This window comes from Nocardia sp. NPDC058518, assembly GCF_042719655.1.
Taxonomy (GTDB): domain Bacteria; phylum Actinomycetota; class Actinomycetes; order Mycobacteriales; family Mycobacteriaceae; genus Nocardia.
Genome location: NZ_JBHXNJ010000006.1, coordinates 249662 through 304876, shown reverse-complemented (window position 1 = coordinate 304876; position 55215 = coordinate 249662). Strand labels below are relative to the sequence as shown.

At 66.5% G+C, this 55215-nt stretch carries 59 protein-coding genes and 1 tRNA gene (1 of these 60 running past the window's edge); 33 read left to right on the top strand and 27 right to left on the bottom strand.

Annotation, left to right across the window (positions count from 1 at the left end; genetic code table 11):
• Together ACFWPX_RS14200 and aceE are read right to left on the bottom strand one after the other, a co-directional pair.
• Positions 1–756: the 5' portion of a PucR family transcriptional regulator gene (locus ACFWPX_RS14200; RefSeq protein ID WP_378927825.1), read on the bottom strand. 546 nt of this gene lie to the left of the window's left edge; only the first 756 of its 1302 coding nucleotides appear in the window; it begins with the start codon at positions 754–756; the stop codon falls past the left edge of the window.
• A 44-nt stretch (positions 757–800) separates the two neighbouring features.
• Positions 801–3683 carry a pyruvate dehydrogenase (acetyl-transferring), homodimeric type gene (gene aceE, locus ACFWPX_RS14195; RefSeq protein WP_378927762.1) on the bottom strand — a complete coding sequence of 961 codons (2883 nt, stop codon included), beginning with the start codon at positions 3681–3683 and terminating at the stop codon, positions 801–803.
• 216 nt (positions 3684–3899) lie between these two features.
• Here aceE and ACFWPX_RS14190 point away from each other — a divergent pair, with 216 nt between their 5' ends.
• From ACFWPX_RS14190 to ACFWPX_RS14165, 6 genes are all read left to right on the top strand, one after another.
• Complete coding sequence (locus ACFWPX_RS14190) at positions 3900–4448, top strand: hypothetical protein (protein WP_378927761.1); 549 nt, start codon at positions 3900–3902, stop codon at positions 4446–4448.
• A 127-nt stretch (positions 4449–4575) separates the two neighbouring features.
• Complete coding sequence (locus ACFWPX_RS14185; RefSeq protein WP_056821168.1) at positions 4576–4998, top strand: DUF3052 domain-containing protein; 423 nt, start codon at positions 4576–4578, stop codon at positions 4996–4998.
• A gap of 73 nt (positions 4999–5071) precedes the next feature.
• Entirely contained in the window at positions 5072–5536 is a 465-nt protein-coding gene (locus tag ACFWPX_RS14180; protein WP_056821170.1) for a peroxiredoxin, read from the top strand.
• 32 nt (positions 5537–5568) lie between these two features.
• Positions 5569–5640 (top strand) — tRNA-Val (locus ACFWPX_RS14175).
• A 370-nt stretch (positions 5641–6010) separates the two neighbouring features.
• A complete protein-coding gene (locus ACFWPX_RS14170) occupies positions 6011–6340 on the top strand; it encodes a DUF4158 domain-containing protein (protein WP_378927760.1) in 330 nt (109 codons plus the stop codon).
• Positions 6341–6350: 10 nt separating this feature from the next.
• A complete protein-coding gene (locus ACFWPX_RS14165) occupies positions 6351–6728 on the top strand; it encodes a hypothetical protein (RefSeq protein WP_378927759.1) in 378 nt (125 codons plus the stop codon).
• A gap of 416 nt (positions 6729–7144) precedes the next feature.
• On the opposite strand, the gene ACFWPX_RS14160 is transcribed toward ACFWPX_RS14165, so the two are convergent.
• Together ACFWPX_RS14160 and ACFWPX_RS14155 are read right to left on the bottom strand one after the other, a co-directional pair.
• Positions 7145–7588 carry a hypothetical protein gene (locus ACFWPX_RS14160; RefSeq protein ID WP_378927758.1) on the bottom strand — a complete coding sequence of 148 codons (444 nt, stop codon included), beginning with the start codon at positions 7586–7588 and terminating at the stop codon, positions 7145–7147.
• A complete protein-coding gene (locus tag ACFWPX_RS14155) occupies positions 7581–8297 on the bottom strand; it encodes a hypothetical protein (RefSeq protein WP_378927757.1) in 717 nt (238 codons plus the stop codon). The genes ACFWPX_RS14160 and ACFWPX_RS14155 overlap by 8 nt, the downstream gene beginning before the upstream one ends.
• A gap of 269 nt (positions 8298–8566) precedes the next feature.
• Between ACFWPX_RS14155 and ACFWPX_RS14150 the strand changes: the two genes are divergently transcribed.
• The 3 genes from ACFWPX_RS14150 to ACFWPX_RS14140 all read left to right on the top strand — a co-directional run bounded on the left by ACFWPX_RS14150 (position 8567) and on the right by ACFWPX_RS14140 (position 11050).
• The gene (locus ACFWPX_RS14150) at positions 8567–8911 is read left to right on the top strand and encodes a recombinase family protein (RefSeq protein ID WP_378927756.1); all 345 of its coding nucleotides are present in this window, start codon (positions 8567–8569) and stop codon (positions 8909–8911) included.
• A gap of 85 nt (positions 8912–8996) precedes the next feature.
• Positions 8997–9140: a helix-turn-helix domain-containing protein gene (locus ACFWPX_RS14145; protein ID WP_378927755.1), complete on the top strand. Its 144-nt coding sequence runs from the start codon at positions 8997–8999 to the stop codon at positions 9138–9140.
• 1097 nt (positions 9141–10237) lie between these two features.
• On the top strand, positions 10238–11050 hold the full coding sequence (locus ACFWPX_RS14140) for a PadR family transcriptional regulator (protein WP_378927754.1): 813 nt from the start codon (positions 10238–10240) through the stop codon (positions 11048–11050).
• 540 nt (positions 11051–11590) lie between these two features.
• Here ACFWPX_RS14140 and ACFWPX_RS14135 read toward each other — a convergent pair.
• Together ACFWPX_RS14135 and ACFWPX_RS14130 are read right to left on the bottom strand one after the other, a co-directional pair.
• Positions 11591–11761, bottom strand: coding sequence for a hypothetical protein (locus ACFWPX_RS14135; RefSeq protein WP_378927753.1), 171 nt, complete (start codon positions 11759–11761; stop codon positions 11591–11593).
• Positions 11761–12015 carry a hypothetical protein gene (locus ACFWPX_RS14130; RefSeq protein ID WP_378927752.1) on the bottom strand — a complete coding sequence of 85 codons (255 nt, stop codon included), beginning with the start codon at positions 12013–12015 and terminating at the stop codon, positions 11761–11763. Before ACFWPX_RS14130 ends, ACFWPX_RS14135 begins: the two co-directional genes overlap by 1 nt.
• 309 nt (positions 12016–12324) lie before the next feature.
• On the opposite strand from ACFWPX_RS14130, the gene ACFWPX_RS14125 reads away from it, so the two are divergent.
• Positions 12325–13437, top strand: coding sequence for a helix-turn-helix domain-containing protein (locus ACFWPX_RS14125; RefSeq protein ID WP_378927751.1), 1113 nt, complete (start codon positions 12325–12327; stop codon positions 13435–13437).
• A gap of 399 nt (positions 13438–13836) precedes the next feature.
• Here the strand turns inward: ACFWPX_RS14125 and ACFWPX_RS14120 are convergent, their stop codons facing one another.
• Complete coding sequence (locus ACFWPX_RS14120) at positions 13837–14586, bottom strand: histidine phosphatase family protein (protein ID WP_378927750.1); 750 nt, start codon at positions 14584–14586, stop codon at positions 13837–13839.
• Positions 14587–14893: 307 nt separating this feature from the next.
• On the bottom strand, positions 14894–15649 hold the full coding sequence (locus ACFWPX_RS14115) for a GTP-binding protein (protein ID WP_378927749.1): 756 nt from the start codon (positions 15647–15649) through the stop codon (positions 14894–14896).
• Between the two features lie 119 nt (positions 15650–15768).
• Between ACFWPX_RS14115 and ACFWPX_RS14110 the strand changes: the two genes are divergently transcribed.
• The 3 genes from ACFWPX_RS14110 to ACFWPX_RS14100 all read left to right on the top strand — a co-directional run bounded on the left by ACFWPX_RS14110 (position 15769) and on the right by ACFWPX_RS14100 (position 18426).
• Positions 15769–16215 carry an OB-fold domain-containing protein gene (locus tag ACFWPX_RS14110; RefSeq protein WP_358186827.1) on the top strand — a complete coding sequence of 149 codons (447 nt, stop codon included), beginning with the start codon at positions 15769–15771 and terminating at the stop codon, positions 16213–16215.
• Positions 16208–17410, top strand: a complete 1203-nt coding sequence (locus tag ACFWPX_RS14105; RefSeq protein WP_378919215.1) for a lipid-transfer protein — start codon at positions 16208–16210, stop codon at positions 17408–17410. Before ACFWPX_RS14110 ends, ACFWPX_RS14105 begins: the two co-directional genes overlap by 8 nt.
• 266 nt (positions 17411–17676) lie before the next feature.
• Positions 17677–18426 carry a YncE family protein gene (locus ACFWPX_RS14100; protein WP_378927748.1) on the top strand — a complete coding sequence of 250 codons (750 nt, stop codon included), beginning with the start codon at positions 17677–17679 and terminating at the stop codon, positions 18424–18426.
• Positions 18427–18436: 10 nt separating this feature from the next.
• Here the strand turns inward: ACFWPX_RS14100 and ACFWPX_RS14095 are convergent, their stop codons facing one another.
• The gene (locus ACFWPX_RS14095) at positions 18437–19090 is read right to left on the bottom strand and encodes an FMN-dependent NADH-azoreductase (protein WP_378927747.1); all 654 of its coding nucleotides are present in this window, start codon (positions 19088–19090) and stop codon (positions 18437–18439) included.
• A gap of 134 nt (positions 19091–19224) precedes the next feature.
• On the opposite strand from ACFWPX_RS14095, the gene ACFWPX_RS14090 reads away from it, so the two are divergent.
• Positions 19225–19566: a winged helix-turn-helix transcriptional regulator gene (locus tag ACFWPX_RS14090; RefSeq protein WP_378927746.1), complete on the top strand. Its 342-nt coding sequence runs from the start codon at positions 19225–19227 to the stop codon at positions 19564–19566.
• 57 nt (positions 19567–19623) lie between these two features.
• On the opposite strand, the gene ACFWPX_RS14085 is transcribed toward ACFWPX_RS14090, so the two are convergent.
• Entirely contained in the window at positions 19624–20295 is a 672-nt protein-coding gene (locus tag ACFWPX_RS14085) for an esterase/lipase family protein (RefSeq protein ID WP_378927745.1), read from the bottom strand.
• A gap of 251 nt (positions 20296–20546) precedes the next feature.
• Here ACFWPX_RS14085 and ACFWPX_RS14080 point away from each other — a divergent pair, with 251 nt between their 5' ends.
• The 4 genes from ACFWPX_RS14080 to ACFWPX_RS14065 are packed head-to-tail and all read left to right on the top strand — an operon-like array spanning position 20547 to position 24278.
• A complete protein-coding gene (locus ACFWPX_RS14080; RefSeq protein ID WP_378927824.1) occupies positions 20547–22391 on the top strand; it encodes a hypothetical protein in 1845 nt (614 codons plus the stop codon).
• On the top strand, positions 22391–22582 hold the full coding sequence (locus ACFWPX_RS14075; RefSeq protein WP_378919367.1) for a hypothetical protein: 192 nt from the start codon (positions 22391–22393) through the stop codon (positions 22580–22582). The genes ACFWPX_RS14080 and ACFWPX_RS14075 overlap by 1 nt, the downstream gene beginning before the upstream one ends.
• Positions 22579–22947: a hypothetical protein gene (locus ACFWPX_RS14070; RefSeq protein ID WP_378927744.1), complete on the top strand. Its 369-nt coding sequence runs from the start codon at positions 22579–22581 to the stop codon at positions 22945–22947. Before ACFWPX_RS14075 ends, ACFWPX_RS14070 begins: the two co-directional genes overlap by 4 nt.
• Entirely contained in the window at positions 22944–24278 is a 1335-nt protein-coding gene (locus ACFWPX_RS14065) for a hypothetical protein (RefSeq protein ID WP_378927743.1), read from the top strand. Before ACFWPX_RS14070 ends, ACFWPX_RS14065 begins: the two co-directional genes overlap by 4 nt.
• 9 nt (positions 24279–24287) lie before the next feature.
• Here ACFWPX_RS14065 and ACFWPX_RS14060 read toward each other — a convergent pair whose 3' ends face one another.
• Positions 24288–25430, bottom strand: coding sequence for a serine hydrolase domain-containing protein (locus tag ACFWPX_RS14060; protein ID WP_378927742.1), 1143 nt, complete (start codon positions 25428–25430; stop codon positions 24288–24290).
• Positions 25431–25596: 166 nt separating this feature from the next.
• On the opposite strand from ACFWPX_RS14060, the gene ACFWPX_RS14055 reads away from it, so the two are divergent.
• The gene (locus tag ACFWPX_RS14055; RefSeq protein ID WP_378927741.1) at positions 25597–26241 is read left to right on the top strand and encodes a GNAT family N-acetyltransferase; all 645 of its coding nucleotides are present in this window, start codon (positions 25597–25599) and stop codon (positions 26239–26241) included.
• Positions 26242–26286: 45 nt separating this feature from the next.
• Here ACFWPX_RS14055 and ACFWPX_RS14050 read toward each other — a convergent pair whose 3' ends face one another.
• Both ACFWPX_RS14050 and ACFWPX_RS14045 read right to left on the bottom strand, forming a co-directional pair.
• Positions 26287–26559, bottom strand: a complete 273-nt coding sequence (locus ACFWPX_RS14050) for a hypothetical protein (protein WP_378927740.1) — start codon at positions 26557–26559, stop codon at positions 26287–26289.
• The gene (locus tag ACFWPX_RS14045; RefSeq protein WP_378927739.1) at positions 26549–27115 is read right to left on the bottom strand and encodes an RNA polymerase sigma factor; all 567 of its coding nucleotides are present in this window, start codon (positions 27113–27115) and stop codon (positions 26549–26551) included. Before ACFWPX_RS14045 ends, ACFWPX_RS14050 begins: the two co-directional genes overlap by 11 nt.
• Positions 27116–27478: 363 nt before the next feature.
• Between ACFWPX_RS14045 and ACFWPX_RS14040 the strand changes: the two genes are divergently transcribed.
• From ACFWPX_RS14040 to ACFWPX_RS14025, 4 genes are all read left to right on the top strand, one after another.
• Complete coding sequence (locus tag ACFWPX_RS14040) at positions 27479–29122, top strand: ABC-F family ATP-binding cassette domain-containing protein (RefSeq protein ID WP_378927738.1); 1644 nt, start codon at positions 27479–27481, stop codon at positions 29120–29122.
• Positions 29123–29210: 88 nt separating this feature from the next.
• A complete protein-coding gene (locus ACFWPX_RS14035; protein ID WP_378927737.1) occupies positions 29211–30257 on the top strand; it encodes a protein kinase family protein in 1047 nt (348 codons plus the stop codon).
• Positions 30258–30439: 182 nt separating this feature from the next.
• Positions 30440–32068: an amidohydrolase gene (locus tag ACFWPX_RS14030; RefSeq protein WP_378927736.1), complete on the top strand. Its 1629-nt coding sequence runs from the start codon at positions 30440–30442 to the stop codon at positions 32066–32068.
• Between the two features lie 9 nt (positions 32069–32077).
• Complete coding sequence (locus ACFWPX_RS14025) at positions 32078–33628, top strand: MFS transporter (protein WP_378927735.1); 1551 nt, start codon at positions 32078–32080, stop codon at positions 33626–33628.
• A 70-nt stretch (positions 33629–33698) separates the two neighbouring features.
• On the opposite strand, the gene ACFWPX_RS14020 is transcribed toward ACFWPX_RS14025, so the two are convergent.
• Positions 33699–34460 carry a class I SAM-dependent methyltransferase gene (locus ACFWPX_RS14020; protein WP_378927734.1) on the bottom strand — a complete coding sequence of 254 codons (762 nt, stop codon included), beginning with the start codon at positions 34458–34460 and terminating at the stop codon, positions 33699–33701.
• Positions 34461–34575: 115 nt separating this feature from the next.
• Here ACFWPX_RS14020 and ACFWPX_RS14015 point away from each other — a divergent pair, with 115 nt between their 5' ends.
• Entirely contained in the window at positions 34576–35466 is an 891-nt protein-coding gene (locus ACFWPX_RS14015; protein ID WP_378927733.1) for a ribonuclease Z, read from the top strand.
• 40 nt (positions 35467–35506) lie between these two features.
• On the opposite strand, the gene ACFWPX_RS14010 is transcribed toward ACFWPX_RS14015, so the two are convergent.
• Together ACFWPX_RS14010 and ACFWPX_RS14005 are read right to left on the bottom strand one after the other, a co-directional pair.
• Positions 35507–35917 (bottom strand): hypothetical protein, encoded by a 411-nt coding sequence (locus ACFWPX_RS14010; RefSeq protein WP_378927732.1) that lies wholly within the window; start codon positions 35915–35917, stop codon positions 35507–35509.
• A gap of 74 nt (positions 35918–35991) precedes the next feature.
• Entirely contained in the window at positions 35992–36645 is a 654-nt protein-coding gene (locus tag ACFWPX_RS14005) for a TetR/AcrR family transcriptional regulator C-terminal domain-containing protein (protein WP_378927731.1), read from the bottom strand.
• Between the two features lie 95 nt (positions 36646–36740).
• Here ACFWPX_RS14005 and ACFWPX_RS14000 point away from each other — a divergent pair, with 95 nt between their 5' ends.
• Positions 36741–37115, top strand: a complete 375-nt coding sequence (locus ACFWPX_RS14000) for a nitroreductase family deazaflavin-dependent oxidoreductase (RefSeq protein ID WP_378927730.1) — start codon at positions 36741–36743, stop codon at positions 37113–37115.
• Between the two features lie 6 nt (positions 37116–37121).
• Here ACFWPX_RS14000 and ACFWPX_RS13995 read toward each other — a convergent pair whose 3' ends face one another.
• Entirely contained in the window at positions 37122–37472 is a 351-nt protein-coding gene (locus ACFWPX_RS13995) for an XRE family transcriptional regulator (protein WP_378927729.1), read from the bottom strand.
• Positions 37469–38263 carry a methyltransferase domain-containing protein gene (locus ACFWPX_RS13990; RefSeq protein ID WP_378927728.1) on the bottom strand — a complete coding sequence of 265 codons (795 nt, stop codon included), beginning with the start codon at positions 38261–38263 and terminating at the stop codon, positions 37469–37471. The genes ACFWPX_RS13995 and ACFWPX_RS13990 overlap by 4 nt, the downstream gene beginning before the upstream one ends.
• Positions 38264–38385: 122 nt before the next feature.
• Here ACFWPX_RS13990 and ACFWPX_RS13985 point away from each other — a divergent pair, with 122 nt between their 5' ends.
• The 4 genes from ACFWPX_RS13985 to ACFWPX_RS13970 all read left to right on the top strand — a co-directional run bounded on the left by ACFWPX_RS13985 (position 38386) and on the right by ACFWPX_RS13970 (position 41216).
• Positions 38386–39048, top strand: coding sequence for a transcriptional regulator (locus tag ACFWPX_RS13985; protein ID WP_378927727.1), 663 nt, complete (start codon positions 38386–38388; stop codon positions 39046–39048).
• 179 nt (positions 39049–39227) lie between these two features.
• A complete protein-coding gene (locus ACFWPX_RS13980; protein ID WP_378927726.1) occupies positions 39228–39695 on the top strand; it encodes a hypothetical protein in 468 nt (155 codons plus the stop codon).
• 13 nt (positions 39696–39708) lie between these two features.
• Positions 39709–40434, top strand: coding sequence for an ABC transporter ATP-binding protein (locus ACFWPX_RS13975; protein ID WP_378927725.1), 726 nt, complete (start codon positions 39709–39711; stop codon positions 40432–40434).
• The gene (locus tag ACFWPX_RS13970; protein WP_378927724.1) at positions 40431–41216 is read left to right on the top strand and encodes an ABC transporter permease; all 786 of its coding nucleotides are present in this window, start codon (positions 40431–40433) and stop codon (positions 41214–41216) included. Before ACFWPX_RS13975 ends, ACFWPX_RS13970 begins: the two co-directional genes overlap by 4 nt.
• Positions 41217–41280: 64 nt before the next feature.
• On the opposite strand, the gene ACFWPX_RS13965 is transcribed toward ACFWPX_RS13970, so the two are convergent.
• Positions 41281–41817 carry a DUF3145 domain-containing protein gene (locus tag ACFWPX_RS13965; protein ID WP_378927723.1) on the bottom strand — a complete coding sequence of 179 codons (537 nt, stop codon included), beginning with the start codon at positions 41815–41817 and terminating at the stop codon, positions 41281–41283.
• Positions 41818–41920: 103 nt separating this feature from the next.
• Positions 41921–42736 (bottom strand): serine hydrolase domain-containing protein, encoded by an 816-nt coding sequence (locus ACFWPX_RS13960; protein WP_378927722.1) that lies wholly within the window; start codon positions 42734–42736, stop codon positions 41921–41923.
• A gap of 39 nt (positions 42737–42775) precedes the next feature.
• Here ACFWPX_RS13960 and ACFWPX_RS13955 point away from each other — a divergent pair, with 39 nt between their 5' ends.
• The gene (locus tag ACFWPX_RS13955) at positions 42776–43972 is read left to right on the top strand and encodes a serine hydrolase domain-containing protein (RefSeq protein ID WP_378927721.1); all 1197 of its coding nucleotides are present in this window, start codon (positions 42776–42778) and stop codon (positions 43970–43972) included.
• A 79-nt stretch (positions 43973–44051) separates the two neighbouring features.
• Here ACFWPX_RS13955 and aztD read toward each other — a convergent pair whose 3' ends face one another.
• From aztD to aztB, 3 genes are all read right to left on the bottom strand, one after another.
• A complete protein-coding gene (gene aztD, locus ACFWPX_RS13950) occupies positions 44052–45212 on the bottom strand; it encodes a zinc metallochaperone AztD (protein ID WP_378927720.1) in 1161 nt (386 codons plus the stop codon).
• 26 nt (positions 45213–45238) lie between these two features.
• Positions 45239–46111 (bottom strand): zinc ABC transporter substrate-binding protein AztC, encoded by an 873-nt coding sequence (gene aztC, locus ACFWPX_RS13945; protein WP_378927823.1) that lies wholly within the window; start codon positions 46109–46111, stop codon positions 45239–45241.
• 170 nt (positions 46112–46281) lie between these two features.
• Positions 46282–48399, bottom strand: coding sequence for a zinc ABC transporter permease AztB (gene aztB, locus ACFWPX_RS13940; RefSeq protein ID WP_378927719.1), 2118 nt, complete (start codon positions 48397–48399; stop codon positions 46282–46284).
• A gap of 48 nt (positions 48400–48447) precedes the next feature.
• On the opposite strand from aztB, the gene aztA reads away from it, so the two are divergent.
• Together aztA and ACFWPX_RS13930 are read left to right on the top strand one after the other, a co-directional pair.
• Positions 48448–49125 carry a zinc ABC transporter ATP-binding protein AztA gene (gene aztA / locus ACFWPX_RS13935; RefSeq protein WP_378927718.1) on the top strand — a complete coding sequence of 226 codons (678 nt, stop codon included), beginning with the start codon at positions 48448–48450 and terminating at the stop codon, positions 49123–49125.
• 10 nt (positions 49126–49135) lie between these two features.
• Positions 49136–49492 (top strand): iron chaperone, encoded by a 357-nt coding sequence (locus ACFWPX_RS13930; RefSeq protein WP_378927717.1) that lies wholly within the window; start codon positions 49136–49138, stop codon positions 49490–49492.
• On the opposite strand, the gene ACFWPX_RS13925 is transcribed toward ACFWPX_RS13930, so the two are convergent.
• The 3 genes from ACFWPX_RS13925 to ACFWPX_RS13915 form a co-directional block, all read right to left on the bottom strand.
• The gene (locus ACFWPX_RS13925) at positions 49493–50623 is read right to left on the bottom strand and encodes an NDMA-dependent alcohol dehydrogenase (protein ID WP_378927716.1); all 1131 of its coding nucleotides are present in this window, start codon (positions 50621–50623) and stop codon (positions 49493–49495) included.
• 104 nt (positions 50624–50727) lie between these two features.
• The gene (locus tag ACFWPX_RS13920) at positions 50728–51252 is read right to left on the bottom strand and encodes a DinB family protein (protein ID WP_378927715.1); all 525 of its coding nucleotides are present in this window, start codon (positions 51250–51252) and stop codon (positions 50728–50730) included.
• A gap of 71 nt (positions 51253–51323) precedes the next feature.
• Positions 51324–52388, bottom strand: a complete 1065-nt coding sequence (locus tag ACFWPX_RS13915; protein WP_378927714.1) for a phosphotransferase family protein — start codon at positions 52386–52388, stop codon at positions 51324–51326.
• 70 nt (positions 52389–52458) lie between these two features.
• Here ACFWPX_RS13915 and pabB point away from each other — a divergent pair, with 70 nt between their 5' ends.
• Positions 52459–54519, top strand: a complete 2061-nt coding sequence (gene pabB / locus ACFWPX_RS13910; protein ID WP_378927713.1) for an aminodeoxychorismate synthase component I — start codon at positions 52459–52461, stop codon at positions 54517–54519.
• A 3-nt stretch (positions 54520–54522) separates the two neighbouring features.
• Here the strand turns inward: pabB and ACFWPX_RS13905 are convergent, their stop codons facing one another.
• The gene (locus tag ACFWPX_RS13905) at positions 54523–55017 is read right to left on the bottom strand and encodes a hypothetical protein (RefSeq protein ID WP_378919141.1); all 495 of its coding nucleotides are present in this window, start codon (positions 55015–55017) and stop codon (positions 54523–54525) included.
• Positions 55018–55215: the final 198 nt, after the last annotated feature.

Sequence of the window (55215 nt, the reverse complement as noted above, 5' to 3'; positions counted from 1 at the left end):
GTGCCCGCTGACCACCATCACCAGTCGCGCACCCTGCACCACCGCCAGCGCGGCCCTGCCGTGTTTGGTCGCGATGGTGTGCACCGCGCCGACCGTGGACACACCCTGGTCCAGCGGGGGCGTGCCGACCAGCACCGTGGCGGGCGCTGTGGCGTCCCAGTTCAACGTGGCGGCCCGGGAAAGCATGTCCGGGCCCGTGTCACCCCGGACCACCGCGTCGACCACCAGGGCCTCCAGGCGGGTATCCCACGCACCGCGCGACTCGGCGGCGCTGGCGTACACCGAGGCGGCCGCGAAGCCGAGCTCACGCCCGTATCGCAGCACCGCCTCGGTGAGCGCCACCAGCTGACGATCGTTGCGCGCCAGCGCGGGCAGCCACTGTTCGAAGAAGTCCATGGCCACCCGCACCATGTCCACGGTCTGGCGCAGCGTGAGCCGCCGCGCCAGATCCTGCGGAATCACCTGGAACGCGTCCAGGCTGAAGCGGATATCGGAGTCGGGATCCTGCAACCACTCCAGGAAGTTCACGACCGCCGTCTGCACCAGCATCTGCACGCCCGCTCGCTGCGCGGCGTCCAGATCGGCGAAGAACGGCAGCCGATCCTGCATCGACCCCACCGCCTCGGTGGAGAGACGGCCCGAGAACTGCTTGACCCGCTTGAGCAGCGTGTCGGGCAGCGGATCACGGGTCTGCCGGTTCGGGGACAACGCCCCCGTCGGCAGATAGACCTCGTGTTCGCTGGTGCCCTCGGTGATCCGACGGGGCCGCGGCGGTTTGCGCTCCACAGTCCAATAGTCCGCTACGCGAGTTCCTCTGCCGCGTCCGCACTGGGCTTCGGCGCGGCGGCCACGCTGTCGATGCCGTATTTCGCGGCCGCTTCCACCGCCTTGGCCTTGTCGAAGGTGCCGTCCCGGACGAGGCCCTCCAGCACCGCGACCACCACCGACTGCGCGTCGACGTTGAACACCCGGCGAGCGGCCGTGCGGGTATCGGAGAAGCCGAACCCGTCGGTACCGAGGGTGATGTAGTCACCGGGCACCCACTGCCGGATCTGATCGGGCACCGCGCGCATCCAGTCCGTCGCGGCGACCACTGGTCCACGCGCGGCCGACAGCGCCTGGGTGACATAGGGCGAACCCGGATCGGAATCAGGGTGCTTGAGCGCCGCGATCTCCTTGTCGAGTGCCTCGCGGCGCAGCTCGCCGAACGAGGTCACCGACCACACATCCGCGGCCACACCCCACTCCTGCGCCAGCATCTCCTGCGCCCGCAGCCCGTCGGGCACGGTCACGCCGGAGACGAGGATCTGGGCACGAACCTCGCCCTCACCACCGCGCTGGTACAGGTACAGACCCTTGAGCAGACCCGCCACGTCGAGGTCGTCGGGCTCGGCCGGCTGCTGGTAGGGCTCGTTGTACAGGGTGATGTAGTAGAAGATGTTCTCCCCGCCGAACGTGCCGACCGCGGGCACGTCGGTGCCGGGCAGCTGACTCGCTGGTGCCTCGCCGCCGCCGTACATCCGGCGCAGACCGTCGCGGACGATGTGCGCGATCTCGAACGAGAACGCCGGATCGTAGGTCACCACCGCCGGATTGGACGACGCCAGCAGCAGCGACTGCCCGTCGTTGTGCTGCAGGCCCTCACCGGTGAGGGTGGTGCGGCCCGCGGTGGCGCCGAGCACGAATCCGCGCGCCAGCTGGTCGGCCGCGGCCCAGAAGCTGTCGCCGGTGCGCTGGAACCCGAACATCGAATAGAAGATGTAGAGCGGGATCATCGGCTCGCCATGGGTGGCGTAGGAGGTGCCGACCGCGGTGAACGACGCGGTGGAACCGGCCTCGTTGATGCCCTCGTGCAGGATCTGCCCGGCGGCGCTCTCCTTGTAGGCGAGCATCAGTTCCGCGTCGACCGAGGTGTAGAGCTGGCCGTTGCGGTTGTAGATCTTCAGCGTCGGGAACCACGAGTCCATGCCGAAGGTGCGTGCCTCGTCGGGGATGATCGGCACGATGCGCTTGCCGATCTCCTTGTCGCGCAACAGTTCCTTGACCAGGCGTACCAGCGCCATCGTGGTGGCGACCTTCTGCTTGCCAGAACCCTTGCGCACCGAACGGTAGGCCTCGTCGCCCGGCAGCTTCAGCGGCTTCGCGGGCGAGCGACGCTCGGGCACGAAACCGCCGAGCGACTTGCGCCGGGCCAGCATGTACTGGATCGACGGATCGTCCATGCCGGGGTGGTAGTACGGCGGCAGGTACGGGTCCTTCTCCAGCTCGGCATCGCTGATCGGGATGCGCTGCAGATCACGGAAGTCCTTGAGGTCCTGCAGCGCCAGCTTCTTCATCTGGTGGGTGGCGTTGCGGCCCTCGAAGTGCTTGCCGAGGGTGTAGCCCTTGATCGTCTTGGCCAGGATCACCGTCGGCTGGCCCTTGTGCGCCATCGCCGCCGAATACGCCGCGTAGACCTTGCGGTAGTCGTGGCCGCCGCGCTTGAGATTCCAGATCTCGCTGTCGGACATGTTCTGCACCAGCGCTTTTGTGCGCGGATCGCGGCCGAAGAAGTGGTCGCGCACGTACGCGCCGTCATTCGCCTTGTAGGTCTGGTAGTCGCCGTCGGGGGTCGAGTTCATCAGGTTCACCAGCGCGCCGTCACGGTCGGCGCCGAGCAGCGCGTCCCACTCACGGCCCCAGACCACCTTGATCACGTTCCAGCCGGCACCGCGGAAGAACGATTCCAGTTCCTGGATGATCTTGCCGTTGCCGCGCACCGGTCCGTCGAGCCGCTGCAGATTGCAGTTGATCACGAACGTCAGGTTGTCGAGTGCCTCGTTGGCTGCCACCTGGATCAGGCCGCGCGACTCCGGCTCGTCCATCTCGCCGTCGCCGAGGAAGGCCCAGACATGCTCGTCGGAGGTGTCCTTGATGCCGCGATCGGTGAGGTAGTGGTTGAACCTGGCCTGGTAGATCGCGTTCATCGGGCCGAGGCCCATCGACACCGTCGGGAATTCCCAGAAGTCCGGCATCAGCCGCGGGTGCGGGTAGGACGGCAGGCCCTTGCCGAGGCCACCGTGGCTGTATTCCTGACGGAATCCGTCGAGCCGGTCCGTGCTGAGGCGACCCTCGAGGAAACCGCGCGCGTAGATGCCGGGCGAGGCGTGGCCCTGGATGTAGATGTGGTCGCCGCCGCCGGGATGGTCCTTGCCGCGGAAGAAGTGGTTGAAACCCACCTCGTACAGCGCCGCCGAGGACGCGTACGTCGAAATATGGCCGCCGACACCGATTCCGGGGCGCTGCGCGCGATGCACCATGATCGCGGCGTTCCACCGGATCCAGGCGCGGAAGCGGCGCTCGACTTCCTCGTCACCGGGGAACCACGGTTCGTTCTCGGTGGGAATCGTGTTGACGTAATCGGTGGAGGTGAGCGCCGGAATCGAGACACGGCGTTCGCCTGCGCGCTCGAGCAGGCGCAACATCAGGTAGCGGGCGCGACCCGGGCCTTCCCGGTCGAGCATGTCGTCAAAGGATTCCAGCCATTCGCTGGTCTCTTCCGGGTCGATATCCGGTAGATACGACGCCACTCCTTCGCGGATGACCCGTACCCGTTCACCGGTGGGTTTGGTGGTGGATTCACCGCCCGCGGCGGAGGTCGCGACTGGATCGTCGGAAGCTGCAGAGTGGATCAGGTCGGTCAAATCTGCTCCTCGTGAAGGGGGCTGAACTGCTTGGTCGGCGTCGCTATCCCCGGGCCTGCCCGCTTGGTGTGCGGACCACCCGTTACGAAAGGTTCGGGTGCACCCCCATCCTTACCGAAACGGCTGCCCAGGTCATCACCTCAGCGGGAATACCATTAGGTAGGTTCTGCGGGGGAAATACGAGTCGCGCACGTGAGTGAGAGGGAACGCCGGACGATGAGGGTGCTGCACGCGCGCCGACTGGGGCTGATCTGTGCCTTTGCCGCCGTGACCGCGGGTTCGGTGGTTGCGGGTTGTGCCGAGCAGATCCCCGGCACACCGACGACCGACGCTGCCGAAGTGGCCGCCTACAAGACCGCGGCCGCCGCGTCGTCCTCGGCAGCCGCGTCCTCGCGCGCCGCGGCCGCGCGAGATCGGGCGATCACCGACAACTGCGGACAGTTCGCCACCACCACCGGTGCCGGTGTCACCGCCTACAACGACTTCGTCTCCGCGCACGACACCAACGCCCCCGACTACGCCGCCAAGCGCGAGTCCGCCGCTACCACCCTCGACAACGCGGCGACCAAAGTCGAGTCGGGCGTCGTCGCCGCGGCGGGCGCCTTGCCGACCGAGCTGGCCGACAAGTTCACCGCCTATGTCGTCGCGGCGCGCGAGCTGTCTGCGCAGACCAGAAAGATGACCTACAACTCACCTGTCGGCAAGCTCAACGAAGCCAGCAAGGCCATCAACCAGGCACGCACCGCAGTCCACGACGCCTGTTGAGACGGTCGATTTTGCCCTGCCGACACGCGGCATACGGTCCCAATTCATCCGATCAGCTTGCGCTGCGGCCGATAACCATGTTCGCTTGCACCTATCTTACTGTCGGAAGTTTAGGGAGGACACCACCGTGGTCGCCGCGGCGGACGCGCAGAACTACGCTCAGAAGCTTGGCATTTCTCACGGCTTGGTTGTTCAGGAATTGGGCTGGGACGAGGACACCGACGACGCATTGCGCGCCGAGATCGAGGAGGTCAGCGGCGGCGAAATGGTCGACGAAGACTCCGATGAGGTCGTCGACGCCGTCCTGTTGTGGTGGCGAGAAGGTGACGGCGATCTGGCCGACGAGCTGATGGATGCCATCAGCCCGCTGGCCGATGAAGGCTTCATCTGGGTCCTCACCCCCAAGACCGGTCAACAGGGCCATGTCGATCCGAGCGAGATCGCCGAAGCCGCACCCACGGCCGGCCTGACCCAGACATCCACCATCAGCCTCGGCAGTTGGACGGCCTCACGGCTCGTTCAGCCGAAGGCACCGTCCAAACAGCGCTGAATCCGCCGTTCGCTAGGGTCTCAGTTGGGCTCGCGAGCCCGGCTGGGACCCGACACGACGGAGGATTCGTAGTATGCCGCTAGAGGTTGGCACTCTCGCGCCGGATTTCACGCTCAAGGACCAGAACAACCAGCCCGTCACCCTGTCGGACTATCGCGGCAAGAAGAACGTGCTGCTGGTGTTCTATCCACTCGCCTTCACCGGCATCTGCCAGGGCGAGCTGTGCAAGGTCCGGGACGAGCTGCCCAAGTTCCAGAACGACGACGCCGAGATCATCGCGATCTCCGTCGGCCCGCCACCCACCCACAAGATCTGGGCCGCGGAACAGGGCTACCTGTTCCCCCTGCTGTCAGACTTCTGGCCGCACGGCGCCGTCACCCAGTCCTACGACGTCTTCAACGAGAAATCCGGCTACCCCAACCGCGGAACCTTCGTTGTCGACAAGTCCGGCTACATCACTTTCGCGGAGATGAACGGCCCCGGACAAGCCCGTGACCAGGCGGCTTGGGAGAAAGCCCTCGCCGCGCTAGATTCATAACCCGACACCGCCGGTACTCCCCGGCGGTGCCAGGGCGTATAGCTCAGCGGTAGAGCACTGGTTTTACACACCAGCGGTCGGGGGTTCGATCCCCTCTGCGCCCACCTATGAAACAGCATGTCAGACACTGTTTCTTTCGCCCGGCTCCACTCCCCCGATATCACTTGAGGAACGTGCAGGTCAGCCGCAGAACTGGCAGACCCAAATCGGCGCGCGGAGTTTCGTAACGCACGGCATGCGACGAGGCGCCGCGCGGCGGAACCTCCCGTCAACGCTGGCACGCAGGCCAGGTCGGACAGGATTGGTCTTGTGAGCCCCGCGGTGCCGGTGGTCCGGGTTCGAATCGCGCTTCCAGCGCATGAGGACCGGACTACCCTGTGCGCCATGACGTTGGGGGATATCGACGCGGGGTCGAGGAGCAGATCCGCCCGATCCGGCGTTGAGCGCTGAACATCGAGCGGTGTTGACCTACAGGTGATTTCATTTCGTGGTGACGATGAGGGCGGCTACGGCCGGTTCGGGGCGTTGTCCCGTATTGAGCTGGAGCGGTTCTTCCACCTTGATGACGAAGACCGGCGGCTGGTCGCAGGCCGGCGTCGGGACTACAACCGGTTGGGTTTCGCGCTTCAGGTCGTGACGGTCCGGCAGCTCGGCAGGTTCTTGGCCGATCCGCTCGAGGCGCCCCCTGATCGCATCTGTCGATACTGTCGGCGATGGTGGTGTTGTGGCCGGGAACGGGAGTGTTCGTATGGTGGTGGTGCGCGGGGAAGAGTCGTCGAGCGCGGAGGGTCTCCGAGCCAGTAGGTGGCCGGTTGTGCTCGCGGTGGTATATACCGTGGCCTCGATCTTCCTCGGGCCGGCCATCTTCCTGGGCGGCTATGCATTCACCCGTGGGGGCGGTGACTACTGCGATGGGTCCTATGGGGGAGGCGTCTATAGCGACGCACCCAGTGTCGGCAAAGCATTACGCGATGCGGAGTTCAGGACTGCTCAGGTCTTTCAGGTGGCAGGCGCCGGCATCATGCTGGCTGTCGGACTTCTCCTGCTGACGTACCTGTGGGCGTATCGCCATCGGATCGACCGGCCCTGGCGGATCGTGAGCAGCGTCGGGATCATCACGATGATGGTCGGGTATGGCCTGGTCATTGCCTTCTCAGGCGGTGGAGGTCAGGTCTGCTCGATAGGTGGCTGAATTCCTTGCCGCAACGGCCTCAGAGTTCTGAAGCTGTCAGGAAGTGCAAAGAATGTATCGACCTGGACCGGCCGAGCTACCGCCTACGCCTGGAGGCCGGGGTCGGTCTCGGCCTGCCATCGCCCAGCGCTTCGGCCGACACCCGGGTGTTGTCGACGGCGATCGTCTCCAGAAACACCTTCACCCCATCCGCCAACCGCACCCCCGCCACGACTATCGGCAGCGTCCGTACCGCGCCCATCTCGACCGCCTCCCGCGCTACAGCAGATAGTTTCCCGAGCCGCCCCGTAGCGAAGGTGCCGTCGCGCCAGGACGACTCACCTTTTACGGCAGATAGTGCGCCGCTATCTGCCGTAAATCCTTAGCGTCGGATCGGGCGGATTTACTCCTCAATCCCTGACAGCCGATCATGCGGGTCATTTCCGCTCGTCGTGCAGGTCGGCCCAGCGTTCGGGAGTGAACCATGGCCTGTCCAGCCGGTACTCCTCGTCGAGGGCCTTCCAGATACGTCGAGCATCGGACCCCACGTAGTAGGACTGGAAGTCGAACCTGTCGATCCCGGCGCGCTGGGCTACCGCATCGGCCAGGATACCGTTGGTGAACTCGACGCTGCGATCCCAGTCGACCTGGATGTTGGTTCCCCCGGCACCGTCGGCCGCTGCGACTTCGAGCGCGATGAACATCCGCGGTGAGGTCTGGATGGCGGTCAGGATGAGATCGCCGGCACGGTAGCCGTAGTCCAGGACCCACACCTTCGCATTGCCCTCCTGGTTGAAGTAGTCCTTCAACGCCTGCCGGTACGGAACCCCGGTGGCGATGTAGAGCCGGCCACGCGGCTGGAGTTGCGGCAGTTCACGCATCGGTGTCCCCTCGACGATCTCTGCCGCTCATGTAGTTCCAGATTGCCGCATCGAGGGCACCTGCACTGCAACCCAATTCGCTGGCGGCTCGAGTGATCAGGGCGTTGAGCGCACGGTAGTCACCACTGTGGGCACCGGCGGCGCGAACGAATCCGGCGATGTGCATATCGACAGCGACATGCCCGGTCGAGCCTGTCAAGATCGCGATGTAGTCGACGGTCTTGGGCCCGACGCCCTTGACCTGGCGCAGAGCGCGCCGCGTCTGCTGTTCGCGATCACCCCCGTCGTAGCAGGCGGCCAACTCATGCACCGTCTCGATCCCCAACGAGTGCAGTGCTGCGGTGAGATCGGCGACGACGGTGAGCTTGCGCGATGCCGGACTCCAGCCGAGAAAATCCGACAGATCATCGGACTCCAGTCGGCGCCGAAAGCCCGACAGCACAGCCGCGTCCGGCCACTGCGAGATCACCTTCCGAACCCGTGGAAGGACCACTGCCTTGTACTTCGTCCGTGGCTGCAGCGACGCATCGACGATCACACCGCCGATATGGTCCCATCGGCGCTCAGCCTCGCGCGGTTCCAGGCCAAGCGACCTGACGTGTGCCACAACCTTGCCGAGATCATCCGGGCTGGTCAACATAGCCATGACATCGTCGCGGAGCGCCGGAGAGTTAGCGCACCTTCCGACACCAGCCCTAGGCGCGGCCACTGAACAGCACTTCAAGCGCCACTGAAAACGACTTCGAACACTCACAAGCGTGCGTTCTCAGGTCGCGCGCTTCACAGCCTTATCACTTCGACTCGAGGCCCACAGTCGGTCTCATCGGCGCCACCTGATGGTGCGAGAACACCGCCATCTACCGCTGCGAGTAACACCAGTGGCGGACTTGCAGGCGCGGATGTTCGGAAACCCGTTCGGAAACAGGCAGTCTCATCCCCGGTTGTCGAACACGTTTCCTAACGGGCGGAGTGGTTTTCATGGCGTTGGTCGGTCTGGTCCGTGTCAGCACGAGCAAGCAGGAGACCGCGCGCCAGCACGACAACCTCGACCCGATCTGCGTGAAGGTGTTCGACGAGAAGATCAGCGGCACACTCAAGGTCGCTGACCGGCCCGGCCTTCAGGCAGCCCTGGCCTACCTGCGGCCCGGCAACCTACTGACCGTGCAGGAGGCAGATCGGCTCGGCCGAAACCTCCTCGCGGGGCTGATCGTGCTCAACGATCTGTTCCAGCAAGGAATCTCGGTCAAGGTGCTGCACGGCATCGCCGCCCGGCGAGCACACCGAACGCAACCTCATTCTCGATCTGGCGCTCGCCCTGGCTGAGGATTGGCGCCGCGACATAGCCCGTAAGACCCGCGACGGCCTGGACGCCGCGGCTCGGCGTGGACGCAAAGGCGGTAGGCCTCGGGTGGTCGATGACGACAAGCGCCGCGCGATCATGGCGCGGCGTGCGGAAGGGCAATCGCTGCGCGAGATCTCACGCGGCGTGGGGGTCAGCCTGGCCGTCGTCCATGGCGAAGTTAAGGCTGCACCAGCTGATCCGACGCCCTGACTCCGGTGGCGAGTACGCCGTCGGCGACTGCGGCGGTGACTCAACCGCGGTGTGTCTAGTGGTCGCGATCCTTTGCGGGAGTGCGGTTTCTGGCGGTTTCCGGCCCTGTGAAATGAGGCGGTTCGGTATGTTATCGGGCGTGTCTATTTCTACCGATGGGTAGCTTAGAGGTTTCACCGCGGTATAACTGGTCGCTTGGTTAGGCGAAATGCCCTGGTTGCCAGCCGTTTACGTGGCGCATGCATGGGGATCGCCGCATTCCCGACTCGGAACGTGTCCTGTATCACATTCTGGGACTTGGGTTCTGGCGCTTAGGGTTAACGGTGATCTCGTAGATCAAGGCATCATCACGCGTGATCTCGGAAGGCCCCCGCCCGCGGGGGGGACCTGCCGTCCGGTCAAACGGTCGGACGGTCACCGAGTGAATGAGGTTCACGATGTGCCCTAATGAGGTCCCTGTCCAGAATGGCGCTTCCCCTTCGGGGGGCGGGCCTGAATGGACGGAGTGGGCGGGGCAGCAATGCGCCGCCGCCGGAACGGCGCTCGACGCCATCTCTTTGGTGCTCGACTCCGCAAACCGGACCGACCTAGCCGAGTCGGCCAGGTCGGTCGCGATGTGTCTGTACGTGATTGCCGCTCTGCTGAACGCAGCTCGTCAGTAACACTCTCGGTTTGAGGCCCCGGGTCGCTAGGTGTAGCCGCACCAACGCGATTCGGGCCTTTCTGTTTGCCCCCAGTCCCGACTCCCTCGTGTGACGTGCGTCACGATGAGGGCTGGTGGTTCGAGAACCCACGCCCAAACTGGCTGGCAAGGTCTTTAGTCTCTGCTCAGCCCTCATGGGCGTCAAGTGATCTACGCCACTGCCTAGGTAGAGTGCCAGCTCAGACCCTATGTAGAGTATCTATATAGTAGGTGGTCAAAGGCTCTAGAATGCTGGGTTTTTGGCAGGTTTGCGGCTCAAACAGGTGCCGCTTCTGTCAAGTCGATGCTGCTGGCTTGTTCGCGCGTCGAAGTCAGGTGTGGCGCAGGACAATCCAGCGCTACAGCTGCCGTCCCAGCTCCCGACGCCGGTCGGTACTAGCAGGAGGTAGGCAGGGTGCGCGACATCCGGATGACGCTGTGGACTGTGGTCGTACTGCGCGAATTCGTGGTCAACACTCCTGAGCCGCAGTATGGGTTCGACCTGATGAAGCGCCTTGATCTGGCCAGCGGCACGCTGTATCCGATTCTCGGCCGCCTGGAAGAGGCCGGCTGGATTACCGGGCAGGTCGAAGCCATCGATGCCGTGAAGGAAGGGCGCCGACCTCGCAAGAACTACTTTCTAACGGCTGGCGCGCACCCGAGAGCCGTACGGGCGCTGCGAGAGTTCACCACCCGCGCCCAACCTCCACTGTCCCCAGAGCAGGTGCGGGTGCGGGAGTCTCGACGCCAGCGGGAGCGGGCAGCCTGGATCAAGGAGGAGGAAAAGAGGCGAGAGCACGAGAGATTGGAGCGGGCCAACAACAACCTCGTGCGAGAAAACTTGAGGCGAGGGGCGATCGCTCAGGAAGCGCTGATAAAACGAGTGCAAGCCCAGGCAGACATTCTGATCAGCGCCGAGAGGGAAAGACAGCTCCGCTCGGAGTACGAGAAGTTGGCGCTTGAGGACGCATATCGCCAGGTCACTGCGGCTGTCCAACGACGCGCCGAAGCCAGCGGGCAGGTGGCGCAATCGCCACAGCGTTCGATCACGGTCATGTCCGAGGGGGAGCAGCACACCTTCACCGGCGACGTAACGCTGAGCAAACAGGGCCCGCTGGGTACCTATGTTGTTCTCATGAGCGATGCGGTCGTCTGGAGGCAGCCCCTGCGCAACGGCGCCGCAGCGGCGGTGGAGATCAGGACAGAGGGATTCCCGGCCGGAGACTGACCGCCCGAAACCCCCGCTTATCGGGGGTCAGAGATCCGTGTATTCGGCCGGTCAGAAGCGGGTGTCGATGTTCGAGGTCGTCTGCACGTGCCCAGTGGGACCAGTCCGGTCCGGATAGTCTGATGATCATGAAGTCCATTCCGGCACACTGGATCCCGCACTGACGTGAGGACGGTGAAGTCATCGGTTGGATCGATCTGGAGTCTCAGGCTCCTGACCTCGTTCCCATCGATCGTCTGGGCTGGTTCCTTGATCAGGTCTCGAACTGGGGCGACGCCGAGGAGGCGCTTGAGTACCGCGGTTTGCGATTTCTTGCGAACCGATTCCATTACCGCGGACACATGGTGCGAATCCGGCAACTCTATGAGGACCGCATCATCGTCACCACCGCGGTCTCAGACGCCATCGGAGATGTCGGCGAAGAATTCGTCCTTCCCTTCCCGTCGGGACGGAACTCACAGAGGTCCAGACCCGCTGAGCGGCCCGTTCGGCGAGCACTGGTATGTAGCAATGTTCGAACAATCACAGCGGGTCGGCCGATCACCACGGCGGCGGTCGGCGATGACCGCGACGGCCTTCGGTCTCCGCCTCGAGGCGTGCCCGGACCGCGTCCACCGTGTGCTCCGGCGCGGCGGGTTCGGGCCACACGATCACCCCGAACAGCACGAGCAGCGGCAGGCCGATCGCGACAGCGAAACCGAGCACCGTCATCACCCGTCCGCCCGCTCGCCTGCCAGGTTCAGCACCGGCGGTTGATCGTCGCGCGCTTCGGCCGCCGTGAGCCAATCGGCCACGTTGTCCAGCGACCCCGTCACGACCACTCGGAACGGGCTGTACAGCTCCCAGCCATAGGGCGGTTCGTGCGCCTTGCGGATCGCCATCGAGCGCAGCGCAGCCCGTTCGGTCAGTTCGTCCAGGCCGAGCTGTACCGGGCCGCTCACGATGTCCGCCGCTTCGGTTCCCACCGATCGAGCGCGGCGAATAGCCGCCGGATCACTTCGGGTGGCGCAATTTCTACCGGGTGCGGTGGTTTCGTGTGCGGCGAGCGCTGGGGCAGTGTCACGGGTCCCCCTGTGGGCCATTGTCGATGCGCCCACCGCCGCAGAGCTTTCGCCATCGTCTACGCAGCTCGCTGCGCCCGATGTGCCGAGCAGCGGTGCCCGGCATACCCCGGCGGTGGGGCTGAAATCAACGCTAGACGTGCATAATTGGTGGTCACAGGCTTACGGTGTTGACAGAGTGTTCACAGCTCACCGAGCCGAAGGATCACCGCGATGGAACCGGGCGCACAGCTGAGAGCCGCGCGTGAGGCGGCTGGGATAGGGCTGCGCGAAATCGCCCGGCTGACGCACTACTCACCCGCGTATCTGTCGCTCATCGAGTCCGGCAAGCGGCCGGTGCCGGCTGAGGTCGCCGCCGCCTATACCGCCGCTCTGGGTGAATCGGCCGATGGAGAACGCGCCGGGGCCGAATGGATACGGCGGGTCGCGGCGTCCGATGTCGGCGGGGACACCCTGGACCGGCTGGAAATGGCCGTGGACGATCTGGCGTCGGCCTACTCCACCACCGCGCCCGCCGAATTGCTGGTCGATATCCGGCAACACATGGGGTACACCGCGCGGTTGTTGGATGGGAAGATGACCCTGGTCCAGCACCGCCGCCTGCTGGTGACCGCCGGGTGGCTCTCGCTGCTGGCCGGGACGTGCCACATAGACCTGGACGAACTACCCGCCGCCGCCTCCCGGCTGCGCGCCGCCCGCGATATCGCCGAAGAGTCCGAGCACCCCGAAATATCGGCCTGGACGCTGGAGACTCGGGCCTGGCAGCACCTCATCAATCGGGAGTTCGCCGAAGCGGTCAAGTTGTCACAGGCGGCGTGCGACATCGCCCCGGCCGACAGCTCGGCCTACATCCAGGCGACCGCGCAGCAGGGCCGCGCCCTGGCCCGCATCGGGGACAGTGCGGGCACATACGGGGCGCTGCGCAGCGTCGCTCGCCTGGTGTCCGGTCTACGCACCCCCGACCGGCCGGAGCATCACTTTCGCTACGACCCATCCAAGGCCGATACCTACGTCGCGACCACGCTGTCCTGGCTCGGTGACCCGGCGGCCGAGGTCTACGCTCGCCACGTCGTCGCCGATCTGGAGCGCGCCGTGTGTGTCAGGCCGCGCCGTATCGCGATGGCGAGCTTGGACCTCGGCCTCGCGCTGGTCGCCGCTGACAAGCCAGATGAGGCGGCGAACGTGGCGCTGGGCGTGGTCACCGGCGGCCGGTTGGTCCCGTCGCACTACTGGCGGGTGTCGGAGATCGTGAGCGGGATCGGGCAGCAGGACGCGCACGGCGCGGCCATCGTGCGCGAAGCGTTCCACGACACCTACCCGGCATGAATCTGCGCAGGTCAGCGGCCGGATATGGCGAACCTGGAGCTTGCCTAGAGCTTGCCAAGACAGGCCGATACGGGGCGGGCAGGGCAGCACACCACGGACACGGATACCGCTCTGATCTGGACTCATCGGACGGAGTAGGACCGGGCGGACGATGATGGGCGCTTTTACACACCAGCGGTCGGGGGTTCGATCCCCTCTGCGCCCACAGATGTTGTCGCAGGTGGAAAGCCTGCGAAGCTGCCTTCGGGATTGCCCCACGCGATTGACGTGGGGCAAGGATCAGCACCGAACATCGAGCGGCGCGGTGGACGACTGCGCCATGGGGGACCTGGGCTGAGATACAACCGCGCCCCGGTGCCATCGATTGTGTCGGTGACATCCGGGGCGCGGAAGGGTGAATCAGCCCAGGTCCGGGTGGCCGACCCACTCGACGATCGTCCAGCCCTTCTGCGGGCTGCCCTCGAGGACGACGCGGCCGCCGTTGCGCATCGGATCGGTGCCGAGTTTGCTCTTGTCGGCGTTGTCGGCGTTCATCATCGACCAGAACATGATGGTGCCGCCGTGCGAGAAGATCACCGGGTTGGCGCAGCCGCGGCGCTGCACATCGAGCAGTGCCTGATCGACGCGGCCGTCGAACTCGTTGCCGTCGATGGAGCCTGGAATCCGTGCGTTCAGGTCGCCGTCGAGCCACTTGATCGGCGCCTGGAGGTACCCGGACAGCGCCTGGGCCTCCGGGGTGCCCTCGTACTGGCCTGCCTCGATCTCCCGGAAACCGGGCTGAATGTCGAGGCTCAGGTCCTGCTCGGCGACGGTCGGTGCCGCAGTCTGCTCGGTACGCACCATGTTCGACGCGAAGGCGCAGTCGTAATTCTTGTCGGCCAGCTGGATGGCCAGATTGTCTGCCTGTGTCCGGCCGCGTGAGGTCAGGTCGGGTCCGGGCACCTTGGTGTCGATCAGGCCGGAGGTGTTACCGAGGGACTCGGCATGGCGCACCAGGGTGATGACCATTTTGCCGCTGCTGCCGGAGCTGCTGCCGCTGCCGGAGCTTCCGAAGTCGATATCGGCGGACGCGACGCCGGTGGTAACGGTTGTGGCCGCGACCGCGGCCGCCATCGCCGCAATGGGCAGTCGAAGAGATCGGATTCGCATGGGTGGGAATGCCTTTCATAGTGGCGAACGCCAATTCAGGTATGCCGAAGAACCGGAATTTGGGGTGTCGCGTCTCACAGAAGCAGCTATTTGCCCGACTCAAATACGGGCTATCCCATTCATCGGGATCTTTCACGCACTGGACCGCGCTCAGGCGAAACCACCGGTAGCGGAGGTGCGAGCGGCATGTCGACTCACGCGACCCGCTCACCCGGCCGTTTCGATGCCGCCGATCCCGTCAGACGACCTGGGAAGATCACTCCGTCCCACGGCGGCGAATGTCTGAATTGCCGAGGAGCGGCGGCGGTCAGTAGTCGAGGGCGTGTTCTGGCTGGCATACGAACAAGGGCGAGGGCAAGTAGCGGACGATGGCGTCCAGGAGTGGGGCGATGTCGTCGCTTGCGTGGGGTGTGGCGCACAGGATGGGCACGATGTCGCCGTTGCGGGTGTGGTGGCGGATGCGGGTGTGCAGGGCGCGGAGGGTGAGGGAGTTCGAATCCGTGGGGTTTTGTTCGGTCAGGGTCTCGACGAGTTGGCGGGACCACCGCTCGGCGGCTTTCCCGTGGCTTCCGGAGGAGCCGGTTGCCGTGAGTGCCACCAGCGGGACCAGGTCGATGACATCGTCGAAGTCGGCGCCGGTGCCGATGGGGATCTGCAGTGGCAACGGCGCGGCCCCTCGAGTGTCGGCGATCGTGCGGACACAGCGGTCGAAGTCGGCGGTGGGTTGATCGAGTCCGTTGACCAGGCACAGGCGGGCGACCTGGTGGTCGTCGGCGACGCGCAACATGGTTTCGAGTCGCGGGGTGCTGTGCGCGGCGGCGTTCAGGACCGCGATGACCCCGTCGGCTACGCGGATCGATCGTTCCAGGTCGGCGACGAGTGCGTCGCTCGATAGCTCGGCGACGCGAATGGTGTGCTCGATACCGTCCATCGACCAGCGGACCGTGTTCTCGGTGTCGCCGAAACATCGGCGCAAGCGGTGGACGACCCGTGCCGTCCCGTCGACATCGCCGATGATCGTGACGTTGCGAATCGACTGCGGGTCAATAGCTTTGGTGCCCATCGCGCGGTACTCCAGATCGACGTCATCGCATCCTCGATCCGCACACCGTACCTGCGCCCGAGCAGCGCCGGAACGGAATTCCGCCCCAAAGTAGAACGTGTTCCTATACCGTCGGCCTCGTGCAGAAAGAACAACGCCCCGCCGTGGCTGACTGGTTCACTGCGGACGACGGCCGAGTACGTCTCAAGGGAACTCGCTGCAACGATTGCGGCACGCCGTACTTCCCGAAGAACACGCTCGCCTGCCGCAATCCGCAATGCACAGGTGCGCATGACGGCTCAGAGCTCGTCGAGTACCTGTTCTCCACGCGTGGCCGGATCTGGTCGTACGCGGACGCTCGATACAAGCCGCCCGCGCCCTATGTCTCGGCCGATCCGTTCGTGCCCTATGTCGTCGCGGCAGTGGAGCTCGAGGTCGAGCAGATGGTGATTCTCGGGCAGGTCGTGCGCGGTCTCACGGTGGACGACCTGGCCGTCGGCATGCCGGTCGAATTGACCGTCGGCACGCTGTACGAAGACGAGGACGCAGAGCACACGGTGTGGATGTGGAGGCCGGTCAATGACTGATACGAATGCTCGCGACATCGCCGTCCTCGGGGCCGGCATGCACCCGTGGGGCAAGTGGGGCCGCAATTTCGTCGAATACGGCCTGGTAGCCGCGCGTGCGGCGCTGGCCGATGCCGGGTTGGACCACCGCGACGTCGGCTACATCGCCGGCGCGGACACCATCCGCAACGGCTACCCCGGGTTCGTCTCGGGCGCGACTTTCGCGCAGGCGCTCGGTTGGTCGGGTGCGCAGATCTCGAGCAGCTACGCCGCCTGCGCCTCCGGTGCACAGGCCATCGCCAACGCGCGCGCCCAGATCCTGGCGGGGCTGTGCGAGGTGGCGCTGGTCGTCGGCGCGGATACCACCCCGAAGGGCTTCTTCCAACCGGTCGGTGGCGAGCGCCGTGACGACCCGGACTGGTTGCGCTTCCATCTGCTCGGTGCCACCAACCCCATCTATTTCGCGCTCTATGCCCGCCGCCGCATGGCATTGCACGGCGCCACCCTCGACGACTTCGCCGCGGTCAAGGTGAAGAACTCCAGGCACGGCCTGAACAACCCGAATGCCCGCTACCGCAAGGAAGTCTCGGTCGAGGAGATCGCCGCCTCGGCGGTCGTGTCGGACCCGTTGCGGCTGCTCGACATCTGCGCGACCAGCGACGGCGGGGCGGCATTGGTGCTGACGTCGATGGATTACGCACGTCGCCACGGCATCGCTGATCCGGTTCGCATCTCGGCGCTGTCGACGGTCACGCCGACGTTCCCGAAAACGGTGCTCGATCTGCCGGATTTCTCGACGGATTCCGCTGTGGCAGTGGAGCCCCCGTCACGCACGTTCCGGTCAGCCATCGCGCACGCCGCCTACGAAGAGGCCGGTATCGGTCCCGCCGACCTGTCCTTCGCGGAAGTCTATGACCTCTCCACCGCGCTGGAACTGGACTGGTACGAGGACATCGGGCTCTGCGAGACGGGCGAAGCAGAGGCTCTGCTACGCAGTGGCGCAACGACATTGGGCGGGCGGGTGCCGGTGAACCCCAGCGGCGGCCTTGCCTGCTTCGGTGAAGCCATCCCCGCACAGGCGATCTCGCAGATCTGCGAACTCACCTGGCAGTTGCGCGGCCAGGCCGACGGCCGCCAGGTCGAGAACGCCCGCGCGGGCATCGCGGTGAATCAGGGGCTCTTCGGTCATGGATCGGCGATCATCGCCACTCGCTGAACCTACGTCAGAAGTACAGCGCGAGGCCCGGACTCGTGTGAGAGTGTTCAGTCATGATCACGGGGGCAGTGCGTTTTTTCGGGTTTGTGTTGTGCGCACTCGTTCTCGGCGGCTGTGCGAATGTCGAACTGGTGGGAACGACGGCGACGATCACCCTGCCCGGGGCACCGACTGCGATCGCGATCGACGCCGAAACCCGTACAGCGTGGGTCGGTATCGCTTCCGATCGCTCCGTTGCGGTCATCGACACTTCTGACAATTCGGTAGTGGCGTCGATCGCCGTGGACGGGGTTCCGATCGCCATGGCGGTCGGGCTCGGCCGGGTTTTCGTCACGCTGGCCGATTCGGATACCGTCGCCGTTCTCGATATCGACGATCGATCCGTTCGCGCCACCGTAACCGTCGGGCGTGATCCCGGCGGCCTCGCGGTGGACCCGACGACGAGCACAGTCTGGGTAGCCGACACCGAGGCCGATACCGTTTCGATCATCGACGCCGACAGTGCCGCCGTAGTCGCGACGATTCCGGTGGGGACCCGTCCGCGCACGGTCGGAATCGATGCCAGGACTCGCTTGGCGTATATCGCGAACTATGGCGGTTCCCTCTCGGTGATCAACGCGGATACTCGCGCGGTGACATCGACAATTCCAGTCGACGGGTCACCGATGGACCTCGTGGTCAGCACCGAGCGTCATGCGGCGTGCTATTCGACGTATTCCGACCTGCCGCCCAATGACAACACCAAGGTGCGGTGCGTCGACGGCACGTCGAATGCCCGGATCCTCGACATCGACGTCGACCACCTTGTCGGCGCCCTCGCCGTGGAGGGCCGGACACTGTATGTGGCCGATAGAGGTGGCAACCGCGTTTCTGTTGTCGACCTTGCCGCGGGCACGGTGACGAGGCAGCTCGATGTCGGGGCGAAACCGATCGCGATCGCGGTCGACTCTGCTTCTGGCGCAACATATGTCGTCAATAGCAGCGCCGATACCATCTCGGTGTTCAGCCCGGAATGAGCCGCAACATTCAGCCCACTGCGTCAGCGGCTTCGCGCTCGGCGGTCAGGTCGGCCACCTGGTTCCGGGCGGCTTCGAGGGACCGTTGTAGGCGCTCGCCGCCGAATTCGTCGTTACCCGTGTAGACGAACTCGACCTCGTCGATGCCGATGAAACCGAGAGCCGTGCGCAGGTACGGCTCGACGTGATTCATGCTCGCCAGCGGACCGCCGACCTCGTAGCCGGCGTCGCCGGTGCCGACGATGACGAAGGCGCGCTTGCCGGAGGTGAGTGGTGTGTACGGTGCCGCGGCCTCGGGGTCGAAGGAGAAGGTACGGCCGACCCGGACGATCTGGTCGATGTAGGCCTTCAGCATCGCCGGTACCCCGAAGTTGTACATGGGGACTCCGAGCACCAGCACGTCGGAGGCGAACAGCTCGTCCACCAGATGGTCGCTGTAGGCCAGGACCTCGCGCATCTGCGGGGTGCGCTGCGCCGGGGTGGTGAAGGCGGCGGCGATCCAGTCCTCGGTGAGGTGCGGAGGCGGTTCGTGGCCGAGGTCGCGGTGGATCACCGTGTCACCGGGCCTGCCCTCGCTCCAGCGGTCGACGAACTCCCGGACCAGCGTGCGGGTGTGTGAGCGCGACCGGCGCGGGCTGGCATCGAGCTGAAGTAGCTTGGCCATCTGGAGATACTCCTGTCGGGGCTGGGTTGCCTTGCTCAACCGAGCCTGCCCGACGGGGAATATCCGCGTAAGAACGCACATTTCTGTTACCCGGTACCCTTTTTCATACCTTTGCCGGTAGACGAGGATGTGGCATGACGAAACGTAAGCAGGATCTCGATTTCGACTGCCCGGTCGAGGTCACCCTCGATGTGATCGGCGGCAAGTGGAAGGGCATGATCGTCTTCCATCTGAGTGCGGGAACGGCGCGGTTCAATGAGATGCGCCGCGTCATGCCGCACGTGACCCAGCGAATGCTCACCGCGCAGCTACGTGAACTCGAGCGCGACGGCGTACTCACCCGTGCCGTCTACGCGGAGGTTCCACCCCGAGTCGAGTACGAGCTGACCGACTTCGGCCGCGGTCTCGTGCCGATCATCGAGCTGATGGAGACCTGGGGCGAGCAGTACCGGGAGCAGCTCCAGCAGCCTGGATAGCGGTCTCGATCCGTAGCGACCGCTGCGGATCGAGACCGTACTCATTTGCCCAGGCAGCTAGGCGACGAAGTCGCGGACTTGGGTGAAGACCGTAATCGCGGCGAGTAGTGAAATGTGGCCGATACAGCCGGTTCTGGTGTTGGCCGCGCCATTGAGGATGACGCTTTCATCCGGGTTGATGATCTCGTCACAGGGCGACCACCAGGTTCCGTATCTCACGCTGCCGGGGGTTTCGTCGCCGCTGTTCAACTGCGTCAGCAAGCTCGAACCGGGTCGCATGTCCTCGCAGGAGTAGTCCCAGCAGCCGTAGGCGATTTCCGTACCGTGGTTGGGTCCGCCGATGGAGACCCAGTCGTCGACATAACGCGCGCCGTCGAGAAACTTCAGATACCAGCGACTGTTGACGCCGCCCATCGAGTGGCTGATGATGTCGATCTTGGTGGCGCCGGTGGCGGCCCGCAGCGCATCGGCCTCGGCTTTCACTTCCTGGGCGATCACCTTGTTCGATTGCGTGGTGTCGTAACTGAAGGTGCGCAAGTGGGCGGCGCTGTAGCCGGCATCTCCGAAACGGGAAACCATGAGGTCCCAATTCCAGCCCGCCCCTTGCCATCCGTGCACGAACAGGATCGGATTTCGGTCCGGTGCGGCGGCCGCCCGATGCGGCGCGAAGGTGAGGGTGGCCGCCGCTATCGCGGCGAAAGTGATTGCGGTGATGCCGATTCGGCGCATCATCGAGCTGATGTTCATGCCCGGTCTCCTTGTTCGGCCCGTCCTCGGGGACGAGCAGAGCGACCGTAACAACGCGCGGAACAATGTCACCCAAAATTGAAGTATTCGTTATTCACATTTCGATTAGCAAAACTCAACGAATTGGCGGTGGTGAGGCGCGGGGTATCGGTGCCGCGCGGAATTCGGGATACTGTTCTTTACCCCGCAGAGCCGGACGCTTCGACATCGGAGGAACCGCCGTGGCCACAGTGATGACCGATCCGTCGATAATTCCGGTCGCGCAGGGCACCGAAGGCGGTGGCGCTGCCCTCGATCAAGTCGCCCTGATGACCGGCGCTGCCGCCGTGGTCGGTGCGGTGCTGCTGTGGGTGGCCTACCTGCATCGGACGCGGCGCATCACCTGGCTGCAGCGGCTGGCCGACTTCAGCGGTCGCATCATGAACCGTCCCGGCTGGGTGGCGCTGCCGATCGCGATGTTCCTCGCGACCATCCTCACCGCGTTTCTCGGCTTCATCTGGGATGTGAGCCTGCACGTGGGCAAGGGCCGCGACGCCGGACCGCTGGCCAACCCGGCGCACTACTTCATCCTGGTCGGGCTGTTCTTCCTCTTCATGGCCGGCATGCTGGCCGTCATCCTGCCGCTCGACGAGAAGCCGGGCAGGGCGGCGGTGAAGATCACCCGCGACTGGTACGCACCCGTCGGCGGCATCTTGATCGCGGGTGCCGGTTTGTACGCGCTGATCGGGTTCCCGCTCGACGACATCTGGCATCGCCTGTTCGGCCAGGATGTCACGCTCTGGGGGCCCACCCACCTGATGCTCATCGGTGGCGCGGGTCTGTCGCTGATCGGCGTGCTGCTGCTCGAACTCGAAGGCCGATACAACCGGCCCGATCCCGAGCGGATCGACGGGCGGTTCCTCTGGGTGATTCAGGCCTTCGCTTTCGGTGGCCTGGTGATCGGACTGTCGGTGTTCCAGGTGGAGTTCGACTTCGGCGTCGAGCAGTTCCGGCTGGTGCTGCAACCGATGCTGATCGTCTTCGCCGCCACGATCGCGCTGATCTCGGCGCGGTTGGCGCTGGGCCCACTCAGCACACTGCTGCTGGTGGCCTTCGCCTTCTGTGTGCGGTACATCGTCGCGGTCCTCGTCGGCACCGGATTCGAGGCGCCGCGCAACGTGTTTCCGCTCTACCTCGGTGCCGCGATCGTGGTCGAACTGCTCGCCCTCCTACCGCTGATTCGCCGACCGCTCTGGTGGGGTGCGCTCACCGGGCTCGGTGTGGCGACCGTGGGCATCTGGCTCGAATCGCTGTGGATCGAGCGGATGTTCGTCAATCCTTGGGTCGGCGGGATGTGGCTGGAACTGCTCGCGATGGCGGTGCCGGTCGGCGTGGCCGGCGGTGTGATCGGCGCGATGCTCGGCACCGTCTTGCGCGGCGAGGCACTGCCCAAGCCCGCGGTGCGGCGTGGAATCGTGGTCGCCGCTGTGGTGATCGCGGCCGCGGCGACCACGAACGGGCTGATCATCCGGGTGCCGGAGAACGCGTCGGCGACCGTCACGCTCACCGACGCCGATCCCGAGGGCGGGCGGATGGTCACCGCCGACATCCGGCTCTCCCCCGCGGATCTGATCAGTTCTGATCCGGAATGGGTGGAGATCCTGTCCTGGCAAGGCGGCACCGGCGATGACAGCCCCGGCCACGGCCTCGTCGTGGACAGGCTGCGTCGCGTCGCCGACGACCACTTCGTCTCCACCCGGCCCGTCCCCGTGCACGGCACCTGGAAGACTTTGCTGCGCTTGCAGGACGGGCGCATGCAGTCCGCGCTCCCGATCTTCATGCCGCTCGATCCCGGTATCGGCGCCGCGGAGGTGCCCGCGCCCGCGAGCTTCACGCGGCCGTTCGTCGAGGAGATCTCGGTACTGCAGCGCGAGCGGTCCTTCGACCATCCGTCCTGGCTGATCACCGTCGCGGGCCTGGTGGTGCTCGCGTGCAGCCTGGCTTTGATCGCGGCGATGGCGTGGGGCGCCGCCCGGGTCAACGACCGCTATCTGGCGGCCGGCAGCACGCCGGACCAGAAGGCAACGGTCGAACCTTGATCCGCCAGGAGAATGTCGATCTTCTCGCCGACCATTCCCTCCTGCTGGCGATTCCGGCCTTCCTGCCCGCGGTCGCATTGGTCGGGCTGGTGCTGTTCATCGCGATGCGCGACCGGCGCGCGGAGAAACGCGAAAATGCCTCCACACAAGCAGAATCCGGGCAGAACGACCGCACCGAGGAGATCCCGTGACCCGTCGTCGGCTCCGGTTCGGCCTACTCACGGTCGCCGCGGGTTCACTGCTCGTCAGCTGCGCATCGGGCGAGCGGACCAACGAACCCGCGAGTGCGGCCCTCATCATCGACATTCGGATCGCGAACGGCGCGGTGTCCCCGGCCAATACGCGCACCGAAGCCGAGGTCGGGCAGCGCATCGTCTTGCGGGTCGACAGTGACACCACCGACGAACTGCATGTCCACTCCGCCCCCGCGCACACCTTTTCCGTCGCCGCTGCTTCCGGCCAGGAGTTCGGCTTCACGGTGAAGGTGCCAGGCCAGGTGGCGGTCGAACTGCACCACCTCGGACGGACGGTGACGACGCTGCTGGTCCGGCAGTGAGTTCGACGGTGCTCGCCCACGGCCTCAATGGCGCGGCGGACCTGCCGATTCCACTCGCCTACGCGTTGATCGGTGCGGCGTGGGCGCTGACCTTCTCGTTCGCGCTGCTGTTCCTCACCTGGCGCCGGCCCCGGCTCGACCCCGGCTCGCCGGGATTCGCACTGCCCGCGCCGGTACGGCGGATGATCGACGCCCGCGCGACGCGGACGGTCATCGCCACGGCGAGCGTGTTGATCACCGCGTGCGTGATCGTTATCGCGGTGTTCGGTTCCTCGGATCCGGCCCTGAATCCCGTGCCAGGAGTGCTGTACATCGGCGTCTGGGTCGGGGTGATGGTGGCGTCCCTGCTGATCGGGCCGGTCTGGAAGGTCATCTCCCCTGTCAGGGCGATCCATCGATTCGGCTGCCTGCTGCTGCGACGCTCGCCGGAGCGCGGACTTCTCCGCTATCGCGAGCGATGGGGTTACCTCCCGGCGGCGATCGGCCTGTTCTCGTTCGTGTGGCTGGAATTGGCTTGGCGCACACCGGGGTCGGTGAGCGCGGTGCTGACCTGGCTGCTCGGCTATCTGATCGTGACCTCGATCGGGCTCGTGCTGTTCGGCACCGTCTGGGCAGAGCGGGCCGATCCGCTCGAGGTGTACAGCACGCTGCTGGCACACCTGAGCCCCTACGGCCGCGACCGCGCGGGGCAGCCGGTATTGCGGATGCCGCTGAACAATCTCCCGGGGACTCCCGGACTCGCCGGATCTGTCGCGGTCGCGGCGACGCTGCTCGGATCCACCGCCTTCGACAGCTTCTCCACTTTCCCGCGGTGGCGCGAACTGGTCGACGACCTGGCTCCGGTCGTCGACCCGACGCTGACGCGCACGGCCGGACTGCTGGTCTTCATCGGGGTGGTCGGCGGGCTGTTCTCCGTCGCCGCGCGTGCCACCGGCGGTGTCTCCCCCGCCGATCGAGCGCTGCTCCCGCGGCGGCTGGCGCTCAGCCTCACACCGATCGTGGCGGGCTATCTGATCGCCCACTACCTCACGTTTCTCCTCGAGAAGGGGCAGGCGACGGTGTTGCTGTTCGCGGACCCGCTGGACCGTGGATGGAATATCGCGGGCCTGGCCGATCGTGACGTCGCCTACGTACTGTCGAGTCATCCGGGTGTGCTCGCCACCTGCAAGGTGCTCGCGGTCCTGATCGGCCACATCCTCGGCGTCGCCGCAGCGCACGACCGCTGCCTCCTACTTCTGCCCCCACGTCACCGGCTGACCGGCCAGCTGGCATTGATGCTGACCATGGTCGGCTTCACGTTCACCGGGCTGTATCTGCTGTTCGGGGGTTAGGGATCCTGGTCAGGGGCACAGTGCGCGGGTCAGGATGGCCATCATGTCCGGCTGTTGACTGGGCGGCTCGGTCCAGACGATCGTGGCGGCCCGCCCGTCGGTAGTGGCGCCGGAGAAGGTGGCGTACCCGGTGATTCCGCCGGTGTGCCCGATATAGCTTGTGCCGCAGGACAATTCGGCTGACATCACGCCGAGACCGTATTCGGGCATGCCGTCTACGCCGGTCGGCAAGGCGGCGAGCATCTGCTGTAGTTCCGGTGCCGCCACCACTTTTCCGGCCACCAGGTCCAGGAAATATCGGTTGAGGTCGTCGCCGGTGGAGACCAGCGCGCCGGCCGCCCAAGGCACGGACGGTTCGATCCGGGTGACGTCCGTGCGGATGCCGTTGATCGGCGCGTAACCACGCGGGTGCGGGCCGCGGATATCGTGCTCGCCGGTGGCGGGCAGATATGTTCCAGTCAGGCCGAGTGGGCGAATGATCCTGTCCTGCAACGCATCCGTGTAAGGGCGCCCGGTGATTCGCTCGACCAGCATCGCGGCGAGAAGATAGTTCGTGTTCGTGTAGGTGAACCGGGCGCCTGGCGCGAACTGCGCCGGGCGCCGCAGCGCGATGGCGAGCTGGTCGTCGGGGGTGAACGTGCGGCCGTCGAGGGCCGCGCCGTACTCGTCGATCTCCGGGGAATCGGCGAACTCCGGTAATCCGCTGCGGTGCTGCAGGATCTGACGCACCGTGATGACCCGTCCGTCGACACTGTCGCCAACGATCGAGCCGGGCAGATAGGAATCGATGGGCTCGTCGAGCTGGATTCGCCCCTCCGACACCAATTGCAGCACGATCGCCGCGATAAAGGACTTAGAGACACTGCCCACCCGAACCTGCTGCGGCGGCTCGGCCGGAATCGGCACACCAGTGGCGCGATCGCCGACACCAGCGGCCAATGTGGTGGTCTCGCCGTTCTCGGTGAGTGTCGCGATCACCCCTGACACACCCGAGGCCACTGCCGCGTCGATGTCATCGCGCACCCGCTGCACCCGGTCCGGCGATACCGCACGGCTCTCGGTCGAAGAGATCGCGGGAACATCGTCCGAACTCGAACACCCCACCAGCGAGACGACAACCGCGATCGCGGCAACGATCGAAAACCAACGCATGCTCCGACCATAGGAATCGCCGACCGCCCACACATCCGGGACAACCCTTGACCCCACCCGGAGATCGCGTTGTTCGGTCGTGACGCTGGTCGCCCACGCCGTTCCGGTGGGGCACTGACCGTGAAAATGGGGTGAGCGGGGTACAGGCCGCCCCGCAGAATGACTCATGCTCATCGACCACTGGCCCCTGTTCGGACTGCGGCTCACCACGCCCCGCCTGGAACTCCGCCTGCCCTCCGGTGACGAGCTCGCCGCGCTGGCCGATCTCGCGGCAGAAGGCGTCCACGACCCCGACCGCATGCCCTTCACCGTCCCGTGGACAGATCTCGCTCCCCTCGAACGAGCACGCTCGGTGGTTCAGCACCACTGGCTCCAACTCGGCACCTGGACCTCCGGCAACTGGGCACTCAACCTCGCGGTATTCGAACACGGCCGAATCGTCGGCCAGCAGACGATCGCCGCCCGCGACTACGCGACCCTGCGTGAGGTCGACACCGGCTCCTGGATCGGCCTTCGACACCAAGGGCGAGGCATCGGCACCGAAATGCGCTCGGCGGTCCTGCATCTCGCGTTCGCAGGACTGCAAGCCACCGACGCGGTCTCGGGCGCCTTCGCCGACAACCCGTCCTCGTTCCGGGTCTCCGAGAAGCTCGGCTACGAACCCGACGGGATCCAGCGCCTCACTGTGCGAGAGAAGGTCACCGTCATGCGCCGAGTGCGTCTCTCGCGCACACAATGGGAGAGCCGGCAGCGAACAACCGTCACGATCGACGGACTCACCCCGTGTCTGCCCCTGCTCGGCGCCGGATGATCTGGCTTCGAGCGACCGGCTGGATTGTCGGCCGCTCGAAGGCACCTAGGGAGCGACTCGATGGGTGTCGCCGACGGTCAATGTGCACTGGCCGTCTTCACAGGAGCGCTGGAGCCGACCCCTCGACAGGGTCTGCATCAGCCCGATCGCCCAGCACGTCGGACACCCGCGCAGTGCGACCAAACCGACGGGCAGCAACAACAAACCGATCGGCCCGACGACCGGGATCAGCGCCACCGACCCGACCAGCGCACCGAACCCCGCCCCGCCGCGCACCAGGTGCTCGAACATGGACTTACTCGCGAAATCATCGCTCATCATTTCCTCCAGCAGCGTCACCAGGCGTGGCCTGTAGTGCTTGTCGAACTGCCGCCCGCGCCCGGTGCAGCCGCGATTTCATCGCCGCCGTACTGAGCCCGAGCGCGTCGGCGACCATCCGCCCGCTGTAGCCCTGAATGTCGCGCATGATCAGCACGCTGCGCTGGTCCGTGGGCAAGTCGGCGACCGCGGCAGCCACCCTGGCCGCCTCCAGTCGTCGCAGTACCTCGTCCTCGGCCGAAGCAGCCGAGATGTTGTCCTGCACGGGGATTCGTCCCGACAGACTCGTCCGCGCGCGACGCAGGCACTCGTTGCGAACGATGCGGAACATCCACGACGCCAGCGCACCGGAGGCCCGCAACATCCCGATCTTGCGATACAGGATGATCAGCGCCTCCTGCGCCGCGTCCTCGGCGTCTTCCGGGGTGGCGCACAGGGAATAGGCGAACCGCTGAATATGCGGATGCGAACCCGACACCAACGCCGCGATCGAGTCCACGTCCCCACCCTGCGCGGCGACGATCAACCGCTGATCAGGCCAGCGCGACTCACCCACGCCCAGCTCGTTTGCGCTTCACCACGACCATGCACGTGCACAGCAGCACCAAGCCGACGACAACACCGATACCGATGACCACAACAAACCTCCGTGTCCCGTCCCGACGTCCGTCGCGACACACATAAGAGGCACCGGTGACGCAGAAGGATTCACCCGCGTGCCCGAAATCTCGTTGGCAACCGACGCGCACCTCAGTATCGTTCGAATCATGCACACAGGCACCGCGATGATGAAGCCCTGGTCGCTCCGCTGACGGCGGCGACCCGCATTCGATCTATCTTCTGACGCCGCTGTCCCGGGTATTCACGCCGGGCGGTCATTCGTGCTGTCCCGGCTCCTTCCTCGAGCTGCGGAGAATCTGTGTCCATCTCTCATATCGGCCGATCCGGCCTGTCCACTCACCTTCCGGCCGGCGCGAACGCCCACATCAGGGCGACGTCGATCCAGGTCACCCTCGGATCGCGAGCGGTGCTCAGCGACGTCTCACTCACGGTGTCGGCTCGTTCACGGCTCGCCATCGTCGGGGAGAACGGGCGTGGAAAATCCACGTTGCTGCATGTGCTTGCGGGGCTGCTCGTCCCGGATAGCGGCTCGGTCACCCGGGTCGGCACCGCGGGTGTTGCCCAGCAGGCCATAGCTTTTCGCGCGGGTGAGACCGTGGGCGACCTGGTCGCCGAGACGATCGAACCGGCGTTGCGAGCACTGCGCGACCTCGATGCCGCCACTCTCTCGCTCACCGACGGACAACCGGGAGCCGACGACGCCTACGCGGGCGCCCTGGACGCCGCCACCCGGCTCGATGCCTGGGATGCCGAACGCCGCGTCGACATCGCGCTGTCGGCGCTGCACGCCTGCACCGACCGGGAGCGCCCTTTGGCGATGCTGTCCGTCGGGCAACGCTATCGAGTCCGGTTGGCGTGCCTGCTCGGGTCCACCCAGGACATCTTGCTGCTGGACGAACCGACGAATCACCTCGACCGGGACGGACTCGACTTCCTGACCGCTCGCCTGCGGGCCCATACCGGCGGGCTGGTGGTCGTCAGCCACGACCGTGCGCTCCTGCGTGATGTCGCCGAGGAGTTCCTCGACCTCGATCCCAGCCAGGACGGTCGCCCTCAGCTCTTCGCAGGCGGCTACGCCGGTTGGCAGGAGGGCCGGGCTCGCGCACGCGAGCGATGGGAGCACGAATACGAGGAGCAGCTCACCGAGCAGGCGCGCCTGCGCGAAGCGGTAGCCGGTGCGCGTGACCGTCTCAGCACCGGCTGGCGACCGGACAAAGGACACGGCAAACATCAACGCCAATCGCGGTCACCGGGTCTGGTGCAGGCGCTGAAGCGTCGCCAATCCGATCTCGAGGAGCACGTTGTCACCGTGCCCGAACCTCCGCTGAGACTGCGCTTTCCCGAGTTGCGTGCGCGCCCCGGCACACCCATCGTCAGCGCGGACGACATCACGGTGACCGGTCGACTCGGTGCCCCCGTGACGCTGTCTCTCGAAGCGGGCGAACGTCTCCTGATCACCGGCCACAACGGTGCGGGCAAGTCCACCCTGCTCGCCGCACTCGCGGGCGCGCTCGAGCCGTCCACGGGCACCGTCCGCCACCACGGATCTGCCCGCATCGCCCTCATCGGCCAAGAGGTCCCCGCCTGGAACCCCGACCTGACCGCCCAGGACCTCTACGACCAGCACACCCGAAACCTGCACCTACACAACAACATCGACCCCATGCCACTCACCGCAACCGGCCTGCTCGAACGACGATCCCGCCACACCCCCGTCGCCCGCCTGTCCCAGGGCCAACAACGCCGCCTCCACCTAGCCATCCAACTAGCCACCCGCCCCCACCTCCTCCTCTGCGACGAACCGACCAACCACCTGTCCATACCCCTGGTCGACGAACTCACCACCGCCCTCTCGACCACCCCCGCCGCCATCGTCGTCGCCACCCACGACCGCCAAATGCTCACCGACCTATCCCACTGGCCCCACTTACCGCTCACCTGAAGCCGCCACCGACGGCGACAATGAGCTGGATTCGACTGCAACACCAGCACCTTCGGGAGGACGACAGTTGCGCAAGAAGAGTTCTGAGATGTCGCGCGGGACGCGGATGGCGGCGCATGGTGCTGTCTCCGCTTCCCTTGCGCTGCACAGTGATGCCGAGCTGGGCGAACTCGTCGATGCTGCGGTGCCGCTGGGGTCCGGGATCGGTGGGAAGTCGGCTTTGGTGGAGGTCTGCGGGGTTCCGGTCTTCGTCAAGCGGGTGCCGCTGACCGATCGGGAGCGGCGGACGGAGAACGTCCGGTCCACGGCGAATCTGTTCGGGCTGCCGATGATCTGCCATTACGGCATCGGCGGGCCCAGCTTCGGGGCTTGGCGAGAACTCGCCGTCCACGCCATGACGACGGGCTGGGTGCTGGCGGACGATTTCGACGGGTTCCCCGTGATGCACCACTGGCGGGTACTGCCGGACTCGACGCCCCTGCCCGACGAACTGGCCGATGTCGAGCGCGTCGTCGCGTACTGGGGTGGCGGTTCGGCGGTGCGCGACCGGATCGAGGGTCTCCAGCAGTCCTCGGCGAGCATCGCACTGTTCCTGGAGTACATCCCGCAGAACCTGCATCAGTGGCTGGGCCGGCAAGTCGACGCAGGCGCCGAGGCCACCGACCGCGCCTGCACCATGGTCGAACGCGAACTGCACGCCGGGATCGCGTTCATGAACAGCCGAGGCCTGCTGCACTTCGACACCCACTTCGAGAACATCCTCACCGATGGACAGCGCCTCTATTTCGCCGATTACGGCCTGGCGATCTCCACCCGATTCGAACTGTCGCGACAGGAGATCGACTTCTACGACCGGCACCGCACCTACGACCACTGCTACGCGGTCTCCTATCGGACCCGATGGCTGGTCACCGCCCTGTATGGCGGTGACGACCGCACCGAACGAATAGCCTCGTACGCCCGAGACGAGCGCCCCACCGGAATCCCCGAGATACCCGCATCGATCATCGCTCGCGATGCCCCGCTCTCCGTGGTCATGGCGGACTTCTTCCATCGACTCCAACAGGAGAGCAGGCAAACCCCGTACCCACGGGAGGAGCTCGACCGCATCCTCCGAATCGACAGCACGCCCTGATCGACCGGACATCCGCGCGCACCTGACCTGCCACATCCGCCATCGGTGAACCTGCTGTCGCCAAAATTGACAAGAAGGTATCTTCGCGGCCCGTCGGTTTTCGGGCGGCATCGCGAAGGGGCATACTCGAGATCCGTACGCGCTGACACCATTCCCCGCACCATCAGTTGCCGGAGGATCTCATGTCGTCTGCTGATCTCGTAATCCTGGGCACGGTCCTGACCGTCGACGAAGCGAACCCGACAGCAGAGGCGATCGCCGTTCGAGACGGGCGCATCGTGGCCGTCGGGAGTCGGTCCGAGGTCGAAGACTGGATCGGAACGGACACCCAGGTCGGAAACCTCGGCGACGGGTGCGTGATGCCGGGGTTGATCGAGGCACACGGTCACCCACTCATGGAGGCGATCGTTCTTTCCGACCGTATGGTCGACATCCGACCGGTCACCGTGCGCAATGCCGAGGATGTCGTTGCCGCCGTCCGAGACGCGGTGGCCGAGCGCGGCGACGACGGCGCGTACCTGATCGGCTGGGACGCGTTGTTGCAGGACGGTCTCCCCGCGCCGACGCTCGCGTGGCTCGACTCGATCGCTCCGGATACACCGCTGGTCATTGTGCACAACTCAGGACATCTGTGCTATTTCAACTCGGTTGCCGGTCGGCGAGCCGGGCTTACGCGCGACACCCCCGACCCGACGGGTGCCCGCTACGGCAGGAACGAGAACGGCGAACTCGACGGCACCGCTTACGAAACCGGCGCGGTATTCCCGCTGGTCCGATCCGCGATCGGCGACGAAGCGATGTACCCGTCGATGCTGCGCGCCGAATGTGCCCGGCTGAACGCAGCGGGATTGACCACGTGTTCGGAAATGGCCTTCACCCCGGCGTTCCGCTCAGTACTCGACGACATGCGTGATGCCGGTGCGTTGACTGTGCGGATCCGTACATACGAGGTTTCCAACCCCGCGCTGAAGACCGACATGGTCCCGGTCAACGGCGATGACATGGTTCGTCAGGTCGGCATCAAGATCTGGGTCGACGGGTCACCGTGGATCGGCAATATCGATCTGACCTTCCCCTATCTCGATACGCCGGACGTACGGACCATCGGCGTCACACCGGGCTCGTGCGGCCACGCGAACTACACCAAGGACCAATTGCGCGAGATCGTCGGCGCCTACTTCCCGCTCGGCTGGCCGATGGCCTGCCACGTGCAAGGAGACGCCGGTGTCGACACGATCCTCGACGTGTACGAGGAAGTGCTGCGGGAACATCCGCGCGAGGACCATCGGTTGCGCCTCGAACATGTCGGCGCGATGCGGCCCGACCAGTTCGAGCGAGCCGCGCGCCTGGGCGTGACCTGCAGTATCTTCGTCGACCAAGTGCACTACTGGGGCGACGTCATCGTCGACGGGTTGTTCGGCCCCGAACACGGGTCGCACTGGATGCCCGCAGGCACCGCCCTTGCTGCGGGCGTGCGGATTTCGTTCCACAACGATCCGCCGGTGACGCCCGAGGAGCCGCTGCGCAACATCAGCGTCGCGATCACCCGCATCACGCCGAGCGGCCGGGTAATCGGTCCCGAGGAGCGGGTCAGTGTCGACCAAGCGATCCGCGCGCAAACGATCGACGCCGCGTATCAGCTGTTCGCCGACGACATCATCGGCTCTCTCGAAGTCGGAAAGTACGCCGACATGGTGGTGCTTTCGGCCGATCCGCGCACAGTGCCGCCGGAAAAGATAGCCGATCTGGAGGTCCGCGCGACTTTCCTCGCCGGGCAGCAGGTGTACGGCCGAGCGCTCGTCACGCACTGAGAAACAGCGATGGCCTCGGTGGACTCCTCCGGGTCGGTGGTGCACGCACCGCAGGTGACCGGGCTCGCGGCAACGATGACAGTTGTCGCGATGGGGCTGGGGTTCAGCATCGCGAATGCGGATCCGACGATTCTTTCCGCCGACATCGCGCAGGTGCGTGCCGGTCTCGGAATGACCGGCAGCACAGCGAGTTTTGTCGCGAGTCTCGCGACGCTCACCCTTGCCGCCGCCGTTCTGGGTGCCGGTGCGCTCGGTGACCGCTTCGGTAAGAGGCGCCTGTTCGTCGTCGGCTTGCTCTCGACGATCGTGTTCAACCTGGTCGCGGCGGCCGCGCCCAACGCAGGGACGTTGATGGTCGCCCGCGCGGGCGCCGGTGTGGGCTTTGCCCTCCTGCTCGGGCTGTCGCTGGCGATCGTGAACGACGTGTTCCCTCCCGACCGGCGCGCAGGCGCGATCGCGTGGTATCTGGGAGCGGCGTTCGCCCTCTCGGCTCCGCAGCCTGCGATCGGGAGCATGCTCGCCGAGCACTTCGGCTGGCGTGCCGGATTCCTTGTCACGCCGGTGGTCGCGGTCCTAGCGCTGGTCATCACCCTGCGGTTCGTACCGGAGACTCTGCGCGCACAGCGCAAGCTCGATCTGGCGGGGCTCGCGCTCGTCGCGGCCGCGCTGCTCTGCACCGTCTACGGCATCTCGCGCCTCGCCGAAGGACTGAAGATCGGGACCATCGTCCCGCTCGCCATCGGTGCCCTCGCCGGCGCCGTATTCGGCTGGCGTGAATTGCACACGCCGACTCCCGCTGTGGATCTGCGCATTTTCGGTTCGACCCGGTTCACGGTCGCGGTCTGCGCCGGTGCCACGTACAACTTCCTCACCGGTGGATGCACGATTCTGTTCGCGTACTACCTCGTGACGATCCGCGGCGAGTCGCCGGCGATGCTGGGGCTACTCCTGGTGCCCGCGACGATCATGCAGGCGCTCGCAGCTACCGGTGCCGGTAAGGCAGCGGGTCGTTTCGGGGATCGAACCGTCCTCGTCACCGGGTTGGTGGTTCTGCTCGCCGGCTTGCTCGTCTTGACCGCTCTCGGCGAGCACACCCCGATGATCGTGCTGTTCGCGGCGGTCGCCCTCGTCTCCGTCGGCGGGGCGGTTGTCCAGACGCCACAGTCCACGATCATGATGAGCAGCGCGCCGGCCGATCTCGGTGGAGCGGTGTCGGCCGTGAAGTCCGCGACCGGCCAAGCCGCGTACTCACTCGGACCCACCCTGTTCGCGCTCATCGGCACGACGATGTTCCTTCAGGACGGGCGGGAAAAGCTCGCGCGCACTGACATCACGGAAGAACAGGCGCGAGAGGCGTTGCGCGTGGCGCACGGCGGGACGACCGCGGGCAGCGGTGGAACGAACGTCCTGGATCCGGAGCGAGCCCGGGCGGTTGTCGAAGGCGCAACCGAAAGCATGCTGGGCGCCATACACACGTTGGGCCTGGTCATGGCGTCGGTGCCGCTCGCAGCCATCGCAGTCGCGGTGATTCTGTTGCGGCCCGAGGAAAACGACGGATGAGGCCGCAACCCCGCATTGATTGCGCGAACCGAAACTGCTACATCACCCTGCGCGCAGCCTCATCCACTACTCACCGACGACGAGCGGTGATGAGCCAAGCGCGCGAGTCGAAGTACACGCCGCTGTCGGTCTGATGGTCGGCCAGGGTCTCGTGCAGCCGCGCACGGGCTCGCTCGGCTTTCGCGGGCTCGAGGTCGGCGAGGAAGGCTGTGAATCCGGTCAGGCGGAGCAGGTTGTCGTAGGCGGCCGCACTGTCGGGGCCGTAGTACACGGGCTCGTCGATGTCGGTGAATTCGATATCGGTGAAACCTGCTGTCGCCAACATGGATTCGGTGACGGCCTTGTCGGCGAGTGAGAACGGCCCGCGACCGGGCGTAGCTATCGCGGTGGCGAGGACGTCGCTGAACTCCGATGCCCATTCATTGCGGTCATGGCCTTGCCAGACCAGCCACGCGAGACGACCCCCGGGACGCAGTGCGCGCGCGATATTGGTGAACGCCGCGACCGGATCGGCGAAGAACATCACACCGAATCTGCTGATGCATATGTCGAAATACGCTGGCGGGAAAGGCTTTACCTGTGCGTCCGCGAGTTCGAAACTGATATTCGACGGCCCCTCGTCGTCGCTGATCCGACGCGCCTGTTCGAGCATCACCTCCGAGATATCGACCCCGACCGCACTCCCGTCGACGGCAGCACGGGCCGCCTCCCGCGTGGTCTGCCCTGTGCCACAACCGATGTCGAGCACGCGATCAGCGGCACCGAATCGCGCGGCGGCGAAAAAGTGCGCGTTGTGCAGACGTAGCTCGGCGTCGTACTCGAACAGATCCATTGTCGTCCTCCGGAAGCTGTGGCATCGGCGCGAGCCTGGGCGAGTGGCACGCACTCCGTCCATCTCACCATCGCGGCGACGTGACAGCGACGCGACGACCCGCCAGGATGGGTCGATGTCGACACGAGAACTCGTCGTCCTCGGCACAGCCGGTGCTGTGCCCACCCGCCGTCGCAACCACAACGGCTACCTCCTGCGCTGGGACGGGCAGGGCGTGCTGTTCGATCCCGGCGAGGGCACCCAGCGGCAGATGGCCCACGCCGGCGCGTCCGCGACCGAACTGAATTGGCTGTGCGTCACCCATTTCCACGGTGACCACTCGCTGGGCGTTCCCGGCATCGTGCAGCGGCTGGGTCGCGACGGAGTGCCCCATGATGTGCACGCCGTCTACCCCGCAGAGAGCGCCGAGTACTGGGAGCGACTGCGGTACGCGACGAGCTATTACGGCTCGCCCAGTCTCGTCGAGCACCCGGTGAGTGGCCCCGGCGAAACGCTGCAAGGCGATGGTTTCACCCTCACCGCACTCCCCCTCGACCACAGCATCCCCACCTACGGCTACCGCCTCGCCGAACCGGACAGCCGAACGTTTCTGCCGGAGAAACTGCGTGAGCACGGCATCTCCGGCGCCGCGATCCGCGAGCTGTCTGGACCACTACTGGCGGAATGCTCGGCACCGCGACCCGGCCAGAAGGTCGCCTTCGTCATGGATACTCGCCTGTGCGACAACATCTTCGAGCTCGCGGCCGACGTCGACATGCTGATCATCGAGTCCACTTTCCTCGACTCCGAGACAGATCAGGCGCACGAACGCGGCCACCTCACGGCCCGTCAGGCGGGCGAGGTAGCGCGCGCTTGCAGCGTGAAAACACTTGTGCTGACCCATTTTTCAGAGCGCTACACCGAGCGTGAGGATTACCTGTTCACCGAACAAGCAGCCTTTCCCGGCGCCGTCCTCGCCCACGATCTCGACCGCATCGCCCTCTCCGCACGACGCACGGACAGCTGAAGACAGCCGCAGCATGCCGCTGCGGCTGTCGGCGAATCCGTTAGAAGCCGAAGCTTCCGGTCGACGGAGTAGCGGTCGGAACCTTGACCGTGACCAGCTCCGAGAACGCGAACTCGGCGCCGTTGACGCAGCCACCGCGTGCGGTGATCGTGGTGCCGGGCTCGAGACCGTCGAGCGAGGTCACGACCGTCTTGCCGGGGTCGGCCAGCGATTCCGGTTGGCTGTCACCGAAGAAGACGTGGTTGTTCTCGGGGCCGACGCCCGCCTCGGCCCAGCACTGTCCCCGATCATTCGGGTTGCGCAGGGTGGCGGTGACGGTGCCCGCCGCGGTACCGGCGAAGCTGATCTCGGGTGCTACGAACGGCGTGGCCGCGCCCGCGGGCGCGACGGGACCGAATGCGACCACGGCGGCGGATACGGCCAGGAATGCTCCAGAAATTCGTCTGTTCATCACATGTTTGATGCTGCACGACAACAGATTCCGGCACAAGGACAGCGGTGCCCCAGCAATCGGGGGCTGGCGCCTCAGCGCTGACCCCGGCGCGCTTCGAGCGCATCCAGGATCAGATCCAGACCGAAACCGAACTCGCCCGAGTAGTCGTAGCCCGGTTGCAGGGCGTGGTCGACGATCATCTCGGTGAGATAGGGCAACTCGGCCGTCGGCAGGTTCGCGAGAATGCCGCCCGCGACATCCTCGACGTCCGCCGGCACGGACACGGGCAGGTTCGCCTCTTGCAGGACGAACCCGCCGACATAGCTGTCGATCAGCGAGACCGCGTGCGCGGCCATCGGCAGCGAAAACCCGGCCTCCCGAAGCACTCCCAGGACGGCATCGTGATGGCAGAGCGTCGCCGATCCCGGATTCCGCCGGGAATCCATCAGCCCGAGCGCCCAACTGTGTCGCGCCAGCACCGAACGCGCCGAGCCAGCCCGGCCCCGGATCGCATCCCGCCAATCAGCACAGTCCGCCTCGGGTAACTCGATCGCCGCGAACACCGCGTCGACAACGCCGTCGAGGATCGCGTCCTTGTTCGGCACATGGTTGTAGAGCGACATCGCCTCCACTCCCAACTCCTGTGCCACCCGCCGCATCGTGATGGCTTCGACTCCCCCACGGTCAGCGACCCGAATCGCGGCATCCAGCACACGATCGCGACTGAGCGGTTGCCGTACGGGCATGGGACCTCCTCGGTGACGAAAGTGTTGACAAGCTTACAGTTGTAAGTCAGCCTTACAGGTGTAAGCCACGCCCGGCCCGAACAAGGGAGCACCCCATGCCTATGCCGATCTGGTGGGGCCACATCAACAAGCGCCTCTTCAACCCCCGCGCCGTCGCAGGCGGAAAATGGCCGGTCCTCGTCCACACCGGCCGCACCTCGGGAGCGACCTACCGCACCCCACTCGATGCCCACCCCGTCGAGAGCGGCTACCTGTTCGTTCTCGTCTACGGATCGGCCTCGGATTGGGTGCAGAACATCCTGGCCGCCGGCAGCGCGCAACTGCGGATCGACGGCACCGAAATTGCCCTCACCGCACCACGCATCGTCGGGAAAGACGAAGCCTTCCAGGCACTTCCCGCGGACGTCGCCCGACCACCGAAGCTGCTCCGCATCACCGAGTTCCTCCGGATGGACCGGGTCGCGGACTGAGAACGCCTACTCGGTCGACACGTTGCGCTGCAGCGTGACATGCACAACCGCGTCTTCGCGCGCGACGAGCCGGTGCGGATCACCGCCGCTGATGTAGATCGTGGTTCCCGGTTCGAGGCGGTGCGCCTGCGTCGTCGCACCGGAGGTGACGTCCAGATCGATGACTCCGGACACGCAACTGATCAAGATCGGACCGGGGGCGCGGTGCTCCTCGAGCACCTGACCCTGCCGGAAGCTGATGCGCACCAGGGTTATTCCCGGTCCGTGCAGGATGCGCTGCGCGTTGGGCTGGTCGCCGTCTTTGGGCTGCCATGCGGTGGTGCCGGTGGCGATGGGGGTGCTGGTCTCGGTGGTCATGCGTTCGGCTTCCTGGCGACGACGGCGATGGCGACGAGGGCGCGCCGGTGGGTGTTGAAGGTGGCGCGCATGGCGAGGACGCGTTGCCTGGCCGAACGGTCGCGCAGCACATTGCGGACGATCCGGGCGGTACCGAGCAGGCCTTCGTCAGCGAGCACCCGGCGTGGTCGCAGCAGCGCCATCGGCGCGAAAGTGACTGTCTCGATCTCGAATCCGCCCGCGGTGAGCAGGTCGGTCCATTCCGCACGGGTGAGCGGCCGCGCGTTGACCTTGATGGAACGGGCGAGCGCCTTGCGGATCTCGGTCTTGATGCCGCCGTCGAGATCGTCCGGGGTCAGCGCGAGTTCGTGAATGGCGTAGCGCCCGCCCGGCCGGAGCACGCGGAACGCCTCGGCGATGATCGCGGACTTGTGCGGGTCGGTTTGCATCGTGAGCATCGCCTCGCCGATGACCGCGTCGGCCGAGCTCGCCGCCAGACCGGTGTCCGCGGCGTCCCCGGTGGTGACGGTCCCGGCGGTCCCGATCACCTCGGCGCTGCGGGCGGCAGCGGCGGCGTCGGCTTCGACGCCGCGATAGCTGGCCGGGACGCGGCCCAGGATGGCGGTAGCCGTTTTGCCCAGACCAGGGGCGAGTTCGACCACGTCCGCGCCGGGCAGGTGCGCGGCGTCGAGCATGCGTTCGGTCAGCTCGATCCCACCCGGGCGCAGCACGCGTTTGCCGAGGCGGGCGAGCAGCCAGTGTCCGGGGATGTGCGCGGAGTCGCGGTGGTCGAAGGGCAGTGGGGTATTCACAGGCGTGTTCCCGTCGGTTCGGCCGCGGGATGCGGCAGTCCTACAATCAAGCGAGAAGTGATGTCGTCAGGTGGTCGTCGCCGGACCGGATCGGCGCCGGTCATGGCGCGAGAGGAGCGCCGATGGTCAGCACACCCCGGCAGCGGGACAGAGTGTTCGCGCTGGTGCGTGATTCCCTCGAACCGTTGGACGCGCCGGTCGTGAGCCAGGCGCTCGGCATCCACATCACCACGGCGCGCTTTCATCTGAACGCGCTGATCGATGCGGGCCGGGTGGAGGGCACGTGGCTGCCGTCGGAGACGGTGGGTCGTCCACGCAAGGGCTATGTGGCGGTCGGCACCGATCCCACCGCGCCGGTACTGGCCGCCCTGCTGGCACAGCTGGGCGACACCACCGAGGCCCGGCGCGCGAAAGCCGCTGCGGCGGGACGAATGTGGGCCGACACCCTGACCGATGTCGGTGAGCCGACCACCGACCTGCCCGATCCGGTCACGGTCGTGACCACGACGCTGACCCGGCTCGGCTTCCAGGTGTCCTCGGCGGTGTCGAGTTTCGGCACCCACGAGATCCAGATGTGCAACTGCCCGCTGCGGCGCATCGCGCGCGATGCGCCCGAGATCGTGATCGGTCTCCAGCAGGGGATGATCGAGCGGATTCTCGAGCGGAATTCGCCCGCGCTGGCTTCGCAATTCGCGGTCGAGGTCCGACCCGACACCAACGGCGACTGCGGTGTCACCCTGCGGCTGAGCACCAGGTCGACACAGTCGGCGCCGCTCGCGCGCTGAGCCCTGCGCTGCCACTCTCACCACCCTTCCCGATGCTCGCCCGGATCCCGATGATCCGCGGCCGACCTTATTTAAATGAATCTTGACCGATGCCGTAAGGCTAGGCTAACTTACTGCCATCAACTGGGATTTTGCCAGAAATCTGGAGTGTAACTCCGGTCACCCGATGGAGTGAATAAATGATCACCAGCACGATCCTCAGGAGTGTCGGCGCGCTCGCCGCCATCGCCGCGACGGTCCTGGTGACCGCCCCGACCGCGGCGGCCGACCCTGGCAGCTTCCGTATCACCAGCGAGGTTCCCAGCCTGGCCGAACTCAACGAGCAGGTCCGGTTCCTGGTCGAGACAGGGGCGTCCGACGAGGCCAAGGCCGTGAATCTGGAGGGCGGCGCCAACGCGGTCGTCGTGCCGCGCACCGTCTACAACCTGGGCCTGTTCCGCGCACCGCTGGGCTGGAACGAGGTGACCGGGCCCGAAACCCACAGCGGCAACGAGCACACCGCGATCCTGCACTCGAGCTCCGCCGGACGCCCGAGCATCACCATGAAGGTGACGTGGAAGCGCATCGACGGCACCTGGAAATTGGCCAACAACTCGCTGTGCGCCGGCGTGAAGACCGTGGGCCTGCCGATCCCCTGCAACTTCTGACGGTGCTGGGGCAATGATCGAAATACGTGGCCTCACCGTGCGATACGCGAACGTCACGGTGCTCGAGGTTCCCGAGTTGACGGTGCCCGACGCGGCGGTGACCTACCTGCTCGGGCTCAACGGCACCGGCAAATCCACGCTGCTGCGCTGCGTCTGCGGAATCATCGGGCCCGCCACCGGCACCATCGAAGTCGACGGCACCGCCGTGCGGTCCGGTCGCGCCACCCCGGCCGGGCTCGGCATGCATCTCGATCATCGGGCCTTCGACCCCCGGCATACCGCCCGCAGACATCTGCGCTGGATCGCCCGCGCCCGTGGGCTCCCGGCGAGTCGAGTCGACGACGTGCTGCACACCACCGACCTGACCGAGGTCGCCGACCGCAGGCTGGAGCAGTATTCGCTCGGCATGCTCCAGCGGGTCGGCATCGCCGCCGCCCTGCTGTCCTCGCCGCGGACCATCCTGCTCGACGAACCACTCAACGGCCTCGATATCGCGGGGATCCACTGGATGCGCGGGCTGCTGCGCGAGCTCGCCGACGCCGGCACCTGCGTGCTGGTGACCTCCCACCTGCTCGACGAAGCCGAGCGCAATGCCGATCGCGTCGTCGTTCTCGGTGCCGGTCGGGTCCTCGCGGACGCACCACTACCCCAGCTCCTCGACGATCACGGCGGCGGCCGACTCGAGGACGCGTACCTGAGCATCACCGGGGCAGCCCTCGTGAAGGAAACGCAGCTATGACCACCCCGCTGGCCCGCGGTATCGCGGCAGAGTGGACGCGGACCAGCGGACGGAGCTTTCTGTGGACGGTCGCCGTTCCGCTGACGATCGCCCTGCCGCTGCTGATCACCTTCGGAATCGCCACTGTCGCAGAACGATTCGCCGCCATCCCCGGACAGTTGCAGGTGACCTCGGTCAGCACCACCAACGCCGTCTACTGGGTGATCACGCTCGCGACCGGCATCATGATGGTGACGGCCGCCTTCGCCCACGCCACCCAATTGCGCGGAAACATCCGCGACCTCAACGCTTTTCTGTTCCCCCGGACGTGGACCGCCGCCCTGGCGCGATGGATCTTCTACGGCGCTATCGCCGCGGTCTCGACCGTCGTGCTGCTCACCCTCGTCCTGACCGTGCTCCCGAGCTTGTTTCCCCAGGTCTACGGACAGGTGCGCATCGACGACCCGGCCGGTCTGCGTTTCCTGTGGACCGTCCCGATCTACGCCTTCGCCGCCTGCGGCATCGGGATCGCGGCCGGATCGGTGATCCGCACCCCACCCGCGGCGATCGCCGCCCTGCTGTTCTGGGTATATGTGGGCGAGAACTCGATCAGCCTGCTCCCCAACGGCTACACCCTGCAGGGCTACGCACCGTTTCTCAACGCGGTCGCCGCCACCGGCCAGGAACTGGCCTTCCTCCCGCGCTTCGGCCGCAACGGTTCCCTCGCCTACTTCCTCGCGGTCACCGTGGCGATCTTCGTGATCGCCCTCTTGGCAGGGCAGCGGAATCGTCGCCGGTGGTGAGCGCGGATCGAAGTACTATCTGCGCCCGCAGGTAGTACGTCCCGCGCAGCCCCGGACCAGCAGGTCAGCCCACGTCCCGTCGCAACCAGGTGACTTCCGCGCCCACACAATCGGTTCCCTGCCGGTACGCCTCGAGGTCCTCATCCCATGGCGCTCCGAGCGCTAGGTCGAGTTCGGTGGAGAGGTCGAAGGTTCCGTGGACGTCGAGTTCTTTGGCGGCTTGGAGTAAGGCGCGTAATCGCATTTCGCCCAGCATCACGTCGCCGTTGGCGCCGGTGGAACCGTGCCAGAGACCGAGGGCGGGGACGAAACTGTAGCGTTCGCCGTCGACGCCTTCGCTCGGGTCCTCGGTGACTTCGAAGCGCAGGACCGGCCAGGTGCGCAATGATTGGGCAATCCGGGCCGCGGTGCCGACCGGGCCGATCCAGTCGCTGCTGGCGCGGAGTTGTCCGTCGGCCGGTTGGGTGTTCCAGCGCAATTTCGCGGGCGACGAGAGTGCGGTGGACAGCGCCCATTCCACGTGAGGGCACAACGCGGCGGGCGATGAGTGGATGTAGACCACACCCGCCGTCGCGTCAGCGAACTGACTCGATGCGCGCACTTACCAACACCTCCAGCCTCGACAAGGAACGTCTTCCCCAACGGCCCGTCGTGGTCTGGTGTGGCACGAGTGTACTGAAGTGTGCGGTGTTGCACGTGTTACTTTACTGCGTGTTATGTGTCTCTGCGATAACGGAATCGCTGAATTTCGGCCACGCTGTTCTGGCCCAGTCACCGAAATTCTCGTCGCTCAACGCGATTGTCGCCACTCCGATTTCCGGGTCGACCCAGAGGAACGTGCCGGACTGACCGAAGTGCCCGTAGGTACGGGCGGAATTGGCTGAGCCCGTCCAGTGCGGGGTTTTCCCGTCGCGGATTTCGAATCCCAATCCCCAGTCGTTGGGTCGCTGGGAGCCGTATCCGGGCAGGACCCCGTCGCGGTCGGGGAATTGCACCGAGGTCGCGTCGTCCAGGGTTTGCCGAGATATCAATTGAGGTGTCAGCAACTCGGTGGCGAATAGCGTGAGGTCGGCGAGGGAGGCGCTGCCCGCGTGGCCGGCGGAACCGTCGAGGACCGCCGTGGACATGCCGAGCGGCTCGAAGACCGCCTCGCGCAGATATCGCGGAAATTCGATACCGGTCTGGTCGGTGAGAAAATCGGCGAGCAGTTCGAAGCCCGCGCTCGAGTAGATCCGGCGGGCGCCGGGTGCGGCGAGAACCTCAGGAGTAGCGAACGCGACGCCCGAGGTGTGGGCGAGCAGATGCCGCACGGTCGAGCCGGGTGGACCCGCCGGCTGGTCGAGTTCGACCGCCCCTTCCTCGAGCGCCACGAGCGTGGCATAGGCGACGAGCGGTTTGGTGACCGAGGCGAGCCGGAACACCCGCTCGGTGTCGCCGATGGTCGACGCACCGTCGGCGGTGACCACGGCGGCGGCGGCATTCTTGACCGGCCAGTGCTGAACCTGCTGCAACGATCGCATATCGGCAGCGTACGAGACGCGGCTACGATCGAGGACACCATGAGTCCCGCACCATCTATCCACGGCGACGTGGCGGCCGGTTTCGGCCCCGTCGCCGACGCCTTCCGCCGCAACTTCACCGATCACGGCGAGATCGGTGCCGCCGTCGCCGTCTACTCCGGCGACGAGCCTTTGGTCGACCTGTGGGCGGGCCATCGAGACCGCAAACGCGAGGTGGCGTGGGAGCGCGACACGATCGTGCCGGTGTTCTCCTCGTCGAAGGGGATGTCGGCGTTCACCATCGCGACGGCGGTGTCGCGGGGGCTGCTCGACTACGAGGCGCCGGTGGCGAAGTACTGGCCGGAGTTCGGCGCGCACGGCAAGGAGCGGATCACCGTGCGTCAGCTGATCGATCATCAGGCCGGGCTGTCCGGGCTGGACCGGATCGTGAGACTGCGGGAACTGATCGATCGCGACGCCCTCGGCGAGCTGCTCGCCGCGCAGAAACCGGCATGGGCGCCCGGCACCCGGCACGGTTATCACGCGCTGACGCTGGGGCTGTATCAGAGCGAATTGCTGCGGCGGGTGGATCCGGCGGGCCGTAGCCTCGGGCGGTTCTTCGCCGAGGAGATCGCAGGCCCGGTCGGCGCCGAGCTGTTCATCGGACTGCCAGAGACCGAACCGATGGAACGGGTCGCCCAGCTCTCGGCGACCAAGGGCTTGGACATCTGGCGCTACGAGCGCCGCGATCTGCCGCTGCGCATCGGCGGTGAGGTCTACGCCAAGCGCGGATATTCCTATGCGGCACTGACCAATCCGCGCCCGGGTGCCCCCGCACGTGCCGCGCGGCGGGAGTTCCTCGAAATCGAATGGCCCGGCATGAACGGTGTCGGCAATGCCCGCGCGCTGGCGAAGGTCTACGGCGCCGCGGCGGGCCGCACCGGCGCGCTGCCGATCAGCGACGATGTTCTCGACCTGCTCGCCGCCGCCGACACTGCCGACGATGTGCCCGCCGATGACCTGGTCCTGCACACCAAGAGCCGCTACCACCTCGGTTTCCGCAAATCGCGCGGCACTTTCCGCTTCGGCTCGGACAAACGCGCCTATGGCACCACCGGTTTGGGTGGCTCGTTCGGATTCGCCGACCCGGCAACCGGATTGGGCTTCGGTTACAGCATGAACCGCCTCGGCATGGCGATTCTCGACGATGTGCGCAGCCGCAACCTGCGCGAGGTCGTCGTGCGGTGCGCCGCCTGACCAGGTCTCCCGGCGCCGCCGAAGATCACCACGCTCTCGGCGAAGTGTTTCGGGAGAAATGAGAGCGTGGTGACCTCGATCAGTGCGCGGTGACGCCGGTGAGCTCGTTCGGCGTGCCCGCCAGTGTGGTGGTGGCGGTGACGTTTCCGGCGGCCAGGTCGACGCGGTGCACCTGCTTGGACGCGGGGTCGCTCACGTAGGCGATGCCGTCGCGGACGAACAGGGCCGGGCGGGCAGCTTGCCAGTCGAGCGGTTCCTGCCAGTTGCCGATCACCGGGATGGTGCGAACCACCTGGCCCGCGACGGGATCGATCACGTGGATCTTGCCGTCGGTGCCGAGCACCAGCGCCTCGCCCTGCGGGCCACGGGCCAGCGAGCGGAAGGTGTAGCTGGTGCCGATGTCGACCAGGCGCAGTGTCGCGTCGGTGGTGTTCACCAGCGAAATCTGCTGCGGGCGTTCCAGTTCGGCGTCCTTGTCCTGCTTGAAGTCGCCGAGCACGATCGGTGACGCCTCGCTGCCCGACATATTGCCGATCCGGCCGTACGGCGTCGGGCTGGTGACCTTGGTGATCTTGCCGTCGCGGTAGACGACGGCGCCGGTCTGGCAGCCGATCACCACCGCCTCCCCCTGAGCGGCAGCTTCGCCGTGCACACCGGGGCAGTCCTCGTTGCGGGTGAGCTCCTTGCGTCCCTTGTCCAGCGCGACGACGCCGACCCGCTTGTCCGCGGTGCCGAGGGTGAGCACCAGATTCCCGTTGCTCAACTCGATCGCGACGCCGTGGTGCGGCGCGGCTGCCTTGTACACCTCCGTCGGCTTACCGCTGTCGATCTGCGCGGTATCGAGAATGGTGACCTCACCGGACCCGTCGGCGAACAGCACCGTCTTGCCCGCGTGCCGGACCACGTGGCCCGGTTTGACGGCGGGGAACTGGGTTCCGGTGAACGCGGCATCGTAGGCGTCGAAGAGGCGGAAGCCGTCCTTGGTCGACACCATCAGATGGTCGTCGTCCCCGACCGGATTGAGCCGGTTGTAGCCGTCGATCTTCACATCGGCCCGCTGGGCCAGTGACGCGCCGTCGAGGACGTAGATCCCGCCGTCGTAGGTGAGGGCGATCGGTTCGGCACCCGGCGTGTGCTGATGGCCGTGGCCGGAATCGTCTGTGCCACAACCGCTCAGCGCCACCACCGAGGCGAGGACCCCGGACATGGCCACCATCGTGGTGGTCCGTGACCTGTTCATGTAATGCTCCATCTCTTGTGCGTGAATTACGTTGTCGGCCCGGACAGGCCACGGGCGATGGCCTCGGTATTGACGCGGGCCATCTCCAGATAGGTGCCCGCACCGCCACCGGGCGGGGTGAGTGACTCGGTGTGCAGGGCGATCACCTGCACCTGCAATCCGGTGTGTTCGGCGAGAACGCGCGAAAGCCGGTCGGGCTGTGACGAATCGGCGAAGATCGCGCTCACCCCGGCGGTCCTGATCGCGGTCGCGAGGTCGTCGAGATCGGAGGCACTCGGCGAGGCGAGGGTGGTGCCGCTGGGGATCACCGCGCCGATCACCCGGAAGCCGAATCGCTGTGCGAGATAACCGAAGACGTGATGGTCGGTGACCAACTGCCTGCGCTCGGGCGGGACGGCGGCGAACCGCTCGGTCATCCACCGGTCCAGCTCGTCGAGTTCGCCGAGGTAGCGCTGCGTATTCGCCCGCACCGCACCGGCATCGATGCCGTCGACCCGGGCGAGCACCTCGGCGCTGATCGCCTCGACGGCCATACGCACCCGACGCGGATCGGTCCAGAAGTGCGGATCGGGTTGTCCCGCCGACTCATCGGAGGTGTACGCGATCGGATTCACCCGCTCGGCGACAGCCAGAGTGGGCACCCCGGCCGTTGCCGAGGACTCCACATGCCGCGCCACGCCTTCTTCCAGCCCGAGCCCGTTGTGCACCACCAGCGCGGCGCGCTCGATCCCGGCCGCCTGACGAGCGGAGATAGCGAACGAATGTGGATCGGCCCCCGCCTGCATCAACACCGTCACCGGCACCGTGTCACCGACGACGGCCCGGGTCAGATCGCCGAGAATATTGGTGGTCACCACGATCCCGGAACGCTCGGCCCCGCTACTGCACGCACTCACCAGCGGCACGAGCAGGGCAACCGCGATGAACAGCTGGACGGCCCGGCGGATCGTCCCACTGCTCCCCTTCGCGGTTCGACGAATGTCGTCGCGGGTCACCGGCAGCAGGATCGGCGAGATGGCAATCGCCCACCGTCGGCGCCAGGGCAGAACGTGAGATGTGTGTGCGCGCTTCACAGGCCTGTCTCCACCATCAGCGAGGGCGCGATGTCCAGCGAGAACGTGCGCGCGACGCGGAGGTTGTCGTTGTAGGCGATCTCGTGGACGATGCGCGCCCGAGAGTCGTTGATATAGGCGCGCTCCGGGTCGACGCAGATCACCGGATGGCCTTCGACAGGTCCTGCGATCAGCGGGGTACGCGCTGTCTCCGTGCCGGTTACGGGGTCGATCCCGTGCAGCACGCCATCACGGGTGAGAACCAGCAGCGACGATCCCTCGCCCGCGGTGTTCACCGCGACCGGATCGGCGATCGGCGTTCGCGTCCAGGTCTTCTTCCTGATGTCGAGCGTCCAGACTGCGTCGCGGCCTGCGATCGCGGTCAAGGTGGTGCTGCCGGGGCGGTGGGTGAACGCGCTCGCGCGCTCGGATGCCTGCACCGGGTAGGGAATCTTCTCGGCGACGAAAGCGCCGTCCCGCTGCGCCACCACGAGTGCTCCGTCGGCACAACCGAAAACAACTCCGCGCCTGGTCACGGCCTGCCCCTTCGGCTGCGGACACGCGGCGGACTGCACCTGCCCCGCCGCACCGTCACGCCCGCGCACCTCGACCCGACCCGAGTTGTCGGCGACGACGATCCGCTCGGCATACGGCACCGCGATGCCGTCGACCCGGCGTTGCGCCTCGGCGACACCGCCGTCCAGCACGCCACGGTCGAACAAGATCGTCGCACCGGAGCCGAGCACGACCGAGGCGACGGCGGCGTCGCTGTACGCGCCGACGACCTCGGCACCACCCGCTCCGACAAGCGCACTTCCGGCGCCGGACCCGCCACCTCCCGGCTCCCTTGTCGCTGTACCCCCATCGCCCACGGCGACCGCGCCGACCTCCCGGATCGGCGCCCGGTAGTAGTGCCGGTGGTCGCCGTGGTCGACGGTCCATGCCCCGCTGTCCACGACCTGTACCGACGCACCCGCGCTCAGGTACGCGAAGCGCCCGTCAGCAACAACGCCAGCGGTCGGGACCCGCTGGTCGCCACCGCTCGGCGACGGCGAAGGACGTCCTGACGCGCTCGGATCCGGTTGCGCTCGATCACTTTCCGGCCCCACTGGGCCGATCGGCGTGACCTCCTCGGTCAGCAGATCGATCACCCGCACCGCCCCGGCCATATCGGCGACAACCACTCGCGTCTGGGCCTCGCTCATCTCCTCCGCACCGGCGACGAACCCGTGCGGCGCCGCCTCCTCGACAACCGGCAGCTCCCCCGCCCCACAGCCGACCAGCGGTACAGCGGCAAGCGCGACCACGCCCACCCTGCCGACCCGCTCCCGCAGCGCGGAAACGATCGCGGACAGGAAGAACGAGCCGACAGCGACCGCCGCGATGGTCGCCCCGGCGGCGGTCCCCGCATGCCACGAAATGACCAGTCCCCCAACGGTGGACAGCCCACCGATCAGCGCCGCGACCGCCATCACCACCGGCACCCGGTTCGACCAGAACACCGCGGCGGCGGGCGGCGCGATCAGCAATCCGAAGACCAGCAGCGTCCCCACCACATGAAACGACGCCACGATCGCCACTGTCACCAACCCCACCAGCGCCGCGTGCGCCACCTTCGGATGCAGCCCGAGGGTGTGCGCCTTGCGCGGATCGAAGGTGAGCGCCACGAACGCGCGATGGCCGAGCACCGCCACCACCAGCGCGATGCCAAGGGCCGCAACGAGATACCACAGGTCGACCGCACGCACGGCCAGCACATCGCCGAACAGGAACCCGGTCAGATCCACCGCGAACGACTGCGAACGCGACACGATGATCACCCCGGCCGCGAGCATCCCGACGAACAACAGCCCGATCGCGGTATCCGGCGCGAAACGCCTGCCACGGCTCAGCACCGACACCCCGGCAGCCATGGCGGCGCAACTGACCGCGGCGCCGATCATCAGGTTCCCCCCGAGCAACGCCGCGACCGCGACGCCGGGCAGCATCCCGTGCGCCATCGCGTCGCCGAGAAATGCCATGCCGCGCACCACCACCCAGGTTCCGGCGAGGGCGCACACGCACGACACGAGCAGCCCACCCCACAGCGCGCGTTGCACGAAAGCCACCTCGAACGGGGCGAACAGCCATTCCATAGCGCGAGACGATATACTGAAAATGATTATCGTTTCAATTGAGGTGAGATGCAGCACACAGATGACGCAGCAATCCGGATCGAGCACCTGAGTGCCGGTTACGCCCGGAAACCCGTGCTCCGCGAGGTGACCGCCACGATCCCGCGCGGGCAGGTGACCGCGATCGTCGGACCCAACGGCTCGGGAAAATCGACCCTGCTCGGCGTCCTCGCCGGAACCGTGGCGGCGCAACAGGGGACGGTGCATCGGGCCACCACCGGGCGTCCCGCCTTCGTGGTGCAGCACACGGCGATTCCACCGACCCTGCCCATCACCGTGCGGGAAGTGGTCGCGATGGGACGCTGGGCGCACCGCGGACCGTGGCGGCGAATGACCGGTGCGGATCGCGAGATCGCGCGCACCTGCCTGGAAAGAATGGAGCTCACCGACTTGGCGACTCGGCGGCTCGACACCCTGTCCGGCGGACAACGCCAGCGCACCCTGCTCGCGCAGGCCTTGGCGCAGCAGTCCGATCTACTACTGCTCGACGAACCGGCTGCGGGCTTGGACGAGACCTCGCAGGCCGAGATCTCCCGGGCCCTGGCGCAGATCAGCGCGGCCGGGGTGACCGTCGTGCAGGCCACTCATGACCTCGACGAGGCGAGCAGGGCAGACCACTGCCTGCTCCTGCGAGACGGTCGGCTGAAGGCCGCGGGTCATCCGGAGAAAGTCCTGGTCAGAGCCTAGGGTCGAGAACATGACCGAGAAACCCGACTCCGTCGACGCCTACCTGGCGGCCCAGCCGTCGGCAGAACGTGCTGTCCTGCAGCAGATCCGTGAAACGATCCACCGCGCGGTGCCCGATGCGGGCGAGAAGATCAGCTACGCCATCCCGGCCGCCACCATCGACGGCCGGGTGTTCATCTTCTTCGCGGGCTGGAAGGCCCACGTGAGCGTGTACCCCGTCCCCGACGGGGACGAGGCGCTCGACAAGGCCATCGAGCCCTACAACTCGGGTCGTGGCACCTTGAAATTTCCGCTCGGCGAACCGATTCCGTACGACCTGATCGCCCGGGTCGCGGTCCGCCTCGCCGAGCGGGCAGGAAAGAGCTGACTACCAGTCGGCTTCGGTGTAGCGGATGATCCCGCGAATGTTCTTGCCGTCCAGCATGTCCTGGTAGCCCTGGTTGATCTCTTCGAGCGAGTAGCTGCGGGTGACCATGTCGTCGAGATTGAGCTGGCCCGCCTTGTACAGCGAGAGCAGTCGCGGCGCGTCCTGGCGGGCGTTGCCGCCACCGAAGATGGTGCCCTTCACCGTCTTCTGCAACATCGACAGCAGGAAGCTGTTCATCTTGACGTCGCTCGCGTCCATCCGGCCCATCGAGGTGACGACGAGAGTGCCCGCCTTGCCGGTGAGGATCAGACCCTCTTCGACGTAGTCGCCGTGCATCTCACCCATGGTGAGGATGACCTTCTCGGCCATCCGCCCTTCGGTGGCCTCGATCATCGGCATGATCGCGGCGGCCATGCTCTCGTAGGTGTGGGTGGCGCCGAACTTCTGCGCCTGCTCCCGCTTCCACGGATTCGGGTCGATGGCGATGACCTTCGACGCACCGGAGAGCACAGCGCCCTGCAGCGCGCTCATACCGACGCCGCCGATGCCCGCGATCACCACGGTCTCGCCCGGCTCCACCTGCGCCACGTGGGTCGCGGAACCGAATCCGGTCGGCACACCACAGCCGACGAGGCAGGCCACCTCGAACGGGATGGTGGGGTCGATCTTCACCACGGAGGTGTGGTGCACCGTCATGTACGGGGCGAACGTGCCGAGCAGGCACATCGGGATGACGTTCTCGCCACGCGCCTGGATGCGGTAGGTGCCGTCCGAAATCGCCTGGCCCATCAGCAGTCCCGCACCCAGGTCGCACAGCGCCATGTTGCCCGCGACGCACGAGGGACAGCGCCCGCAGGCGGGGATGAACGACAGGATGACGTGGTCGCCCACGGCCAGGTCGGCCGGAGTGTTCGGGCCGAGCTTGGTGATCACACCCGCGCCCTCGTGCCCGCCCATCACGGGGTAGGACGGCATCGGCGTCGCGCCGGTGACGATGTGATGGTCGGAGTGGCACATGCCCGCCGTTTCCATCCGGATCTGCACTTCACCGGCGACGGGGTCGCCGACCTCGATCTCCTCGACCGACCATTGCTGATCGGTGCCCCACAGGATCGCGCCCTTCGTCTTCATGCCGGTAGACCTCTCGCCAAGCTCGTGCCTCGTTGTGACTGCACTCACCCTAGCGACAAATCCCCGATTTCTGAAACACGTTCTAGAAAAATTTCGATTGTTTTCTATCCGCGCACGTCATGGACGTGATGCACGAGGTCGTGCAGGAAGTACCGCCCCAGCGAGGTGACCGTGAACAGCGATCCGTCGCTGCGCGCACCCCGCAGGTCGAGCCGATCCGACGGCACCGAGGCGAACGCGGCGGCCACCCGATCAGCGGCTGCGGTCAATTCCCGTGCGACGACTGCGGGGTCCTGTTCGCCGTAGCGGTCGGCAACCGCGGTCGCGTCCTGATCCCAGTTCTCGAACCGCGGCGCCTCGACACCGTCACCGGCCAGCATCAGCGCGAGCCTGGTGTCGAAGATCCGGCACACATCGCGCACGTGCGCGCCGTATTCGAGAACGGACCAGGTCCGCTCGTCCGGACGCACCCGCGCGCCGTCGCGTTCGAGCGCCGAGCCGAGCCGGGTGGCGCTTTCGAGGACGCGCTCGGGGATGGCCGGGTACGCGGTGTTCTCGGCGTCGAATCCACACTCGGCGCAGGCACGTTCGAGGACCCAGGTCCAGTTCTTGGTGTCGGGGACGATCATGGAAGTCAGCCTAGGGTGTCCGCTTCTTGTGCTCCATTAATATCCAGCCAACTATCGCCGAGATCCGGGCATCATTCGGCGAGCTGGTTCGCTTGTTCGAACAGTTCCAGCGTCACCGCGTGCAGGAAGTCGCCGACCGGTTTGGGTGCCTTGCCCGCGAACGCCCGCGCGTAGGTGCCCTCGAGGACGATGCCCAGCTTGAAGCAGGCCAGCACGGTGTACCAGGTGACCGCGCTCAGGTCGCGGTCGGAGAACTTGCCGTAGTGCTCGACCATCTCCGCCGCGCTCGGCAGGCCACCGACGGTACCGAGGGTGCCCATCAGGCCCGCGCCGACGGTGCCGGGTTCGGGTCGGGTCGCCAGCTGCCAGCCGAGGTCGAGCAGTGGGTCGCCGATGGTCGACATCTCCCAGTCGACCATCGCCGCCACCTCGGGACCGTCGTAGTCGAACATCATGTTCGCCAGGTGGCAGTCGCCGTGCATGATGCCGGGCATCCAGTCCGTCGGCCGGTGACGTTCGAGCCAGTCACCGATCCGCTCGACACCGGGGATCTGCGGGCCGGGGTAGCCCGCGTTGGTGTTGTAGGAGTCGAGCTCGCGCAGCCAGCGCGGTACCTGACGTTCGAGGAAACCCGCGGGGCGGCCGTAGTCGTCGAGGCCGAGCGCCTGGTAGTCGAGAGCGCCGAGCCTGGCGATGGCCTCGACCGCGGACAGGCCCATCTGGCGTCGGATCTCGGGATCGCCGGCGTGCAGGGCGGGCAGTTCGGTCTGCGGGTTGAAGCCGCGGATGGGTTCCATCAGGTAGAACACCGCGCCGATCACCGACTCGTCGTCGCAGGCGGCGATCACCCGCGGCGAACGCACCTCGGTCGCGGCGATCGCGGCGAGCAGTCGCGATTCCCGGCCGATCACTTCGTTGCTCTTGGCGCGCAGATGCTTGGGCCCGCGCCGCAGCACGTACTCGCGCCCGCCCCGGGTGAAGCGCAGCATCACGTTCTGCGTGCCGCCACCGAGCGTGGTGACCGCGTCGAATTCCGCGCCGGGCAAGCCCTGTTCGTCCATCCACCGCCCGATCGCCGCGAAATCGGCGATCGCCGGGTCAACATCGACAGGTTGAGAAACAGCCATGCCGCACATTGTGCCCCGCCATCGGTGGGGACTGCGCTGGAATGAGTACGCGCGCGCCCGGCGTAATGTCTCTGCCACGATGCGCACGCTCTTGATCGACAACTACGACTCGTTCACCTACAACCTCTATCAGCTGATCAGCGAGGTCAACGGGAGCGAGCCGACCGTCGTGCGCAACGACGAGGCCGAGGGCTCCCTGAACCTGGATCACTTCGACAATGTGGTGATCTCGCCCGGACCGGGCCGTCCGGACCGCGCCCGTGACATGGGGGTGTCGACGGCGCTGATCGCGCACACCGAACTGCCGCTGCTCGGTGTGTGCCTCGGCCATCAGGGGATCGTGCTCGGCGCGGGTGGGACGGTGGAGCGCGCGCCGCAGGCCAGGCACGGTTTTCTCGATCAGGTGACCCACAACGATCGGGACCTGTTCGCCGGTCTGCCGCAGGGCTTCACCGTGGTGCGCTACCACTCGCTCGCGGCCCAAGACCCGCTGCCCGCGAGGCTCGAGGTGACCGCGTCGACCAGCGACGGGGTGATCATGGGGGTGCGTCATCGCGAGCGGCCGCAGTGGGGTGTGCAGTTCCATCCAGAGTCGGTGTCGAGCGAATTCGGTGCTGCGCTGCTGCGCAACTTCGCCGACCTCACCAAAGCGCGCGCGCAAGTCGGCGCGCCTGTGGTCGTGCGCGGACCCGCAGTCGTGGCGCCCGCTTCACCCGAGCGTTCATTTCGCTTGCAGCACAGGGTGATCGAGCGGGCGATCGACACGGAAGCGATCTTCCTGCGTCGCTGTGCCGACGCTCCGATCGCGTTCTGGCTCGACAGCGAGCACGTCGAACCAGGACTGGACCGGTTCTCCTTTCTCGGTGACGCGCGCGGGCCGCATGCCGAAATCGTGGGCTACCGGGTCGGCGACGGCTCCGTCACCGTGACGGACGTCGAGGGCAGCCGGACCGTCGCCGGCACGGTCCTGGACTATCTCGACCGCGAACTCCGGGCCCGGCACTGCGAAATACCGCCACTGCCCTTCGACTTCGCGGGCGGCTACGTCGGCTATCTCGGCTACGAAGTGAAGGCCGACTGCGGTGGCCGCAACGCCCACCGCTCCTCTACTCCCGATGCCCAGTGGATTTTCGCCGACCGGCTGATCGTCGTCGACCACGAGGCAGGACGAACCCACCTGCTCGCCCTGAGCGAACCCGCTACCGAGCAGGACGCCGAGCAGTGGCTGCGCGAGACTTCCGATGCCCTCGACGATCTCCCGACCTGGGCCAATCCCGCCGACCTGCCCGTGCCCGCCGATCCCGACGCCGTGCAGGCGCATCTGGTGCGTGGCCGCGACCGCTATCTGGCCGATATCGCGGTCTGTCAGGACCGGCTGCACGCGGGCGAGTCCTACGAGATCTGTCTCACCGACGCGGTGGCCGTCGCCGCCGCGCCCGATGACGGGCTCGCTGTCTACCGGCGACTGCGCCGCTGCAATCCCGCACCGTACGCCGCCTACCTGCGCTTCGACGGCCTGGATGTGGCGTGCTCGTCGCCGGAACGGTTTCTCGAGATCGACCGCGACCGGGTGGTCGAGAGCAAGCCGATCAAAGGCACCGCCCCGCGCGGACGGACCGCCGACGAGGACGAGAGCCTGCGTCGCGCACTGGCCGACGACCCGAAGACCCGTGCCGAGAACCTGATGATCGTCGACCTGCTGCGCAACGACCTCGGTCGCGTCTGTGAGGTCGGCTCGGTGCACGTCCCGAAGCTGATGGACACCGAAACCTATTCCACCCTGCACCAATTGGTGTCGACCGTGCGCGGGACCCTGCGCCCCGACGCCGGTGTGATCGACTGTCTGCGCGCCTGCTTCCCCGGCGGTTCGATGACCGGCGCGCCGAAGCTGCGGACCATGGAGATTCTCGACGAACTGGAAACCGAAGCGCGCGGCATCTATTCGGGAACCATCGGCTTCCTCGGCCTCGGTGGCACCGCCGACCTCAATATCGTCATCCGCACGGCCGTGCGCTACGACGACGAGTGGCGGATCGGCGCGGGCGGCGCGATCGTCCTGGATTCCGATCCCGAGGACGAGTACGCGGAGATGGTGCTCAAGGCGGCAGCGACGTTCCGGGCACTGACGCCCGGAACGTGAGTGTCACCGCCGGCGGCGGCCGCGCTTGTCCGGCTCCGGTTCCGGCGCGGGTTCCTCGCCCCCACGCCCGGTGATCCGCCCGAGCAGCCCGACACCGGGCAGCTTCGCCACCGCGCCGAACACGTCCTCACCCAGGGAGATCATCGCCTCGAGCCGCGGCAGCAACCGGTCGTAGGTGGCGAACACCGGATCAGCCAGCGCCAAGGTCCGATCGAGCCGATCGATGGTGCTGTTGAGCCGATCGACCGCGATCGACAGGTTCTCCACCAGATCCGGCAACTGCGCGGCCAACTGCGCCGAAGCGGGCGGCAACCGAACCGCCGCGTCGAAGGCATACCCCGCCGTCTGCTGAGCGGCATCGATGGCCTGCCCCGCCGCGGTCTGCGCGGCCCCCACCGCCGCCTGAGCCGCCGACAACAAATCCGCCCCCGGCACCTTCCGCGCCTGCGCCGCCGGAGCAGCCTCCTGCGCGCGCCCCCGTTTCCTCGGGTTCGTCATGACACCACTGTGCCGCAAGGACGACACAGACGCAGGGATGAGCACCCCCGCACCGCCTCGTGTCACAGCCCGAGGTCCGCCATGACCCGCTCCCAGCCCCGTACCCCTGACCCCTGGGGAGGGCGGCCACGAAGTGGCCGGGGCGCGGCCGGGGCGCCGGGGAGACGCCCGTGGGTAGGGCAGCGCTGCGGGAGGCAC

Excerpts from the sequence above, each read along its gene's own strand:
- ACFWPX_RS14190 (WP_378927761.1), top strand. The coding sequence starts at position 3,900 with ATGAGGGTGCTGCACGCGCGCCGACTGGGGCTGATCTGTGCCTTTGCC.
- ACFWPX_RS14180 (WP_056821170.1), top strand. The coding sequence starts at position 5,072 with ATGCCGCTAGAGGTTGGCACTCTCGCGCCGGATTTCACGCTCAAGGAC.
- ACFWPX_RS14160 (WP_378927758.1), bottom strand. The coding sequence starts at position 7,588 with ATGCGTGAACTGCCGCAACTCCAGCCGCGTGGCCGGCTCTACATCGCC.
- ACFWPX_RS14150 (WP_378927756.1), top strand. The coding sequence starts at position 8,567 with ATGGCGTTGGTCGGTCTGGTCCGTGTCAGCACGAGCAAGCAGGAGACC.
- ACFWPX_RS14135 (WP_378927753.1), bottom strand. The coding sequence starts at position 11,761 with ATGACGGTGCTCGGTTTCGCTGTCGCGATCGGCCTGCCGCTGCTCGTG.
- ACFWPX_RS14125 (WP_378927751.1), top strand. The coding sequence starts at position 12,325 with ATGGAACCGGGCGCACAGCTGAGAGCCGCGCGTGAGGCGGCTGGGATA.
- ACFWPX_RS14120 (WP_378927750.1), bottom strand. The coding sequence starts at position 14,586 with ATGCGAATCCGATCTCTTCGACTGCCCATTGCGGCGATGGCGGCCGCG.
- ACFWPX_RS14115 (WP_378927749.1), bottom strand. The coding sequence starts at position 15,649 with ATGGGCACCAAAGCTATTGACCCGCAGTCGATTCGCAACGTCACGATC.
- ACFWPX_RS14105 (WP_378919215.1), top strand. The coding sequence starts at position 16,208 with ATGACTGATACGAATGCTCGCGACATCGCCGTCCTCGGGGCCGGCATG.
- ACFWPX_RS14095 (WP_378927747.1), bottom strand. The coding sequence starts at position 19,090 with ATGGCCAAGCTACTTCAGCTCGATGCCAGCCCGCGCCGGTCGCGCTCA.
- ACFWPX_RS14090 (WP_378927746.1), top strand. The coding sequence starts at position 19,225 with ATGACGAAACGTAAGCAGGATCTCGATTTCGACTGCCCGGTCGAGGTC.
- ACFWPX_RS14085 (WP_378927745.1), bottom strand. The coding sequence starts at position 20,295 with ATGCGCCGAATCGGCATCACCGCAATCACTTTCGCCGCGATAGCGGCG.
- ACFWPX_RS14080 (WP_378927824.1), top strand. The coding sequence starts at position 20,547 with ATGACCGATCCGTCGATAATTCCGGTCGCGCAGGGCACCGAAGGCGGT.
- ACFWPX_RS14060 (WP_378927742.1), bottom strand. The coding sequence starts at position 25,430 with ATGCGTTGGTTTTCGATCGTTGCCGCGATCGCGGTTGTCGTCTCGCTG.
- ACFWPX_RS14055 (WP_378927741.1), top strand. The coding sequence starts at position 25,597 with ATGCTCATCGACCACTGGCCCCTGTTCGGACTGCGGCTCACCACGCCC.
- ACFWPX_RS14050 (WP_378927740.1), bottom strand. The coding sequence starts at position 26,559 with ATGAGCGATGATTTCGCGAGTAAGTCCATGTTCGAGCACCTGGTGCGC.
- ACFWPX_RS14035 (WP_378927737.1), top strand. The coding sequence starts at position 29,211 with ATGTCGCGCGGGACGCGGATGGCGGCGCATGGTGCTGTCTCCGCTTCC.
- ACFWPX_RS14030 (WP_378927736.1), top strand. The coding sequence starts at position 30,440 with ATGTCGTCTGCTGATCTCGTAATCCTGGGCACGGTCCTGACCGTCGAC.
- ACFWPX_RS14025 (WP_378927735.1), top strand. The coding sequence starts at position 32,078 with ATGGCCTCGGTGGACTCCTCCGGGTCGGTGGTGCACGCACCGCAGGTG.
- ACFWPX_RS14020 (WP_378927734.1), bottom strand. The coding sequence starts at position 34,460 with ATGGATCTGTTCGAGTACGACGCCGAGCTACGTCTGCACAACGCGCAC.
- ACFWPX_RS14015 (WP_378927733.1), top strand. The coding sequence starts at position 34,576 with ATGTCGACACGAGAACTCGTCGTCCTCGGCACAGCCGGTGCTGTGCCC.
- ACFWPX_RS14010 (WP_378927732.1), bottom strand. The coding sequence starts at position 35,917 with ATGAACAGACGAATTTCTGGAGCATTCCTGGCCGTATCCGCCGCCGTG.
- ACFWPX_RS14005 (WP_378927731.1), bottom strand. The coding sequence starts at position 36,645 with ATGCCCGTACGGCAACCGCTCAGTCGCGATCGTGTGCTGGATGCCGCG.
- ACFWPX_RS14000 (WP_378927730.1), top strand. The coding sequence starts at position 36,741 with ATGCCTATGCCGATCTGGTGGGGCCACATCAACAAGCGCCTCTTCAAC.
- ACFWPX_RS13995 (WP_378927729.1), bottom strand. The coding sequence starts at position 37,472 with ATGACCACCGAGACCAGCACCCCCATCGCCACCGGCACCACCGCATGG.
- ACFWPX_RS13985 (WP_378927727.1), top strand. The coding sequence starts at position 38,386 with ATGGTCAGCACACCCCGGCAGCGGGACAGAGTGTTCGCGCTGGTGCGT.
- ACFWPX_RS13980 (WP_378927726.1), top strand. The coding sequence starts at position 39,228 with ATGATCACCAGCACGATCCTCAGGAGTGTCGGCGCGCTCGCCGCCATC.
- ACFWPX_RS13975 (WP_378927725.1), top strand. The coding sequence starts at position 39,709 with ATGATCGAAATACGTGGCCTCACCGTGCGATACGCGAACGTCACGGTG.
- ACFWPX_RS13970 (WP_378927724.1), top strand. The coding sequence starts at position 40,431 with ATGACCACCCCGCTGGCCCGCGGTATCGCGGCAGAGTGGACGCGGACC.
- ACFWPX_RS13960 (WP_378927722.1), bottom strand. The coding sequence starts at position 42,736 with ATGCGATCGTTGCAGCAGGTTCAGCACTGGCCGGTCAAGAATGCCGCC.
- ACFWPX_RS13955 (WP_378927721.1), top strand. The coding sequence starts at position 42,776 with ATGAGTCCCGCACCATCTATCCACGGCGACGTGGCGGCCGGTTTCGGC.
- aztD (WP_378927720.1), bottom strand. The coding sequence starts at position 45,212 with ATGAACAGGTCACGGACCACCACGATGGTGGCCATGTCCGGGGTCCTC.
- aztB (WP_378927719.1), bottom strand. The coding sequence starts at position 48,399 with ATGGAATGGCTGTTCGCCCCGTTCGAGGTGGCTTTCGTGCAACGCGCG.
- aztA (WP_378927718.1), top strand. The coding sequence starts at position 48,448 with ATGCAGCACACAGATGACGCAGCAATCCGGATCGAGCACCTGAGTGCC.
- ACFWPX_RS13930 (WP_378927717.1), top strand. The coding sequence starts at position 49,136 with ATGACCGAGAAACCCGACTCCGTCGACGCCTACCTGGCGGCCCAGCCG.
- ACFWPX_RS13925 (WP_378927716.1), bottom strand. The coding sequence starts at position 50,623 with ATGAAGACGAAGGGCGCGATCCTGTGGGGCACCGATCAGCAATGGTCG.
- ACFWPX_RS13920 (WP_378927715.1), bottom strand. The coding sequence starts at position 51,252 with ATGATCGTCCCCGACACCAAGAACTGGACCTGGGTCCTCGAACGTGCC.
- ACFWPX_RS13915 (WP_378927714.1), bottom strand. The coding sequence starts at position 52,388 with ATGTGCGGCATGGCTGTTTCTCAACCTGTCGATGTTGACCCGGCGATC.
- pabB (WP_378927713.1), top strand. The coding sequence starts at position 52,459 with ATGCGCACGCTCTTGATCGACAACTACGACTCGTTCACCTACAACCTC.
- ACFWPX_RS13905 (WP_378919141.1), bottom strand. The coding sequence starts at position 55,017 with ATGACGAACCCGAGGAAACGGGGGCGCGCGCAGGAGGCTGCTCCGGCG.